At 70.9% G+C, this 57,083-nt stretch carries 52 protein-coding genes and 2 pseudogenes (1 of these 54 cut by a window edge); 39 read left to right on the top strand and 15 right to left on the bottom strand.

Features of this window, described 5'->3' with window-relative positions:
• Window positions 1-49: 49 nt before the first annotated feature.
• Window positions 50-376: a hypothetical protein gene (locus IE269_RS43475; RefSeq protein WP_229898523.1), complete on the bottom strand. Its 327-nt coding sequence runs from the start codon at window positions 374-376 to the stop codon at window positions 50-52.
• A 199-nt stretch (window positions 377-575) separates the two neighbouring features.
• On the opposite strand from IE269_RS43475, the gene IE269_RS43470 reads away from it, so the two are divergent.
• From IE269_RS43470 to holA, 5 genes are all read left to right on the top strand, one after another.
• On the top strand, window positions 576-1,244 hold the full coding sequence (locus IE269_RS43470; RefSeq protein ID WP_308437006.1) for a ComEA family DNA-binding protein: 669 nt from the start codon (window positions 576-578) through the stop codon (window positions 1,242-1,244).
• A complete protein-coding gene (locus IE269_RS36965) occupies window positions 1,241-3,922 on the top strand; it encodes a ComEC/Rec2 family competence protein (RefSeq protein ID WP_189827678.1) in 2,682 nt (893 codons plus the stop codon). The genes IE269_RS43470 and IE269_RS36965 overlap by 4 nt, the downstream gene beginning before the upstream one ends.
• 316 nt (window positions 3,923-4,238) lie before the next feature.
• Window positions 4,239-5,138, top strand: a complete 900-nt coding sequence (locus IE269_RS36960) for a YceI family protein (protein WP_189827677.1) — start codon at window positions 4,239-4,241, stop codon at window positions 5,136-5,138.
• Window positions 5,139-5,224: 86 nt separating this feature from the next.
• Window positions 5,225-5,470 (top strand): hypothetical protein, encoded by a 246-nt coding sequence (locus tag IE269_RS36955; RefSeq protein WP_189827676.1) that lies wholly within the window; start codon window positions 5,225-5,227, stop codon window positions 5,468-5,470.
• A gap of 48 nt (window positions 5,471-5,518) precedes the next feature.
• Window positions 5,519-6,514: a DNA polymerase III subunit delta gene (gene holA, locus IE269_RS36950; RefSeq protein WP_189827675.1), complete on the top strand. Its 996-nt coding sequence runs from the start codon at window positions 5,519-5,521 to the stop codon at window positions 6,512-6,514.
• Window positions 6,515-6,766: 252 nt separating this feature from the next.
• On the opposite strand, the gene rpsT is transcribed toward holA, so the two are convergent.
• On the bottom strand, window positions 6,767-7,033 hold the full coding sequence (gene rpsT / locus IE269_RS36945; RefSeq protein WP_189827674.1) for a 30S ribosomal protein S20: 267 nt from the start codon (window positions 7,031-7,033) through the stop codon (window positions 6,767-6,769).
• Window positions 7,034-7,282: 249 nt separating this feature from the next.
• Between rpsT and lepA the strand changes: the two genes are divergently transcribed.
• The 4 genes from lepA (at window position 7,283) to IE269_RS36925 (ending at window position 12,577) form a co-directional block, all read left to right on the top strand.
• A complete protein-coding gene (lepA, locus tag IE269_RS36940; RefSeq protein WP_189827673.1) occupies window positions 7,283-9,151 on the top strand; it encodes a translation elongation factor 4 in 1,869 nt (622 codons plus the stop codon).
• A 283-nt stretch (window positions 9,152-9,434) separates the two neighbouring features.
• Window positions 9,435-9,755, top strand: a complete 321-nt coding sequence (locus tag IE269_RS36935; protein ID WP_189827672.1) for a hypothetical protein — start codon at window positions 9,435-9,437, stop codon at window positions 9,753-9,755.
• Window positions 9,756-9,990: 235 nt separating this feature from the next.
• Entirely contained in the window at window positions 9,991-10,383 is a 393-nt protein-coding gene (locus IE269_RS36930) for a hypothetical protein (RefSeq protein WP_189827671.1), read from the top strand.
• 304 nt (window positions 10,384-10,687) lie between these two features.
• Complete coding sequence (locus IE269_RS36925) at window positions 10,688-12,577, top strand: AMP-dependent synthetase/ligase (protein ID WP_189827670.1); 1,890 nt, start codon at window positions 10,688-10,690, stop codon at window positions 12,575-12,577.
• A 77-nt stretch (window positions 12,578-12,654) separates the two neighbouring features.
• Here IE269_RS36925 and IE269_RS36920 read toward each other — a convergent pair whose 3' ends face one another.
• The 3 genes and pseudogenes from IE269_RS36920 to IE269_RS43875 form a co-directional block, all read right to left on the bottom strand.
• Window positions 12,655-13,239, bottom strand: a complete 585-nt coding sequence (locus tag IE269_RS36920; RefSeq protein ID WP_189827669.1) for a response regulator — start codon at window positions 13,237-13,239, stop codon at window positions 12,655-12,657.
• Between the two features lie 11 nt (window positions 13,240-13,250).
• On the bottom strand, window positions 13,251-16,046 hold the full coding sequence (locus IE269_RS36915; RefSeq protein WP_474200931.1) for an ATP-binding protein: 2,796 nt from the start codon (window positions 16,044-16,046) through the stop codon (window positions 13,251-13,253).
• Window positions 16,047-16,266: 220 nt separating this feature from the next.
• Window positions 16,267-17,433 (bottom strand): annotated as a pseudogene (locus IE269_RS43875) (HAMP domain-containing protein); the annotation flags it as partial.
• A gap of 300 nt (window positions 17,434-17,733) precedes the next feature.
• Between IE269_RS43875 and IE269_RS36910 the strand changes: the two are divergent.
• Together IE269_RS36910 and hemW are read left to right on the top strand one after the other, a co-directional pair.
• Window positions 17,734-19,671, top strand: a complete 1,938-nt coding sequence (locus IE269_RS36910) for an ATP-binding SpoIIE family protein phosphatase (protein ID WP_438817666.1) — start codon at window positions 17,734-17,736, stop codon at window positions 19,669-19,671.
• 54 nt (window positions 19,672-19,725) lie between these two features.
• Complete coding sequence (gene hemW, locus IE269_RS36905; protein ID WP_189827668.1) at window positions 19,726-20,958, top strand: radical SAM family heme chaperone HemW; 1,233 nt, start codon at window positions 19,726-19,728, stop codon at window positions 20,956-20,958.
• Here hemW and IE269_RS36900 read toward each other — a convergent pair.
• Complete coding sequence (locus tag IE269_RS36900; protein ID WP_189827667.1) at window positions 20,903-21,886, bottom strand: PTS sugar transporter subunit IIA; 984 nt, start codon at window positions 21,884-21,886, stop codon at window positions 20,903-20,905. The two genes, hemW and IE269_RS36900, sit on opposite strands and share 56 nt — an antisense overlap.
• A 24-nt stretch (window positions 21,887-21,910) precedes the next feature.
• Window positions 21,911-22,246: a PRD domain-containing protein gene (locus IE269_RS36895; protein ID WP_189827666.1), complete on the bottom strand. Its 336-nt coding sequence runs from the start codon at window positions 22,244-22,246 to the stop codon at window positions 21,911-21,913.
• 18 nt (window positions 22,247-22,264) lie between these two features.
• Between IE269_RS36895 and IE269_RS36890 the strand changes: the two genes are divergently transcribed.
• From IE269_RS36890 to IE269_RS36880, 3 genes are read left to right on the top strand one after another with little or no spacing between them, the layout of a single operon-like run.
• The gene (locus tag IE269_RS36890) at window positions 22,265-22,420 is read left to right on the top strand and encodes a hypothetical protein (protein WP_189827665.1); all 156 of its coding nucleotides are present in this window, start codon (window positions 22,265-22,267) and stop codon (window positions 22,418-22,420) included.
• On the top strand, window positions 22,413-22,673 hold the full coding sequence (locus IE269_RS36885; RefSeq protein WP_189827664.1) for an HPr family phosphocarrier protein: 261 nt from the start codon (window positions 22,413-22,415) through the stop codon (window positions 22,671-22,673). The genes IE269_RS36890 and IE269_RS36885 overlap by 8 nt, the downstream gene beginning before the upstream one ends.
• Window positions 22,674-22,715: 42 nt before the next feature.
• A complete protein-coding gene (locus IE269_RS36880) occupies window positions 22,716-23,543 on the top strand; it encodes a DUF3097 domain-containing protein (protein WP_189827663.1) in 828 nt (275 codons plus the stop codon).
• Window positions 23,544-23,579: 36 nt separating this feature from the next.
• Here IE269_RS36880 and IE269_RS36875 read toward each other — a convergent pair whose 3' ends face one another.
• Window positions 23,580-24,311, bottom strand: a complete 732-nt coding sequence (locus tag IE269_RS36875) for an MBL fold metallo-hydrolase (RefSeq protein ID WP_189827662.1) — start codon at window positions 24,309-24,311, stop codon at window positions 23,580-23,582.
• 172 nt (window positions 24,312-24,483) lie between these two features.
• Here IE269_RS36875 and hrcA point away from each other — a divergent pair, with 172 nt between their 5' ends.
• From hrcA to IE269_RS36805, 14 genes are all read left to right on the top strand, one after another.
• Entirely contained in the window at window positions 24,484-25,500 is a 1,017-nt protein-coding gene (hrcA, locus tag IE269_RS36870) for a heat-inducible transcriptional repressor HrcA (RefSeq protein WP_189827661.1), read from the top strand.
• On the top strand, window positions 25,501-26,637 hold the full coding sequence (gene dnaJ / locus IE269_RS36865) for a molecular chaperone DnaJ (RefSeq protein ID WP_189827660.1): 1,137 nt from the start codon (window positions 25,501-25,503) through the stop codon (window positions 26,635-26,637). It abuts the gene before it with no gap.
• Window positions 26,638-26,729: 92 nt separating this feature from the next.
• The gene (locus tag IE269_RS36860; RefSeq protein ID WP_438817667.1) at window positions 26,730-27,827 is read left to right on the top strand and encodes a nitronate monooxygenase; all 1,098 of its coding nucleotides are present in this window, start codon (window positions 26,730-26,732) and stop codon (window positions 27,825-27,827) included.
• Window positions 27,824-28,567: a 16S rRNA (uracil(1498)-N(3))-methyltransferase gene (locus IE269_RS36855; protein ID WP_189827659.1), complete on the top strand. Its 744-nt coding sequence runs from the start codon at window positions 27,824-27,826 to the stop codon at window positions 28,565-28,567. Before IE269_RS36860 ends, IE269_RS36855 begins: the two co-directional genes overlap by 4 nt.
• A 150-nt stretch (window positions 28,568-28,717) precedes the next feature.
• Window positions 28,718-29,110 (top strand): VOC family protein, encoded by a 393-nt coding sequence (locus IE269_RS36850; protein ID WP_189827658.1) that lies wholly within the window; start codon window positions 28,718-28,720, stop codon window positions 29,108-29,110.
• Between the two features lie 44 nt (window positions 29,111-29,154).
• Window positions 29,155-29,832 (top strand): hypothetical protein, encoded by a 678-nt coding sequence (locus IE269_RS36845; protein WP_189827657.1) that lies wholly within the window; start codon window positions 29,155-29,157, stop codon window positions 29,830-29,832.
• Between the two features lie 137 nt (window positions 29,833-29,969).
• Window positions 29,970-32,297, top strand: a complete 2,328-nt coding sequence (locus IE269_RS36840; protein ID WP_189827656.1) for an ATP-binding protein — start codon at window positions 29,970-29,972, stop codon at window positions 32,295-32,297.
• 116 nt (window positions 32,298-32,413) lie between these two features.
• The gene (locus IE269_RS36835) at window positions 32,414-33,370 is read left to right on the top strand and encodes an ATP-binding protein (RefSeq protein WP_189827655.1); all 957 of its coding nucleotides are present in this window, start codon (window positions 32,414-32,416) and stop codon (window positions 33,368-33,370) included.
• 64 nt (window positions 33,371-33,434) lie between these two features.
• Window positions 33,435-34,748, top strand: coding sequence for an ATP-binding protein (locus tag IE269_RS36830; RefSeq protein ID WP_189827654.1), 1,314 nt, complete (start codon window positions 33,435-33,437; stop codon window positions 34,746-34,748).
• Window positions 34,745-35,818 carry a tetratricopeptide repeat protein gene (locus IE269_RS36825; protein WP_189827653.1) on the top strand — a complete coding sequence of 358 codons (1,074 nt, stop codon included), beginning with the start codon at window positions 34,745-34,747 and terminating at the stop codon, window positions 35,816-35,818. The genes IE269_RS36830 and IE269_RS36825 overlap by 4 nt, the downstream gene beginning before the upstream one ends.
• Window positions 35,819-35,843: 25 nt before the next feature.
• The gene (locus tag IE269_RS36820) at window positions 35,844-36,884 is read left to right on the top strand and encodes a tetratricopeptide repeat protein (RefSeq protein WP_189827652.1); all 1,041 of its coding nucleotides are present in this window, start codon (window positions 35,844-35,846) and stop codon (window positions 36,882-36,884) included.
• An 89-nt stretch (window positions 36,885-36,973) separates the two neighbouring features.
• Window positions 36,974-37,333, top strand: a complete 360-nt coding sequence (locus IE269_RS36815) for a histidine triad nucleotide-binding protein (protein ID WP_189827651.1) — start codon at window positions 36,974-36,976, stop codon at window positions 37,331-37,333.
• A 5-nt stretch (window positions 37,334-37,338) separates the two neighbouring features.
• On the top strand, window positions 37,339-38,244 hold the full coding sequence (locus tag IE269_RS36810) for a ribonuclease Z (RefSeq protein ID WP_189827650.1): 906 nt from the start codon (window positions 37,339-37,341) through the stop codon (window positions 38,242-38,244).
• Between the two features lie 67 nt (window positions 38,245-38,311).
• Entirely contained in the window at window positions 38,312-39,721 is a 1,410-nt protein-coding gene (locus IE269_RS36805; protein WP_189827649.1) for a M1 family metallopeptidase, read from the top strand.
• 61 nt (window positions 39,722-39,782) lie between these two features.
• Here IE269_RS36805 and IE269_RS36800 read toward each other — a convergent pair whose 3' ends face one another.
• Complete coding sequence (locus IE269_RS36800) at window positions 39,783-41,189, bottom strand: MFS transporter (protein ID WP_189827648.1); 1,407 nt, start codon at window positions 41,187-41,189, stop codon at window positions 39,783-39,785.
• 330 nt (window positions 41,190-41,519) lie between these two features.
• On the opposite strand from IE269_RS36800, the gene IE269_RS36795 reads away from it, so the two are divergent.
• The 5 genes from IE269_RS36795 (at window position 41,520) to IE269_RS36775 (ending at window position 46,164) form a co-directional block, all read left to right on the top strand.
• Window positions 41,520-42,623, top strand: a complete 1,104-nt coding sequence (locus IE269_RS36795; protein WP_189827698.1) for a carbohydrate kinase family protein — start codon at window positions 41,520-41,522, stop codon at window positions 42,621-42,623.
• A 148-nt stretch (window positions 42,624-42,771) separates the two neighbouring features.
• Complete coding sequence (locus tag IE269_RS36790) at window positions 42,772-43,836, top strand: PhoH family protein (RefSeq protein ID WP_189827647.1); 1,065 nt, start codon at window positions 42,772-42,774, stop codon at window positions 43,834-43,836.
• Window positions 43,837-43,848: 12 nt separating this feature from the next.
• On the top strand, window positions 43,849-44,346 hold the full coding sequence (gene ybeY / locus IE269_RS36785) for an rRNA maturation RNase YbeY (protein ID WP_189827646.1): 498 nt from the start codon (window positions 43,849-43,851) through the stop codon (window positions 44,344-44,346).
• Entirely contained in the window at window positions 44,343-45,632 is a 1,290-nt protein-coding gene (locus IE269_RS36780; protein WP_189827645.1) for a hemolysin family protein, read from the top strand. The genes ybeY and IE269_RS36780 overlap by 4 nt, the downstream gene beginning before the upstream one ends.
• Before the next feature lie 175 nt (window positions 45,633-45,807).
• Window positions 45,808-46,164: an MmcQ/YjbR family DNA-binding protein gene (locus tag IE269_RS36775; RefSeq protein ID WP_189827644.1), complete on the top strand. Its 357-nt coding sequence runs from the start codon at window positions 45,808-45,810 to the stop codon at window positions 46,162-46,164.
• Here the strand turns inward: IE269_RS36775 and IE269_RS36770 are convergent.
• On the bottom strand, window positions 46,145-47,095 hold the full coding sequence (locus tag IE269_RS36770; RefSeq protein WP_189827643.1) for an AraC family transcriptional regulator: 951 nt from the start codon (window positions 47,093-47,095) through the stop codon (window positions 46,145-46,147). The two genes, IE269_RS36775 and IE269_RS36770, sit on opposite strands and share 20 nt — an antisense overlap.
• A gap of 96 nt (window positions 47,096-47,191) precedes the next feature.
• Between IE269_RS36770 and IE269_RS36765 the strand changes: the two genes are divergently transcribed.
• Window positions 47,192-48,043, top strand: coding sequence for an NAD(P)H-binding protein (locus tag IE269_RS36765; protein ID WP_189827642.1), 852 nt, complete (start codon window positions 47,192-47,194; stop codon window positions 48,041-48,043).
• A gap of 144 nt (window positions 48,044-48,187) precedes the next feature.
• On the opposite strand, the gene IE269_RS36760 is transcribed toward IE269_RS36765, so the two are convergent.
• Window positions 48,188-49,597 carry an MFS transporter gene (locus tag IE269_RS36760; RefSeq protein WP_189827641.1) on the bottom strand — a complete coding sequence of 470 codons (1,410 nt, stop codon included), beginning with the start codon at window positions 49,595-49,597 and terminating at the stop codon, window positions 48,188-48,190.
• Window positions 49,598-49,693: 96 nt separating this feature from the next.
• Here IE269_RS36760 and IE269_RS36755 point away from each other — a divergent pair, with 96 nt between their 5' ends.
• From IE269_RS36755 to era, 5 genes and pseudogenes are all read left to right on the top strand, one after another.
• Window positions 49,694-50,590 carry a helix-turn-helix transcriptional regulator gene (locus tag IE269_RS36755; RefSeq protein ID WP_229898508.1) on the top strand — a complete coding sequence of 299 codons (897 nt, stop codon included), beginning with the start codon at window positions 49,694-49,696 and terminating at the stop codon, window positions 50,588-50,590.
• A gap of 96 nt (window positions 50,591-50,686) precedes the next feature.
• Complete coding sequence (locus IE269_RS36750) at window positions 50,687-51,427, top strand: hypothetical protein (protein ID WP_189827640.1); 741 nt, start codon at window positions 50,687-50,689, stop codon at window positions 51,425-51,427.
• A gap of 92 nt (window positions 51,428-51,519) precedes the next feature.
• Entirely contained in the window at window positions 51,520-51,891 is a 372-nt protein-coding gene (locus tag IE269_RS36745; protein ID WP_438817668.1) for a cytidine/deoxycytidylate deaminase family protein, read from the top strand.
• 362 nt (window positions 51,892-52,253) lie between these two features.
• Window positions 52,254-52,556 (top strand): annotated as a pseudogene (locus tag IE269_RS36740) (transglycosylase family protein); the annotation flags it as partial.
• 102 nt (window positions 52,557-52,658) lie between these two features.
• A complete protein-coding gene (gene era, locus IE269_RS36735) occupies window positions 52,659-53,612 on the top strand; it encodes a GTPase Era (RefSeq protein ID WP_189827638.1) in 954 nt (317 codons plus the stop codon).
• A 48-nt stretch (window positions 53,613-53,660) separates the two neighbouring features.
• Here era and IE269_RS36730 read toward each other — a convergent pair whose 3' ends face one another.
• The 4 genes from IE269_RS36730 to IE269_RS36715 all read right to left on the bottom strand — a co-directional run.
• A complete protein-coding gene (locus tag IE269_RS36730; protein ID WP_189827637.1) occupies window positions 53,661-54,914 on the bottom strand; it encodes an MFS transporter in 1,254 nt (417 codons plus the stop codon).
• Window positions 54,911-56,275, bottom strand: coding sequence for a GH1 family beta-glucosidase (locus tag IE269_RS36725; RefSeq protein ID WP_189827636.1), 1,365 nt, complete (start codon window positions 56,273-56,275; stop codon window positions 54,911-54,913). The genes IE269_RS36730 and IE269_RS36725 overlap by 4 nt, the downstream gene beginning before the upstream one ends.
• Window positions 56,276-56,333: 58 nt before the next feature.
• A complete protein-coding gene (locus tag IE269_RS36720; protein WP_189827635.1) occupies window positions 56,334-56,606 on the bottom strand; it encodes a protealysin inhibitor emfourin in 273 nt (90 codons plus the stop codon).
• An 85-nt stretch (window positions 56,607-56,691) separates the two neighbouring features.
• Window positions 56,692-57,083, bottom strand: the final stretch of a protein-coding gene (locus IE269_RS36715) for a M4 family metallopeptidase (RefSeq protein ID WP_189827634.1). 688 nt of this gene lie beyond the right edge of the window; the window shows 392 of its 1,080 coding nt (coding positions 689-1,080); its start codon lies off the right edge, out of view; it ends in the stop codon at window positions 56,692-56,694.

Here is a 57,083-nt window from a genome sequence, read left to right as displayed (position 1 = left end):
GATCACGCAACGAAACGACAGGACCGGGCCGTGCTCCCGGTCGCCGCACTCACTTCTCCTCCCGTACGAGGCTGCGCGCCCCGTCGGCCGGACGACCCGGCAGGCGCGGGGCCGCAGCGGCCGCCGCAGCGCTGTCCCGGCAGAGGGCGGACGCCCTTCTGGCGCGACCCGTGGCGGTGGTCCGGGCGCTGGGGGCCAAGGTCTCCGCCACCGGAGCCGCAGGCCCCCCGACGGCCCCGGCCGCCCCGCCCGCGGCAGTGCGTCCCTCCGGCGGGCGGCCGACGGGGCCCGCAGCGGCCTCACCCCCTTCCTCCTCGCCGTCGGCCGTGGCCCGCTCGGCGGTCTCCTCGCTCGCCGCCGCCCTGGCGGTGACCACGGCTGCACGGCCCCGAGTGCCCACCCCGCCCGCCCCGGCTCCGCTCCCGTCTGTCCGGCCTACCGCCCTGTCCGGTGCAGCGGTTCCGCCCGGAGCGACGGTTCCGCCGGGAGTGCGCCGGCGCGGTGCGGGCGGGCTGAAGCGGGTCTGGGCCGCGGCCCGGGAGCGGGTGCCCGTGTGGGTGCAGGTCCGGTGCGGCATGGAACCCCGAACACTGGGCGCGCTGGCGGCCGTTCTGGTGGTCTCAGCCGGGTTCGCCTTCCACCACTTCCTCTCCGGTCGCCCCGAGCCCGTACACGTACCGGAGAAGACCGGAACGCCCGGGACGGCCGCCGCGTCCCGGTCCCGGGCGCCGCTGTCCCAGCCCTCGTCCGGCCCCGCGCCTGTTCCCGCGCCTGTCCCCGGCCCGGGGCAGGTGCCGCAGGCCCCGGGCGGTGCCGTCGTGGTCGTCGACGTGAGCGGCAAGGTGCGGAAGCCGGGCGTGCTCCGGCTGCCGGCCGGATCGCGGGTCGCCGACGCGCTCCGGGCGGCGGGCGGGGTCAAGGCAGGCACCGGCACCGAGGGGCTCAACCGGGCCCGGGTGCTGACCGACGGCGAACACGTGGTGGTGGGCGGACCCGCCCCGCCACCCATGGTCGGCGGCGTCGCGGCCGGTCCCGGTGGCCGACCGCCCGTCGTACCGGTCAGCCTCAACAGCGCGACGGTGGAACAGCTCGACACGCTCCCGGGCGTCGGCCCCGTTCTCGCCCAGCACATCGTCGACTACCGCATCGAGCACGGCGGCTTCCGCTCGGTGGAGGAACTACGGGAGGTCAACGGGATCGGCGACCGCAGATTCACCGACCTCCAGAAGCTCGTACGGCCATGAACCGTTCCGGCTCCCACAGCCCGCCACAGGACCAGGAGCCTTCCTCCGCCGCCCCGTCCCGCCAGGCCGTGCACGCAGCCTCCACGCACCGGCTGGGAGCGTCGGACCCGCACCAGGAGGGGCCGACCGACCTGCGGCTGGTGCCGCCGGCGCTGGCGGCCTGGGCAGCCGCCGCGCTGACGGTGGGAGCACCGGCGGCCCGAGCCGTCGCCCTCCTCGCGGTGGTCCTGGCAGGAGCCGTCGTGGCAGCCCTGTTCACGGCACGCGGACCGGCGACCCGGGCAGAGGACAGGGCCGACGGAGCCGACGGAGCCGACGGAGCCGACGGAGCCGACGGAGCCGACGGAGCCGACGGAGCCGACGGAGCCGACGGAGCCGACGACCGGGGGCCCACAGCTTCGGCGGCTGCCGGAAGCGGGCGGACCCAGCGCGTCACCGCCGTCGTCACCGCCCTCCTGTGCGCCGCGGCGGCAGCCGCCTCCGCCGCACTGCACTCCGCCGACCTCCACCGCGGCCCGGTGCCCGAACTGGCCCGCAGGCACGCGGTGGTGGAGGCCGAGGCGACCGTCACCGGTGATCCCCGGCGGACCCGGCCCCGGGTGCAGGGCGACCGGGCGACACCCGGCACCGTCGTCCTGGACGCCGAGATCACCCGGGTCACCACCACGGACGGCACAACCATCGCCGTACGCACCCCGGTGCTCCTCCTCGCACCCGTACGAGGGCCCACCGGACAGTGGCTGCGGCTGCTGCCCTCCACCCGGCTGAAGGTGACCGGCGCCCGACTGGCACCGCCGATGCGCGAGGACGACCGGATCGCCGCCGTACTGCGGGTGCCGGGCGGCGGCGGACCACGGATCCTCGCCCCGCCGACCACCGTGCAGAGCACGGCCGGGGGGCTCAGAGCCGGTCTGCGCGAGGCCACCGAAGGACTGCCGCAGGACGCCAGGGCGCTGTTGCCGGGGCTGGTGGTCGGCGACACCTCCCGGATGGAACCGGACCTGCACGACGCCTTCCGGGCCACCGACCTGGTGCACCTGACGGCGGTCTCCGGCAGCAACCTGACGATCATCCTGGTACTGCTCATCGGCCCGCCCTCGCTCGCCCTGCGCGCCGAGCGGCGCGGGCTCGCACCCCGGCTCGGACTCTCGCTGCGGACCACCGCACTGTGCGGAGGGGCGCTCACCCTCGCGTTCGTGATCGTGTGCCGTCCGGAGCCCAGCGTCCTGCGGGCCGCCGCCTGCGGTCTGATCACCCTGCTGGCCATCGGCACCGGACGCCGCCGTTCGCTGATTCCCGCGCTGGCCGCCGCCGTACTTCTGTTGCTCCTGTACGACCCCTGGCTCGGCCGCAGTTACGGGTTCCTGCTCTCCGTGCTGGCCACCGGTGCGCTGCTCACCCTCGGCCCCCGCTGGAGTGCGGGGATGCAACGGCGCGGAGTGCCGCCGCGACTGGCCGAGGTGCTCGCGGCGGCCTGTGCGGCGCAGGCGGTGTGCGCCCCGGTGGTCGCGGTGATGGCCGCCCGGGTCAGCCTGGTGGCGATCCCGTGCAACCTCCTTGCGGAACTGGCGGTGGCGCCCGCCACCGTGCTCGGGTTCGCCGCCCTGGCCCTGGCACCGGTGGCGATGCCCGCCGCCGAGCTGCTGGCGAGTGTCGCCGGCTGGCCTGCGGGGTGGATCGCCGCAGTCGCCAGGGCCGGGGCCGCGCTGCCGGGGGCGGAGATCGACTGGCCGGGCGGCTGGCAGGGCGGGGCGCTGCTGGCGTTGGTGACTGTCGTCGTGGTGCTCGTGCTGCGCCGGGCGCAGCGGCATCCGTGGCTGAGCCTGGCGTGCGTACTGCTCCTGCTGCTCGCGGTGCTGCGTCCGGCGCCGCTCACCGGGTTCCTGCACCGGTGGCCGCCGGAGGGATGGCGGTTCGTGCTGTGCGACGTGGGGCAGGGAGATGCCACCGTGCTGGCGGCGGGGGAGGGAACCGCCGTGGTGGTCGACACGGGACCCGACCCGGTGCGGGTGGACCGGTGCCTGCGCGATCTTGGCATCACCCGCATCCCCCTGGTGCTGCTCAGCCACTTCCACGCCGACCATGTGAGCGGGCTGCCCGGGGTGCTGCGCGGCCGGGACGTCGGCGCGATCCGGACCACCGTGCTGGCGGCGCCGGCGGAGCGGGCGCAGTTCGTCCGCCGGACGGCCGCACGCGCCGGGGTGCCGGTCGCCGCCGTCCGGGCGGGGGAGCGGTACCGCTTCGGCGCACTCGACGCGTGGGTGCTCTGGCCGCCACCGCCCCCGGCCCCCGTACCGGGCGAACCCAACGACGCGAGCGTCACCCTGTTCGTACGGTACGAAGGGCCCGGAGGAGCGCTGACCCTCCTGCTGCCGGGAGATCTCGAACCGGCCGCCCAGCAGGCCCTGTCGAGGGCCCATCCGGCGCTGCCCCCGGTGGACGTCCTGAAGGTGGCGCATCACGGTTCCGCGCGCCAGGACCCCGGGCTGCTGCGCAGGGCGGCGCCCCGGCTGGCTCTGGTCCCGGTGGGGCGCGACAACCCGTACGGGCATCCCGCGCCCGCCGCCCTGGCGGCCCTCCGGGCGCTGGGCGCGGTGGTGCTGCGTACGGACAGGGACGGGGCGGTCGCCGTCACCGGCAGCGGTGGAGAGCTGGAGGCGGTGCCGTCGGAGGACTGATTCCAGCCGTTGCGGACGAGCGCCCGGCAGCAGGCCGCGTACCGGGGCCGGGCCGTCTCCACGAGGTCTCCGCAACTTGCGCCCGGACTTCGGGATTACTCCGGGTAATGGGTTGATGACCAGCGTGTATGCCTAAGCGGAATGCTCAATTCAGACGTCAGGGACACCAGGACCCATCTCCGTACCGAGCCTCTCGTTTGCCTCGAACGCCTCAGTGGTGATCGAATGCTTTTTCGTCAAAGGGTCGCCATCCCGACGGTTCGTCGTGCTTCGTCGCGCCCCTGCAGCAACGAATCGCACGGGGGTGCGCAAACCCATGATCTCCCGCTGGCTCGGCCGACGTTCGACCTCCGCAAGCCACGCCAATCCGCTCTCCGGACTCTCCGTCCCCTCCTCCGCCGGAGTGCTCACCTGCCGGGTTCTCGACCCCGTCAGCGAGCCGGTGCGGCAGGCCGAGTTCGTGGTCACCGACAGTGCCGGGCGCCGCATCGTGGGCGGCGAGACCGACCCGTACGGCACTCTCGTGGCAGCCGTCCCCGCCGGCGAATACCGGATCGCCGTCACCGCCGAGGGCTTCACCCCCTACCGCGGCAGCGCCACCGTCACCGAGAGCGGGCACTCCGGACTCGGTGACATCTCGCTCCAGGTCGCGGCCCCGCCGCAGCTCCCCGACCCGGGCGAGTGGGAGATCGACCTGATGCACTCCCAGATCAGCTTCTCCGCCCGGCACATCGGCCTGGCGCGCATCCGGGGCCGGTTCAACAGTTTCGCGGGCGCGGTGCGCATCGGCGAGCGCATGGAGCACTCCGCCATGCACGTCATCATCGACGCCGCCTCCATCGACACCAACGTCAAGATGCGCGACGACCACCTGCGCTCCAAGGACTTCTTCGACGTCGCGAACTATCCGACGATGGAGTTCTACAGCGACCGTTTCGTGCACCGCGGTGGCAGCCGCTGGGCCATCACCGGCGCGCTCACCCTGCACGGCGTCAGCCGCACCGTCACCCTCGACAGCCAGTACCTCGGCATGGGCAACGGAATCCAGGGCGAGACCCGCGCCGCCGTCCACTCCACCGCCGAACTGCACCGCGAGGACTTCACCCTCACCTGGCAGACGATGCTCGGCCACGGCATCGCCGCCGTCGGCTCCTCCATCGCCGTCGAGCTGGACATCCAGATCATCCCCAAGGGATCGGGCGCCCCGGCCTCCTGAGCAGGCCATTCAGTAGCCCCGGGCATCCAAATCTGTGGCGTCCCCGCCGGTGCCGCCGGCCGGACCGCGTACCGGACAATGTGCACGTGAGCGATGTACGACATGTGTTGGTGCTGCCGGACCGGGACGCCGCCGAGGAGGTGGCCCAGGAACTCCCCGACCGTTTCGGCACGGCGGAGGAGCCCCAGCTCGTCCGGGACGCGCTGGCGGGCGAGGACGACGCCGAGGACGCGCAGTGGCTGGTGGTGGTCGAGGACCCCGAGGAACGCCTCGACCCCACCGCGCTGGACGCGCTGGCCGCCGAGTACGAGGGGTGGCTGGAAGCACCGTAGAAGGCACCCTGCGGGCACTGTCAGTGCCCCGTGGGATGCTTGACCGCGATGGCCACCAGGAAGAATTCGACCGACGACCCGCTCGCCCCCGTCACCCTCGCCGTGGGGCAGGAGGACCTGCTGCTCGACCGCGCCGTGCAGCAGGTCGTGGCGGCGGCCCGCGCCGCCGACGCGGACACCGACGTGCGCGACCTCACGCCCGACAAGCTGGAGCCCGGCACCCTCGCCGAGCTGACCAGCCCCTCGCTCTTCTCCGAGCGCAAGGTCGTCGTCGTGCGCAACGCACAGGACCTCTCCGCCGACACGATCAAGGACGTCAAGGCGTACTTCGGCGCCCCCGCCGAGGAGATCACCCTCGTCCTGCTGCACGCCGGCGGCGCCAAGGGCAAGGGACTCCTCGACGCGGCCCGCAAGGCGGGCGCCCGCGAGGTGGCCTGCCCCAAGACGACCAAGCCCGCCGAGCGCCTGTCGTTCGTACGCTCGGAATTCAAGGCGCTGGGCCGCTCCGCCACCCCTGAGGCGTGCCAGGCCCTCGTCGACTCCATCGGCAGCGACCTGCGCGAGCTCGCCAGCGCGGTCTCCCAGCTGGTCGCGGACGTCGAGGGGACCATCGACGAGGCGATCGTCGGCCGGTACTACACGGGCCGCGCCGAGGCCTCCAGCTTCACCGTCGCCGACCGCGCGGTCGAGGGCCGGGCCGCCGAGGCCCTGGAGGCCCTGCGCTGGTCCCTGTCGACGGGCGTCGCCCCGGTGCTGATCACCAGCGCCCTCGCCCAGGCCGTACGGGCCATCGGCAAGCTCGCCTCCGCACCGCGCGGAGCCCGCCCCGGCGACCTGGCACGGGAACTCGGCATGCCGCCCTGGAAGATCGACCGGGTGCGCCAGCAGATGCGCGGCTGGTCCGCCGACGGGGTCGCGGTGGCCCTGCGCGCGGTCGCCGAGGCGGACGCGGGCGTGAAGGGCGGCGGGGACGACCCCGAGTACGCGCTGGAGAAGGCCGTGGTGGCCGTCGCCCGGGCAGCGAGGTCGCGGGGCGCCCGCTAGGCGTGCGAGGCGCTCTGCGGGCCCGTGAACGGGCCCGCAGGGGAACGTACGGAACGTACGAAAAAGCCGGCAGCCCCGGTCTCCGTCCTGGGGAAGGAAGGAGACCGGGGCTGCCGGTTCACACTGTTTCCACCGCGCCCGCGTGGCGAACGCGTTTCGGTGCGCGGCGGGGGTGCCGGGTCAGGAGCGGTAGAGAGGGTCCGCTGGGTCCTGACGTCGACGGTGTACTACAGGTACCTCAGAGGTGATTGCTCAGCCCTGCAGGGAGTTCACCTGGGACGCCAGCGCCGACTTCTTGTTGGCGGCGGCGTTCTTGTGGATGACACCCTTGCTGACGGCCTTGTCGAGCGCACGGGAGGCATCGCGAACGGCCAGCGTGGCCTTCTCGGTGTCACCGGCGACGACGGCCTCGCGGGCCTTGCGCACGGCGGTCTTGACCGAAGACTTGACGGCCTTGTTGCGCAGGCGCGCCTTCTCGTTGGTCTTGTTCCGCTTGATCTGGGACTTGATGTTCGCCACGAAAGAGCCTTTACAGGTTCGGTTGGATCTCAATGTGTGCGCCCCGTCACCCGCAAGAGTCACGAGACACAGCTGCCCAGGCTACCAGCCGTCCCACGACCGGCCCAAACCGGCCGCAGCCCCCCGCACGTGGGACCATGGGAAGACTTCACAACTTCCGGACCGAGACGAGAACGACGCACGCGCGCGCACGACGCACACCGCCGTGACGCATTCAGAGTGCCGTCTTCTCAAGAATCAGGACCCTGCGTGCCCGCGACTCCTCTCCACGTGCCCGAGCCGAGCCGTACCGACCCGGCACTGCTCCGAAACTTCTGCATCATCGCGCACATCGACCACGGCAAGTCGACGCTCGCCGACCGGATGCTCCAGCTGACCGGTGTGGTCGACCAGCGGCAGATGCGTGCCCAGTACCTCGACCGCATGGACATCGAGCGCGAGCGCGGCATCACCATCAAGTCCCAGGCGGTACGGCTGCCGTGGGCGCCCACCGAGGGCGAGGACAAGGGCAGGACCCACATCCTCAACATGATCGACACCCCGGGTCACGTCGACTTCACCTACGAGGTCTCCCGCTCGCTGGCCGCCTGCGAGGGCACGATCCTGCTGGTGGACGCGGCACAGGGCATCGAGGCGCAGACTCTCGCCAACCTCTACCTGGCGATGGAGAACGACCTCACGATCGTTCCCGTACTGAACAAGATCGACCTCCCGGCCGCTCAGCCGGAGAAGTTCTCCGAAGAGCTCGCCAACCTCATCGGCTGTCAGCCGGAGGACGTGCTGAAGGTCTCCGCGAAGACCGGCGTCGGCGTGGACGCGCTGCTCGACCGCGTGGTGCGCGACGTGCCGGCCCCGGTGGGCGTCAAGGACGCCCCCGCCCGCGCGATGATCTTCGACTCGGTCTACGACTCGTACCGCGGCGTCGTCACCTACGTCCGTGTCGTCGACGGCCAGCTCAACAAGCGCGAGCGCATCAAGATGATGTCCACCGGCGCCACCCACGAGCTCCTGGAGATCGGTGTCTCCTCGCCCGAGATGACGCCGTCCGACGGTCTGGGCGTCGGCGAGGTCGGCTACCTCATCACCGGTGTGAAGGACGTCCGGCAGTCCAAGGTCGGTGACACCATCACCTCCCTGAGCAAGGGCGCCACGGAGGCGCTCGGCGGCTACAAGGACCCGAAGCCGATGGTCTTCTCCGGCCTGTACCCGCTTGACGGCTCCGAGTACCCCGACCTGCGCGAGGCCCTCGACAAGCTCCAGCTCAACGACGCCGCCCTGGTGTACGAGCCGGAGACCTCCGCGGCGCTCGGTTTCGGCTTCCGCGTCGGCTTCCTCGGCCTGCTGCACCTCGACGTGATCCGTGAGCGCCTGGAGCGCGAGTTCGGCCTCGACCTCATCGCGACCGCGCCGAACGTGGTCTACCGCGTGGTCATGGAGGACGGCAGCGAGCACACGGTCACCAACCCGAGCGAGTTCCCCGAGGGCAAGATCTCGGACGTCTTCGAGCCGGTCGTACGGGCCACGATCCTGGCGCCGAGCGAGTTCATCGGCGCGATCATGGAGCTCTGCCAGACCCGCCGCGGCACGCTCATCGGCATGGACTACCTCTCCGAGGACCGCGTCGAGATCCGCTACACCCTGCCCCTGGCGGAAATCGTCTTCGACTTCTTCGACCAGCTGAAGTCCAAGACCCGCGGTTACGCGTCCCTGGACTACGAGCCCACCGGCGAGCAGTCCGCCGCCCTCGTCAAGGTCGACATCCTGCTGCACGGCGACAAGGTCGACGCCTTCTCCGCCGTCACGCACAAGGACGCCGCCTACGCCTACGGTGTGCGCCTCGTCGCCAAGTTGCGCGAACTCATCCCGCGCCAGGCCTTCGAGGTGCCCATCCAGGCGGCCATCGGCTCCCGGGTCATCGCCCGAGAGACCATTCGCGCCATCCGCAAGGACGTCCTCGCCAAGTGCTACGGCGGCGACATTTCCCGTAAGCGGAAGCTTCTGGAGAAGCAGAAGGAGGGCAAGAAGCGCATGAAGATGGTCGGCAGTGTCGAGGTGCCGCAGGAGGCCTTCATCGCGGTGCTCTCCAGCGACGATTCCGGCGGCAAGGCCAAGAAGTAACAGTTCCGCCGTACTGCAGAAGTCGTGCTGCGGAAGCAGTCGCAGAAGCAGTCGCAGAAAGCGCCCGTCCCTTCCCCGGACGGGCGCTTTCTGCGTTGATCTGAGGATGGAAAAATCTCCTGCGGTCAAATGAGTGATCGCCAAAAAAGGCGGAGAAAGAGTTTCCCGACCGTGCCTGCCCCCGTTACGAATACCGGCAGCGGGGTTCCGAGCGGCCAGCAAGACGCTCGGGCGGCACGACAGTCGTGACCGTGAGGACGCCGCTACGGAAAGGGACTTTAAAGTGAAGTACTCGAAGGCTGCTGCGGTCGTTGCGGGTTCTGTGATGGTCCTGGGTGCGGCGTCGCCCGCCTTCGCGGACGACGTGGACAACCGTCCGGCCGGTTCCGCCAAGGACTCGGCCAAGGTGGTGGACACCAAGGTGGTCGCCCTGAACAAGATCTACAAGCCGAACACCGACGTCGACGCGGTCACCAACCTGGCGGGCGGCGTCACCGAAAAGGCGACGGCCACCCACAAGGCCACTTCGAACGCCGTGGTCGGCGGCGCGGACCAGACCGCGCGTTCCGTCCCGATGATGGGCGGCATGCCGCTCGGCGGCTGAACCTCGCGGCGCGACGCTCCGCAGCACGACTGATTTTTCGGCGGATCCGATGCATTCTCTGTATCGGATCCGCTTTTGTCTTTCTAATGCTCTTCACGGGTGCCTCTTCCGCGTGGATGGGCAACTGCCGTTTCCTCCTCGGCAATTGTGGAGCGCAGTTCCCCCCCCCCGTCCCAAGGAGGCATTACGTGAATTCCCTTACGCTGCGCTGCGCCGGTACTGTCCTGGCCGCTCTGTGATCACCGGCGCCGGTGCGAGCGCCGCCGTCGCCGACGACGGCCCGATGGCCAAGAGCGAGGCCGCCGCCGGTGTGTTCGTCGGCGGGCTGCTCGGCATCGGTGCGGTGAGCGACATCAACGGCACCCACGCCTGGAACGGCGTCCACGTCCACGGCCCGGCCGCCACGGTCGGCGTCGTCTCCGACGCCGCAGTGGACCTCGGGGTCGTCGTGGACGCGGCGGCCGACCTCGCCGCCAGTGTGAACGCGAACGCGGACGTCGCCGCCGACGCCGCTGCGGAGACCACGGCGAACGCCGCGGCCAAGGCCGAGGCCGCCGCCAAGGAGGAGCCCCCGGCCGCCCCGGCTGTCCCGGCGGCTCCGGCTGTTCCGGCGCCTGCCGCGGGCTGAGTGCTGTCGTACGAACCGCAATTCAGGCAGGGCCCGTCGCGCCACGGTGCGGCGGGCCCTGCCTGCCGTTCGGGCCGCCGCAGGTGTCGTGCCGCGCGGTCCGTTGCGCGGTCCGCAGCGGGGGCCGTTGCGGTTCCCGCACCGTCGGCGGCCCGTCTCCCATGTGAAGGCCCGTTATGAAAAGGAGGGCCCGGAGGCCCTTACGCACCAGGCCCATGCGCTCTAGTCTGATCACTGATCGTTTGTTACTCGCCAGTTAAATACCAGCCAGTCGCGCAGCAATGCCGTGGGCCCGGAGGACGTCGTGAGCGACACACAGACCATGATCGAGAACCGGCCGCCGTCCGTCGCGGCCCTCTTCATCGAGCGCGTGGCCGCCACGCCGGACGGGGAGGCCTACCGGTATCCGGTGCCGCCGTCCGGTGGGCAGGGCCCCGACGAATGGCGCTCGCTGAGCTGGGCGCAGGCCGCCCAGCGGGTGTATGCGATCGGTGCGGGACTCGTCGAGCTGGGAGTCAGGCCCGAGGAGCGTGTCGCGCTCGCCTCCAACACGCGCGTCGAGTGGATCCTCACCGACCTGGGTGTGATGTGCGCCGGAGCGGCCACCACCACCATCTATCCCTCGACCAACGCCGAGGAGTCGGCGTACATCCTCTCCGACTCCGAGAGCCGCGTCCTGATCGCCGAGGACGCCGCCCAGCTCGCCAAGGCCCGCGAGAAGCGCCCGGAACTGCCCCACCTGGCGCACGTCGTCGTCGTGAACGCCGAGGACGCGAAGGCCGCCGACGGCGACCCCGAGGGCTGGGTGCTCTCGCTCGCCGACCTGGAGGCCCGGGGAGCCGCGTACCTGGAGAAGAACCCGGAGGCGGTCAAGGAGCGCGTCGCCGCGATCACCGCCGAGCAGCTCGCCACTCTGATCTACACCTCCGGCACCACCGGCCGCCCCAAGGGCGTGCGACTGCCGCACGACTGCTGGTCGTACATGGCGAAGGCGACGGTGGCGACCGGGCTGATCACCAAGGACGACGTCCAGTACCTGTGGCTGCCGCTGGCGCACGTCTTCGGCAAGGTGCTCACCTCCGGCCAGATCGAGGTGGGCCACGTCACCGCAGTCGACGGCCGCATCGACAAGATCATCGAGAACCTGCCGGTCGTGCAGCCGACGTACATGGCGGCCGTGCCGCGCATCTTCGAGAAGGTCTACAACGGCGTCGCCTCCAAGGCGCGGGCCGGCGGCGGGGCGAAGTACAAGATCTTCCAGTGGGCGGCGGGCGTCGCCCGCGAGTACGCGAAGGTCACGCAGGACAACTTCCGGCGCACCGGGCAGGCCACCGCCCCGTTCGGCCTGAACGCCAAGCACAAGGTCGCCGACACCCTCGTCTACGCGAAGATCCGCGAGGCGTTCGGCGGCAGGCTGCGCGCCTGTGTGTCGGGTTCCGCCGCGCTCGCCCCCGACATCGGTTACTTCTTCTCCGGCGCCGGCATCCACATCCTGGAGGGCTACGGGCTCACCGAGTCCAGCGCCGCCAGTTTCGTGAACCCCGGCGAGGCGTACCGCACCGGCACCGTCGGCAAGCCGCTCCCCGGCACCGAGGTCCGCATCGCCGAGGACGGGGAGATCCTGCTGCGCGGCCCCGGCATCATGCAGGGCTACCACGGGCTGCCGGAGAAGACGGCCGAAGTCCTGGAGTCCGACGGCTGGTTCCACACCGGTGACATTGGAGAACTGTCCGCGGACGGCTATCTGCGGATCACCGACCGCAAGAAGGACCTCATCAAGACGTCCGGCGGCAAGTACATCTCGCCCGCCGAGGTCGAGGGACAGTTCAAGGCGGTCTGCCCGTACGTCTCCAACATCCTGGTGCACGGCGCCGACCGGAACTTCTGCACGGCGCTCATCTCCCTCGACGAGCCGACGATCCTCGGCTGGGCGCAGGAGCAGGGCCTCAAGGCGACGTCGTACGCCGACGTGGTCGCAGCCCCCGAGACGCAGGCTCTCATCGAGGGGTACGTCAAGGAGCTCAACGAGGGCCTCCAGCGCTGGCAGACCATCAAGAAGTTCCGGCTGCTGCCGCGCGACCTGGACGTCGAGAACGGTGAGCTGACGCCCAGCCTGAAGCTGAAGCGGCCGGTCGTCGAGCGCGAGTACAAGCACCTGATCGAGGAGATGTACGCGGGATCCAGGGAAGCCTGACCAACGCGGGGAAGCCTGACGAACGCGGGGAACGGCGAACCCCAGGTTTCCTTTCGATGCGGAGTCGCGCCGCGGCCCTAACCACTGTGGCCGCGGCGCATCTCCGTGAGCGTCTCCTGCATACGGGCCACCTGTTCCCGCAGCGGGGAGGAGGCGTCCGGGCACTCCTCCTCGACCTGTTCCCCGATCTGCGCCAACTGTTCCGCCAGCATCCCGAATTGGCGGCGCTCCTGTGCCAGCATGCGTTCCAGTTGCCGGTTCTTGCGGTGCAGTTCCAGGAAGACGTTGACCTTGGCGCGCAGCACCCACGGGTCGAACGGCTTGGTCAGGAAGTCGGCGGCACCGGTGGCGTATCCGCGGAAGGCGTAGCCGGAATCGCCTTCCGTGCCCGTGAGAAAGATGATCGGCACGTCCTTCGTCTGGTCCAGCCGCTTGATGTTGGACGCCGTCTCGAAGCCGTCCATGCCGGGCATCCGTACGTCGAGCAGCACCACCGCGAACTTCTGCCGCAGCAGCGCCTTCATCGCCTCCTCGCCGGAGCGGGCCCGTACCAACGGTTCGTTGAGTGCGCCGAGAACCGCCTCCAGCGCGATGAGGTTGTCTTCCATGTCGTCCACGAGCAGGATGCTGGCGCGATCGGTCTGCGGTGCCTCAGTGGTCATCGTCTACTGCCTCACAGCGTCGGTGATGGGCCGGCTGGCTCCCCTTGAGCGTCGGCCTGCCCCGGGATTCCGGGGGCTGTCGGTGCTCCCGGGGTCATGGGGACTGTGAATCCTGCGGACGCGCACTCCTCCTGCTCCGGTTCCGTCAGCTCCCCCTCGGGGTCGAGGAGGGAACAGACGACGGAGAGCAGACGGTCCACGTCGACCGGCTTCGGTACGTATTCGTTGGCGCCCTGGGCGATGGACTTCTCCCGGTCCCCGGGCATCGCCTTCGCGGTGAGGGCGACGATCGGCAGTTCGGTCCACCGTGGCGTGTTGCGGATGGCTTCGATGGTCTCGTACCCATCCATCTCGGGCATCATGATGTCCATCAGGACGAGTTCGACATCGGGGTTGCGTTCCAGCATCTCGATGCCCTCCCGTCCGTTCTCCGCGTACAGCACCGGCATGCCCACCCGGCCCAGCACATGGGTCAGCGCGAAGACGTTGCGGATGTCGTCGTCGACGATCAGGACGCGGCGACCGGGCAGGACGACGCCGGCCCGGCCGGACCGCCACTCCTCCAGCTTGGTGGTGGTGGGCCAGCCGTCGTCCTGCTCGGGCAGGGTGACGTGGTTGGCGGACAGCCCCTCGGGCGAGGTCATGGCCAGTACCCGGGCGGGCAGTTGGGGGTCGAGCGGTTCGTGGTCGACGTGTCCGGGGTAGCGCACCGGGACGTACAGCGTGAAGGTGGAGCCGAAGCCCGGCTCGCTCTCCGCGATGATGCGGCCGCCGAGCAGGCCCGCGATCTCCCGGCTGATGGACAGGCCGAGACCGGTGCCGCCGTATTTGCGGTTGGTGGTGCCGTCCGCCTGCTGGAACGCCTCGAAGATGACGGGAAGTTTCTCGGCCGCGATGCCGATGCCGGTGTCGGAGACGGCGAAGCCGATGACGTCGTGCGCGCCCTTGAGGAGTTTGTTGTCGGGGTCCGTGACGCGGCTGACGCGCAGCTCGACGCGGCCGGACGACGTGAACTTGATGGCGTTGGACAGAAGGTTGCGCAGAATCTGCTGAAGCCTCTGTTCGTCGGAGAACATTTCGCGCGGTACGTCCTCGCCGACCGCGACCTCGAAGGCGAGACCCCGGTCGAGAGTGACGGGGCGGAAGGTGGCGTGCACGTAGTCGAGAAGCTTGATCAGCGGGAGCTTCTTGGGGCGGACGTCCATCCTGCCCGCCTCGATCTTCGACAGGTCGAGGATGTCGTTGATCAGCTGAAGCAGGTCGGATCCGGAACGGTGGATGGTCGTCGCGAACTGCACCTCCTGGTCGGAGAGATGGCCGTCCGGGTTGTCGGAGAGCAGACGGGCCAGGATCAGCAGTGAGTTGAGCGGGGTGCGCAACTCGTGCGACATGTTCGCCAGGAACTCCGATTTGTACTGGGAGGAGGTGGCGAGGAGGGCCGCTTTTTCTTCCAGTTCGGCGTTGGAGCGCTGGAGTTCGGCCTGCTGACGCTGGAGTTCGTTGGAGCGGTCCTGGAGCTGGATGGCAAGCCGCTGGGACTCGCTGAGCAGTGACTCCGTACGGGAGTTGGCGATGATGGTGTTGATGGCGACACCGATGGTGTTCACGAACTGGTCGAAGAACGCCAGGTGCACGTCGGAGAACCGGGAGAACGACGCCAGCTCGATGACGCCGAGGAGTTTGTCCTCGAAGAGGATCGGGATGATGACGACGCTGGCGGGAGCGGCCTCACCGAGACCGGAGTTGATTTTGATGTAGTCCGGCGGGGCCTCCTCGACCAGGATGCGCTTCTTCTCCAGAGCCGCTTGGCGCACGAGACCGTGGCCGGGCATGCCGTGCGTGTCGACGGTGGCGCCCTGCGCGGAGCCGTAACCGGCGATGAAGGCGAGTCCGCGCTGCGGCATCGTCGCGTTCGTGGTGTGCGAGGGCGTGCCGTCCGTCTCGGGGTCGGCGAGGAAGAAGGCACCGAACTGTGCGTTCACCAGCGGGGTGAGTTCGCGCAGGATCAGGTCGGCGACCTCCATCAGGTCGCGGTGACCCTGCATCAGTCCGGCGAGACGGGCGAGGTTGGACTCCAGCCAGTCCTTCGCGCGGGTGGTCTCACGGAGGTTGGACACCATCAGGTTGATGTTGTCCTTGAGTTCGGAGACCTCGCCGCGGGTTTCCACGGTGATCGAGCGGGACATGTCGCCCTGGGCGACGGCGGACGCCACTTCGGCGATGGCGCGCACCTGGGTGGTCAGGTTGAGGGCGAGTTCGTTGACGTTGGTGGTGAGGCGCTTCCAGGTGCCGTACACGCCCTCCACACGGGCCTGGCCGCCGAGCTGGCCCTCGGAGCCGACCTCGCGGGCGACGCGGGTGACTTCGGAGGAGAACGAGGACAGGGTGTCCACCATGGTGTTGATGGTGGTCTTCAGCTCCAGGATCTCGCCGCGAGCGTCGACGTCGATCTTCTTGGACAGGTCGCCCTGGGCGACGGCGGTGGCCACCTGGGCGATGTTGCGGACCTGTGAGGTCAGGTTGTCCGCCATGTAGTTCACGTTGTCGGTGAGGTCTTTCCAGACGCCGGAGACGCCCAGCACCTGCGCGCGGCCGCCGAGACGGCCGTCGGTGCCGACTTCGCGGGCGACACGGGTGACTTCGTCGGCGAACGCACGCAACTGTTCCACCATCGTGTTGACGGTGTCCTTCAGCTCCAGGATCTCGCCGCGGGCATCGACAGTGATCTTCTTGGAGAGGTCGCCGTTGGCGACGGCGGTGGTGACTTGTGCGATGTTGCGGACCTGTGAGGTCAGGTTGGACGCCATGAAGTTGACGTTGTCGGTGAGGTCTTTCCAGACGCCGGAGACGCCGCGCACCTGTGCCTGACCGCCGAGGTTTCCTTCGGTGCCGACTTCGCGGGCGNCCGCCGAGGTTTCCTTCGGTGCCGACTTCGCGGGCGACGCGGGTGACTTCGTCGGCGAAGGCGGAGAGCTGGTCGACCATCGTGTTGATCGTCGACTTCAGTTCCAGGATCTCGCCCTTCGCCTCGACGGTGATCTTCTTGCCGAGATCGCCCTGGGCGACTGCCGTCGACACCAGGGCGATATTGCGGACCTGGGACGTCAGGTTGTCCGCCATGAAGTTGACGTTCTCGGTGAGGTCTTTCCAGACACCGCTGACGCCGCGCACCTGTGCGCGGCCGCCGAGGTTTCCTTCGGTGCCGACTTCTCGGGCGACGCGGGTGACTTCGTCGGCGAAGGCGGAGAGCTGGTCGACCATCGTGTTGATCGTCGACTTCAGTTCCAGGATCTCGCCCTGTGCGTCGACGGTGATCTTCTGCGACAGGTCGCCGTTGGCGACGGCGGTGGTGACTTGTGCGATGTTGCGGACCTGTGAGGTCAGGTTGGACGCCATGAAGTTGACGTTGTCGGTGAGGTCTTTCCAGACCCCGGAGACGCCGCGCACCTGTGCGCGGCCGCCCAGTTGACCGACCGTGCCGACTTCTCGGGCGACGCGGGTGACTTCGTCGGCGAAGGCGGAGAGCTGGTCGACCATCGTGTTCACGGTCAGCTTCAGTTCGAGCAGCTCACCGGTCGCCTCGACGGTGACGGTGCGTGTCAGATCCCCTCGCGCCACGGCTGTCGTCACCGCCGCGATGTCGCGCACCTGGGCCGTCAGCCGGGACGCCATCGTGTTCACGGCCTCGGTGACGTCCCGCCAACTGCCGGACAGGCCCTGCACCTTGGCGCGGCCGCCGAGCCGTCCCTCGGTGCCGACCTCGCGGGCCACCCGGGTCACCTCGCCGGTGAACAGGGAGAGCTGGTCGACCATCTTGTTGACCGCACGGCCCAGCCGCCGCAGGTCGCCGTGCAACTGCCGGTTCCCGTCGTGCAGATCGACGCGCTGGGTGAGATCACCGCCGGCCACCGCGTCCAGCACACGCGTGGCGTTCACCGCGGGCACCACCAGGGCGTCCAGAAGTGCGTTCGTACTGTTGATGTTGGAGGCCCAGCCACCCTGGCCGGGGCTCACCGCGAGCCGCTCGTCGAGTCTGCCGTGCCGTACGACTTCTCTGCGGACCCGGGAGAGTTCCGCCCCGTAGTGCTCCTTGCGGGTGGCGATCTGGTTGAAGACGGCGGCCAGTTCCGCCGGGGTGCCCTCCTGTGTCTCGGGCAGCCGCACCCGGAAGTCGCCGTCCCGCAGCGCGGTCATCGCGGCGAGGAGGGGGCGGAGCTCGGATGCGTGCAACCAACCTTCACCGGGGTGGTCCGAGCCGCGGAGGCCGTCGGCGGGACCTGCTCCGGCGCTGGTGGCAGTGCGTGTTCCCGGGCGGTCGCCGGAGCGGACACCAGGGCGTGAAACGGCACGATCTTCGTTCATCGAGGCCCACTTCGGTGACTCGGTGCTTATGGGCAGGCTCAGTCTGTCACCCTGTGGTTGTCGTGAGCGGCGCATTGCGACAACCGATCAGTCGTAGGCGGCGCGCTGCGACGATCGATCAGGAGCCGCACTGTGACATCCATTCCGACGCAGCGGGACGCCGAATCCCGCGCGACAGCCCCGCGGGCCGGGAGGTACGAGATCCAGTCCTACGCCCGCACGAGCCTGCCCGGTAATCCACTCGCCCCTTCTGCCGCCCGGAAGTTCTTGCGGGCCGCGATCGTGGACTGGTCCGGTACGTCCTTGCTGCCCTCCGACGAGAACTTCGCCGGACGACTTGCCGACGACGCCTGCCTCGTCGTCAACGAACTCGTCACCAACGCGGTGGTGCACGCCGGCACCACCGTCGAACTGCTCTGCCGCATCGAGCCCGCGGGCGCCACCAGCGAGGCGGCCTCGCTCGTCATCGAGGTCTCCGACCACCACCCCTCCCGCGTCGTGCGCAACGAACCGCAGCGCCGCGACCGCAACGGCGCACCGGAGTACGGCAGGGGCCTGCACCTCGTCGCCGGTCTCGCCGAGAGCTGGGGCGTCACCTACCGCACCGGCCTCAAGACCGTCTGGGCCGCCCTCCCGCTGGAGGGCTGGCAGCCCTCGCCGGTGAACGAACCCACCCTCACGCCCGCCGCCCTCGCCTCCCACCGGGCCCTCCAGCGGGGGCTGCGGGCGGCGGAGATCCTCGCCCCGCTGCCCCGGCGGGCGGTCCGCGACGAGGACCCCGACTGGATCAACCGAGGCGCCCTGTCGTTCCTCGCGGAGGCCTCCGACCTGCTCGCCGGACAGTTCGACCAGGACATGGTGGTGGCGCTCGCCGCCCAGCTGCTGGTGCCCCGGCTCGCCGACTGGTGCGCGGTGTGGCTGGACCCGGAGGGCGGCGGCCCGTCGGCGGAACCCCGGCTCGCCCGGGTCTGGCACGCGCGCGAGGCGTGCATGGAGGAACTGCGCACCCTGCTGGAGAAGGAACCGCCCCGGCTGCCGGACTCGGCGCGAGGCGGCCCGGTGCCGCTTCCGTGGCCCGGCACCGGTGAGAGTTTCGGGGGAGCCGGGGCGGTGCTCGCCTGCCGCATGGTGGTCGGCGGCCGCAGGGTCGGCATCCTGATGCTCGGCAGGGCCGGCATAGTGCGCATCCCCGACGAGGTCACCGGGCTCATCGAGGACTTCGTGCGCAGAGTGGCGCTCGCGGTGGGGGCAGCCCGCCGCTACACCCAGCAGGCCACCATCTCGCACGTCCTCCAGCGGGCCCTGCTGCCCAGCCAGGTTGCCGAGATCCCCGGCCTCACCAGCGCGCTGGTCTACGAGCCGCGCGGCGAGGGCGTCGCGGGGGGCGACTTCTACGACATCTTCCACGCGGCCGACGGCCGCTGGTGCTTCGCGCTCGGCGACGTCCAGGGAAACGGTCCGGAGGCGGCGGTGGTCACCGGACTGGTGCGGCCGTGGCTGCGGCTGCTCGCCCGCGAGGGGTACCAGGTGGCAGAGGTACTGGACCGGCTCAACAGACTGCTGCTCGACGACGCCACGGAGTCCGCGGACGCCGCCGCCCGGCTGGTCGCCGCCGCCGGGGGACAGGAACTCCCCGAGGGGCCCCAGGCGCGCTTCCTGTCGATGCTGTACGGCGAACTGGAGCCACTGCCGGAGGCCGACGGCGGCGGGGTGCGGTGCACGGTCTCCAGCGCCGGGCACCCACTGCCCCTGGTGCTGCGGCCTGACGGGGAGGTGCGGGCGGCTGGACGGCCGGGGGTGCTGCTCGGCGTCCTCGACGACGCGACGTACGAGAGCGAGACGTTCGTCCTGGCGCCGGGGGAGACGCTGCTGAGCGTCACCGACGGAGTCACCGAGCGCCGCTGCGGCAGGGTCATGTTCGACGACGGGGAAGGCGTCGCCGCGCAGCTCGCACAGTGTGTGGGGCTCTCCGCACAGGGGGTGGCGGAAAGGATCACCAGGGCGGTGCACTCCTTCGCCGCCGAGCCTCCCGACGACGACCTGGCACTGCTGGTGCTGCGCGCGGAATAGGCCCCCGGGCGGCCGGCGGGACGGGAAGGCACGCGGAGGGCGGACAATGGGGGCATGCCTTCCGTACTGCCTGATGGTGAGCCCATGCCCGAGGACGGGGCGCTGCCTCTCGATGCGCTGCGGAATGCGGGGGAGCGGCCCCTCGGCTTCTATCTGCACGTGCCCTACTGCGCCACCCGCTGCGGCTACTGCGACTTCAACACCTACACGGCGACCGAACTGCGCGGTTCGGGCGGTGCGCTCGCCTCGCGCGACAACTACGCGGCGACGCTGATCGAGGAAGTGCGCCTCGCGCGCAAGGTCCTCGGGGACGACCCGCGCCCGGTGCGCACGGTGTTCGTCGGCGGTGGCACGCCCACCCTGCTGCCTGCCGGCGATCTCGTACGGATGCTGGGGGCGATCCGCGAGGAGTTCGGCCTCGCCGACGACTGCGAGGTCACCACCGAGGCGAACCCGGAGTCGGTGAACCCGGCCTACCTGGCGGAGCTGCGCGAGGGCGGCTTCAACCGGGTCTCCTTCGGCATGCAGAGCGCCAAGCAGCACGTCCTGAAGATCCTGGACCGCACGCACACCCCCGGACGGCCCGAGGCGTGCGTGGCGGAGGCGCGGGCGGCCGGGTTCGACCATGTGAACCTGGACCTGATCTACGGCACCCCGGGGGAGTCCGACGCCGACTGGCAGGCCTCCCTGGACGCGGCGATCGGCGCGGGGCCCGACCACGTGAGCGCGTACGCCCTGATCGTCGAGGAGGGCACCCAGCTCGCCCGGCGCATCCGCCGCGGCGAGGTCCCCATGACCGACGACGACGTGCACGCCGACCGCTACCTGATGACCGAGCAGGCGCTGTCGGCGGCCGGGTTCTCCTGGTACGAGGTGTCCAACTGGGCCACGTCCGAGGCCGGCCGCTGCCTGCACAACGAGCTGTACTGGCGGGGCGCCGACTGGTGGGGTGCAGGCCCCGGCGCGCACAGCCACGTCGGCGGGGTCCGCTGGTGGAACGTCAAGCACCCCGGCGCCTACGCGCAGGCACTGGGCGACGGCAAGTCCCCCGGTGCTGGACGCGAGGTGCTCTCCGAGGAGGACCGCAGGGTCGAGCGCATCCTTCTGGAACTGCGTCTGGTGGAGGGTTGCGAACTGTCCCTGCTGAAGCCCGCCGGGCTCGCCGCCGCACAGAAGGCGGTAAGGGACGGCCTCCTGGAGGACGGTCCTTACATCGAAGGCCGTGCGGTCCTCACGCTGCGCGGCAGGCTGCTGGCCGACGCCGTGGTGCGGGACCTGGTGGACTGAGCGGCCGGACGGCCCTTTCGCCGTAAGGGATCCTCCGCGTTTGCCGTACGGGATGCTCCGTGCGGCGGCGCGTTTCCCGGCCGCGGGCCCTCAGTGGCCCCGGCAGTGCGCGGATCTCCCGGACGAAGGCCGGATAGTCCGTCGCCTGTCGCACCAGGCGCTGGATCGCCGACCGCTCGCCGAGCACCTCGGTGAACTCCTCGAACGCGGCCCAGAAGGTCTTGCGGTCGTTGGGGCTGAAGGCGATCAGCGCGATGACGTTGACGTGCTTGTCGCCCCAGGCCATCGGCTCGCTGTTGACCACCAGGGCGATCGCGGAACGGTTGGCGGCCATGGTCATCGCGTGCGGCACGGCGATGCCGTCGCTGAACGCGGTCGAGGACAGCCGTTCGCGCTCCAGGACGCTCTCCACCTGTGCGGCGTCCATCACCCCGGCGTCGATCAGATGCCCGCCCAGGATGCGGATCATGGCCGTCTCGTCCTCGGCCGTCACGTCCCGGAAGAAGAGCGTCGGTTCGAGGAAGTCCAGCAGGGACCGGTGGTCGGACTGCTGGGCCCGACGGCGAGTGACACGTGTGATCTCGTCCCGTATCCGGTCGAAGTCCCGACGGCCGGGGAGCGGGCGGATCACCGGCGCACCGTCCGGCAGCCCCTCCAGGTCGAGAGTGGAGATCACCAGATCGGGTCCGGTTCCGGCGGCAGCGACGGCTTCGGGCACGTCCTCCAGCCGTGTCACCAGGCGGTCCACGACCAGGTACTGCCCGAATTCCGCGGTCAGCCGCTCCCGCAGCGTCGTCGCCAGCTCGTAGTGCTCCGGGCACACCAACGTGCACGACAGCCGGTCCCGGCGGGCCGCCTGCGCCTCCAGGTGTGCTCCCAGGTGCATGGCCAGACAGGCGATCTCGTGCTCGTTGACCCGGACGCGCACCCGGTCCGGCCAGCGGTTCTGGATCTACCGCGAGACGAAGACGGGCAGCTCGTAGATCAGCGGGTAGGACGTCTTGATGGACTCCGCGAGCGGATTGCGGTTGTACAGGCCCCGGCCCGCCCGATCCAGCAGGTTGCTGACGTGCACGCTCAGGCGCAGCACGAACGCCGGGTCGCTGAAGTCCACCTGGTACTCCCGGTCCAGGGCGTCCACCAGGTGCCCGACCGCCAGCAGAAGACTTTCGTCGTCCTCGCCCGCGGCCCTCTCGTCCGTCGCCCCGGTGAGCGCCAGGGCGCGCGCCGCGTCCGGGGCCAGGGCGCGGGTGTTCAACTGGGCGGCCAGGTAGTCCAGGTCGTACACAGGGGAGTCGACGCCGAAGTGCTGCCGGGGGAGGCGGCCGAACAGCGGGGCGACGTCGGCGGGTGCTTCGGCGGGCGTTTCGGTGCACCGGCCCGGAGTGCTGTCCGCAAGAAGAACAGCTTCGACTGGTACCGGAAGGTCATCGCGGCCAACGGCGAGGGACTCGATGGCTGAGCGGGAGGTACGGGTGGGCGCCCGCAGCGGATTCCACGCCCGGCCCGCGGCGGTGTTCGTACGGGCGGCCGCCGACTCCGGTCACCGGGGCACCCTCGCGGGGGCGGAGCGCACGGCCGACGGCCGCAGTGTCCTGGCCGTGCTGGGCCTGGCGGCCGGGCCCGGCGAGCGGCTGCGGCTCACCGTCACCGGTGACGACGAGGAGCGGACGCTGGAACGACTGGCCAGGCTGATCGAGGCCGACAGCGACTGACCTCCTGGCAGTCGCCGCACCCGGTGTCGTAGCGTCAGGCGCATGCGCAGCTACAGCCCGGACTTCACACCGCCGTGGAAGAAGTCGAAGCCCGTCCCCGAACTCGCCGCCGAGTACGACCTGGTGGTGGAGGAGGTGTCGACGGGCTTCTGCGGTGCGGTGATCCGTACCGAGAAGACGGCGGAGGGGCCGACGGTCACCCTGGAGGACCGCTTCGGCAAGCACCGGGTGTTCCCGATGACTCCCGCTGGGTTCCTGTACGAGGGCGCACCGGTGACGCTGGTGCGCCCCTCCTCGGGTGCCGGGCCGGCGCGCCCCACACGTACCGCTTCCGGATCGGTCGCTGTCGCCCACGCACGCGCGCGCGTGGCGCGAGCGGGGCGCATCTATGTGGAGGGCCAGCACGACGCCGAGCTGGTGGAGCGGGTCTGGGGCGACGACCTGCGCATCGAGGGCGTCGTCGTGGAGTACCTGGAGGGCATCGACGACCTGCCGTCGATCGTCGCCGAGTTCGCACCGGGCCCGGACGCCCGGTTGGGTGTCCTCGTCGACCACCTGGTGCCGGGCTCGAAGGAGTCCCGGATCGCAGCCCAGGTGACCGACGCGAACGTCCTGGTCGTCGGGCACCCGTACATCGACGTGTGGGAGGCCGTGAAGCCGTCCTCCGTCGGCATCCCCGCCTGGCCGCAGGTCCCGCGCGGCCAGGACTGGAAGACGGGCGTGTGCCGGGCCCTGGGCTGGCCGGAGAACACCGGCGCCGCCTGGCAGCACATCCTGGGCCGGGTACGCACGTACAAAGACCTCCAGCCCGAGCTGCTGGGGCGTGTGGAGGAACTGATCGACTTCGTGACGGCCCCGGAGGACCTGTGACCCGGCAAAGGCTCTGACTCAGGAGAGCCTCTGCCGCTAGACCGCCCCGAAGCGGACTGCCAGCGCGTTCCGTTGGGCGCGCACGAACGCCGCGTCCACCGCCGCCCCGTGCCCGGGGACGTACACGGCGTCCTCGCCGCCCAGCGCGAGCAGCCGGTCCAGGGCCTCGGGCCACCGCTTGCCGACCGCGTCGGGGCCCGCCTGCGGCTCCCCGGACTCCTCCACCAGGTCCCCGCAGAAAACGACGTCCGGGCCGCCCTCCGTGCCCGGTACGAGGGCCACCAGGTCGTGGCCGCTGTGCGCGGGACCCAGGTTGGCGAAGAGCACGCTGCGCCCGCCGCCGAGGTCCAGGGTGCGCTCGTCGGACACCAGGTGCTGCGGGGCGCGCAGCAGCTCCGACGCCTCGGTGGCCGCGTCCGCGTCCACGCCCTGGCGCACCGCGTCGGTGGCCAGGGACTCGCGCTGCTCGGTCAGCAGGGTGTCCATGCCCGCCGCCGCGAAGACCTCCACGCCCGCGAACACCCCCGTGCCCAGGACGTGGTCGAAGTGCGGGTGGCTGAGAGCGATGTGTGTCACTCTGCGGCCCAGGAGCGCCTCGGCCTCCCTGCGCACTTCGGCACCCTCGCGCAGGGTCGAGCCCGTGTCGTACAGAAGTGCTCCCTGCCCGCCCGTCACCAGGCCGACGGTGGCGTCCCAGCCCGGCAGCCGCCGTCTGACGACGCCCGGAGCGAGTCGTTCCCACTCTGCTTCTTGTACTCGCATGTCCATACCGTGACGCTAGCGTGAGCAGCCGCCCTTGCTCGGGACGGGCCACGCCGCCGTACACTGGCCCGGGGAATCGCTGGCACTCGCACACGGGGAGTGCCAAGCAGGACACCGGGGCACAAGCTCCACATGTCCGATCTGCACCAGGGAACATCACGGCTTGGAGGTGTGCGCGATGCTCAGTGAACGCAGACTTGAGGTGCTGCGCGCCATCGTCCAGGACTATGTCGGCACGGAGGAGCCCGTCGGCTCCAAGGCCCTCACCGAGCGTCACCAGCTCGGTGTCTCCCCGGCCACCGTGCGCAACGACATGGCGGCCCTGGAGGACGAGGGATTCATCGCCCAGCCGCACACCAGCGCCGGGCGCATTCCCACCGACAAGGGATACCGGTTGTTCGTCGACCGGCTGGCAGGGGTGAAGCCCCTGTCGACGCCGGAGCGGCGCGCCATCCAGAACTTCCTGGACGCCTCCGTGGACCTCGACGACGTCGTCGCCCGCACCGTGCGGCTGCTCGCGCAGCTCACGCGACAGGTGGCCGTCGTGCAGTACCCGTCGCTGACGCGTTCCACGGTGCGCCATGTGGAACTTCTCTCACTGGCGCCCGCCCGGCTGATGCTGGTGCTGATCACCGACACCGGCCGCGTCGAGCAGAGGATGATCGACTGTCCGGCGCCGTTCGGCGAGACCTCGCTCGCGGACCTGCGGGCGCGGCTCAACAGCCGTGTCGTGGGCCGCAGGTTCGCGGACGTACCGCAGTTGGTGCAGGACCTTCCCGAGTCGTTCGAGCCGGAGGACAGGGGAACCGTTTCGACGGTGCTCGCGACCCTCCTGGAGACGCTCGTGGAGGAGACCGAGGAACGGCTGATGATCGGCGGCACCGCCAATCTCACCCGCTTCGGCCACGACTTCCCGCTCACCATCCGCCCCGTACTGGAGGCGCTGGAGGAGCAGGTCGTGCTGCTGAAGCTGCTCGGCGAGGCCACCGAATCCGGCATGACGGTGCGCATCGGGCACGAGAACGCCCACGAAGGACTCAGTTCAACGTCCGTGGTCGCAGTCGGCTACGGTTCGGGCGACGAGGCAGTCGCCAAACTAGGCGTGGTCGGACCGACCCGCATGGACTACCCCGGAACGATGGGAGCGGTACGCGCAGTGGCACGTTACGTCGGACAGATCCTGGCGGAGTCGTAAGTGGCCACGGACTACTACGCCGTACTCGGCGTGCGCCGCGACGCTTCCCAGGACGAAATCAAGAAGGCGTTTCGGCGTCTTGCTCGTGAGCTTCACCCGGACGTCAATCCGGACCCGAAGACCCAGGAGCGCTTCAAGGAGATCAACGCCGCCTACGAGGTGTTGTCGGACCCGCAGAAGAAGCAGGTCTACGACCTCGGCGGCGACCCGCTGTCGGCCTCCGGCGGCGGCGGTGCGGGCGGCTTCGGCCAGGGTGGTTTCGGAAACTTCTCCGACATCATGGACGCCTTCTTCGGTACGGCGTCCCAGCGCGGCCCCAGGTCGCGCACCCGCCGCGGCCAGGACGCCATGATCCGCCTGGAGATCGACCTCAACGAGGCGACCTTCGGCACCACCAAGGAGATCCAGGTCGACACCGCAGTCGTCTGCACCACGTGCAGCGGTGAAGGTGCGGCCCCCGGTACCTCCGCGCAGACCTGTGACATGTGCCGCGGGCGCGGTGAGGTCTCGCAGGTCACCCGGTCCTTCCTCGGCCAGGTCATGACCTCGCGCCCCTGCCCGCAGTGCCAGGGCTTCGGCACGGTCGTGCCGACGCCGTGCCCGGAGTGCGCCGGCGACGGCCGGGTCCGCTCCCGTCGCACCCTGACGGTGAAGATCCCGGCCGGTGTCGACAACGGCACCCGCATCCAGCTCGCGGGCGAGGGCGAGGTCGGCCCCGGCGGCGGCCCCGCCGGCGACCTGTACGTGGAGATCCACGAGCAGCCGCACCCCACCTTCCAGCGGCGCGGCGACGACCTGCACTGCACGGTGACCATCCCGATGACGGCGGGCGCGCTCGGCACCAAGGTGCCGCTGGAGACGCTCGACGGGGTCGAGGAGATCGACATCCGGCCCGGTACGCAGTCGGGCCAGTCGGTGCCGCTGCACGGGCGCGGTGTGACGCACCTGCGCGGCGGCGGGCGGGGCGACCTCATCGTGCACGTCGAGGTGACCACCCCGCAGAAGCTGGACCCGCAGCAGGAGGACCTGCTGCGCCAGCTCGCGAAGCTGCGCGGCGAGGAGCGGCCGCAGGGCCAGTTCCAGCCCGGGCAGCAGGGATTGTTCTCGCGCCTGAAGGACGCCTTCAACGGACGCTGAGTCTGTTCGCATCACAGCGGGACCGGACCACCAGGTCCGGTCCCGTTTTGGTTCGATTCGGCGGGTCGGCCGTGTCGTGAAACGATGCGGGCATGTCTGTTGAGACCCGGGTGGTGCCCGCGCTGGGAGAGCTGTGCCGGCGCGGAATCGTGGCCGCGCCCATGGCCGGCGGTGTGTCCCGCCCCGAGCTGGCCGCCGCCGTGTCCGACGCGGGCGGGCTCGGCTTCCTCGCCGCCGGGTACAAGACCGCCGACGGGATGTACGAGGAGATCAAGCAGCTGCGCGCGCTGACCTCCAAGCCGTTCGGCGTCAACCTGTTCATGCCGCAGCCCGCCGCCGACCCGGCCGCCCTGGACCTGTACCGGCAGCAGCTCGCCAGCGAGAGCGCCTGGTACGAGACGCCGATCCAGGAGCGTGACGACCACGGCACCGACGACGGGTACGAGGCCAAGCTGGCGCTCCTCGTCGACGATCCGGTGCCGGTGGTGTCTTTTGCCTTTGGCTGCCCCTCCCGGGACGAACTCGACGCACTGGCGCACGTGGGGACGTACACGGTCGTCACTGTCACCACCCCGGAGGAGGCGCAGGCCGCCGAGTGGGCGGGCGCCGACGCGGTGTGCGTGCAGGGCATCGAGGCGGGCGGCCACCAGAGCACCCACCGGGACGACCCGCAGACCGACGGCAGCGGCGGCCTCGGGCTGCTGTCGCTGGTGACGCAGGTGCGCGAGACCGTGCAGGTGCCGGTGATCGCCGCCGGAGGGCTGATGCGCGGGGCGCAGATCGCCGCCGTACGGGCTGCCGGGGCGGACGCGGCGCAGCTCGGCACGGCGTTCCTGGCGTGCCCGGAGTCCGGTGCGCACGCCATGCACAAGAACGCCCTGAAGAACCCTTTGTTCGTACGCACCGAACTCACCCGGGCGTTCTCCGGGCGCCCCGCGCGCGGCCTGGTGAACCGTTTCATGCGCGAGCACGGCCCGTACGCGCCGTCCGCGTACCCGGAGGTGCACTACATGACCGCCGGGCTGCGGCAGGCTGCCGCACGGGTGGGGGACGCCCAGGGCATGGCGCTGTGGGCGGGGCAGGGGCACCGGCTGGCCCGGGACATCCCGGCGGGACGGCTGGTGCAGGTGTTGTCGGCCGAGGCGGACTCGGCGTGGACGGAGATGGCTTTGAGGAGGTCGACGTCATGACGGCGCCGGTGTTCGTGGTGGAGAGCGTCCCCGAGGGCGGCAGGTACGTCCTGGAGGGCGTGGAGGGCCGTCATGCGGTGTCCGTGCGGCGGCTGAAGGCCGGGGAGGACGTCGTCCTCGCCGACGGGCGCGGCCGAGGCGCCGAGGCCGTCGTGGTGGCGGCGGAGGGTAAGGACCGGCTCGTCGTGGACGTCACCGGGGTCGTCGTCGAGGAGGAGCCGAGGCCGCGCATCACGGTCGTGCAGGCGCTCCCCAAGGGCGACCGGGGCGAGCTGGCCGTGGAGACGATGACCGAGACCGGCGTCGACGCCGTCGTGCCGTGGCAGGCGGCGCGCTGCATCACCCAGTGGAAGGGCGAGCGGGGCGCCAAGTCGCTCGCCAAGTGGCGGGCCACCGCGCGGGAGGCGGGCAAGCAGTCGCGCAGGCTGCGCTTCCCCGAGGTCGCGGACGCCATGAGCACCAAGCAGGTGGGCGCACTTCTGGCCACCGCCGACTTCGCCGCCGTGCTCCACGAGGACCGTGACGCCGACAGCGGTGCGCTGGCGCTCGCCGAGCTGCCGCAGGAGGGCACCATCGTGCTGGTGGTCGGGCCCGAGGGCGGGGTGTCCCCGGAGGAGCTGGCACTGTTCGCGCAGGCGGGCGCGAAGCCGTACCGGCTGGGCCGCAGTGTGCTGCGGACGAGCACGGCGGGCACGGCGGCCACCGCACTGCTGCTGGGGCGCACCGGACGGTGGTCCTGACACCGGCACCGGTGATCCCGGCGCCGGTACCGGTGCTCGTGAATCCAACGCCGGTACCGGTGCTCGTGCATCCGGCGTCGGTGTTCCGGTTCGGTGGCCTCTGAAAGGCGCAGAAGACCAGGGATGTCACTCGCACACAGGGAGAGCGTCATGGAACTCGCACAAGTGAGGCTGCTGGTATCCGACTTCGGTGCCTGTTACCGCTTCTACGGAGAGGTGCTGGGGCTCAAGCCCCAGTCCGGGTTCGCGGACGGCCCGTACGAGAAGTTCTCCCCGTCGACCGGATCGGCGGGCATCGCGCTCCAGGACCGGGCGATGATGGCCCAGTTGCTGGGCGAGGTGGCCGAGGCGCCCGCCGGGCACCGGTCGTTCGTGGTGCTGCGGGTGGACGACCTCGACCGGTACTGCGAAGAGATCACCGGGCGTGGTGCGGTACTGGTGCACGGGCCCGCGCCGATGACGGAACGCATGCGGGTGGCCCATCTGAAGGACCCCGAGGGGAACCTGGTGGAACTCCAGGAGTGGCTGCTGTTCGGCGGCTGAAAGGCGCCTGTCCCTCGCACCGGGGTGGTGGGAGGCTGCCTGCCATGGGGGCATGGAGGCGCGTACGGCACAGGCGCACCCTCGCGGCGGCAGTCCTGGCCGGTGCGACGGCGGTGGGTGTCGCCGCCTGCGAACCGGGCGGCGGCGGGGGACTGAGCACCTTCGCGGTGGCGCTGACCACCGACCAGACCGGCACCCGGGCGCTGGAGCGCGCCGGCATCGACGTCGCCTGGCTGACGTGCACGTCCACCGTCGGCGACAGCGGACGGGTGAGCGCGAACCCGTCGCAGCGGCCGTCGCTGGTGACAGCGGCGCCGGCGGCACGCAACGTCGCCACCGTCGCCTGCCAGGGCCAGACCAAGGACGGCAAGGAGATCCGCGTCGACGGGAAGGTCACCGAGGAACGCGACGGCCGGTGCGTACGGGGAGACCTGACCGCCACGGTCGGCGAGCGCACCGTGTTCCGGGCGAACGTGCTCGGTGACTGCGACGCGCGGCCCACCACCCGCCCGCCCACCTGGAGCCCGCCCCCGAAGCCCACCGTGCGGCCCACATGGCGGCCCACCAGGACCGTCACCGCCACCGCGCCCCGCCCCACCACATCGCCCGAGCCGCCGTCCCCGCGGCCCACCGTCACGGTGACCGTCACCGTCGGCCCCGACCCGGCGCCGGACCCCGCCCCCGACCCGAGGCCCACGTGCAGCTGCCCTCCGGGCAAGTGAGCACAGGGCCGACGCACGGACGGGTGAGCGGGACGAAGTACCCCCACTGTGTGTGACTGCCCTCATACTATGGGGAGTTGTCCGGAGGCGACCGGGACAGCCGGTGCACGGGGTGCGTGATGCGGGGTGATGCGGGCATGGCGGACACGGTCTGGCACTGGCAACGGGGCGATCTCCCCGAGGAGATGACCAGCTTCGTCGGCCGGGAGCGCGAGATCGACGCCGTGCGCACCCTGTTCCGGACGGCCCGCATGGTGACCCTGCTGGGGCCCGGGGGCGTAGGCAAGACCCGTATCGCGGTACGGGCCGCCGCCTCCCTGGCGGGGCACTTCCGCGGCGGCGTGCGCATGGTGGAGCTGGCGGGCGTCAAGGACGGCGAGCTCGTCCCGTACACCGTGGGAGCGGCCTTCGGGCTGCCGGAGGGCACCGGCCGCAACCCGCTCGACATGGTGGTGGAGTACCTGCGCGGCGAGGAGACGCTGCTGGTCCTCGACACCTGTGAACATCTCGTCGACGCCTGTGCGATGTTCGCCGAGATCCTGCTGCGCAACTGTCCCGGGCTGCGGCTGCTGCTGACCAGCAGGCAGGCGCTGGACGTGCCCGCGGAGCACGCTGTCACCGTGGCGCCGCTGGAGTTTCCCGGCGAGCGCAGTGCAAGGGACGCCGAAACCTGTGACGCGGTACGGCTGTTCCTCGACCGGGCGGTCGCCGCGCGCCCCGGGTTCCAGCTCACGGACGACAACCGCGACCAGGTCGTCGCGCTGTGCCGTCGCCTGGACGGCATTCCGCTCGCCATGGAGCTGGCTGCCGTACGGCTGCGGGCGCTTCCTCTGGAGCAGGTGCTGCGGCGGCTGGAGGACCGTTTCCGCGCGCTCGGCGCAAGCCGCAGCGGCCACCCCCGGCACCAGACGCTCCGCACCGCCATCGACTGGAGCCACGACCTGTGCACGCCCGAGGAACGCACCCTGTGGGCGCGGCTGTCGGTGTTCGCAGGAGGGTTCGACCTCGCCGCCGCCGAGCGGGTGTGCGCGGACGCCGACCTGGACCCGTACGACCTGGTGGACCATCTGATCGGTCTGGTCGACAAGTCGGTGGTGGTGCGCGAGGAGGGCGAGGACGGCGACCGGTACCGGATGCTCGACACGGTCCGCGAATACGGTGCGGAGCGGCTCGCGGAGACCGGCGGTGGTGCGCGCAGGCTGGTGGTGCGTCACCGGGACCACTACCTGCGGCTGGCGCGGGAGGCGGACGCCGAGTGGTTCGGTCCCGACCAGGTGGCCTGGACGCGCCGCCTGGACCGGGAGGTCGACAACTTCCGTACGGCGCTGGAGTTCTGTTTCGAGGAACCGGGGGAGGCTGCTGCGGGGGTCGCCATCGCAGGGGCGCTGGGCGGTCTGTGGATCGGCCGGACCCGGCTGGCCGAAGGGTACCGGTGGTGTGTGCGGGCGCTGGCCACGGGCGCAGGCACGGAGCAGGACCAGGCCCGGACACAGTGGCTGGGTGCCTTCTGCGTCGGCATCACGGGCCGAATGGACCTCGGGGAACCGTTGATGGCGTTGGCGGTGGAGACGGCTCGCAGAGCGGGCGACCCGCGTACCGAGGGGGTGGCCCTGGCCTGTTTGGGCGCGGGCCTGGAACACCTGCAACGGCTGGACGAGGCCGAGGTGGCATCCAGGAGTGCCCTCGTCCTCGCGGAGGCCGCGGAGGGCACTCTGGTCGAGTGCTGGGTCCGGCGCAATCTCGGCTCCCTTTACGGGCGCAGGGGTGAAGTCGGGCACGCCCTGAGTGAGTTGGAGCACGCACTTGCCTTGGCTCCGCCCGGAGAGTGCTGGGTGACGTCCTACACCCTGTCCATCATGGCGCAGACCAACTTCGACGCGGGGGACTGCCGTACGGCAGGGGAATTCGCCCGCAAGGCGGTGCGCACGAGCATGAGGCTGGGCGATCTCTACGGTGCGAGCGCAGCCCTGTTGCAGCTCAGTTGGTGCGCGCATCGTGAGGGTGATCGCATGCTCGGGGTGCTGGTGGACGCAGGCACTCACGGCGCGGTGGGGGAGATCTGTTCCATCTTGATGGGTAATGCCCACCTGGAAGGAATCAGGGACCGGCTCACGCAGGAGGCCAAAGAGGCACTGGGGGAGGTCGAGTTCGACAGGCTGCGCGCCGAAGGGGCGACCCTGGGGCTGCGCCAGGTCGTGGCGCTCGCCCTCGACGAGCCGCCGCACGACTCCCGGTTGCCCGCCCCGCCCACCCTCGACGCCCTCACCCGACGCGAGCGCGAGGTGGCCGCGCTGGTCCACCAGGGGCTGTCCAACCGGGAGATCGCCGAGCGGCTCGTCATCTCCAAACGCACCGCCGACGCCCACGTGGAGCACATTCTCGCGAAGCTCGGCTTCGGTTCCCGGGGAGAGATCGCGGCACTGGTGGGCGCGGAGAACTCCCGCGAACGGACCCGGAGTTCGTAAGGGGCGCGCGAGGCCGTGTCCCGCATACCTACGTAAGCCCGACCTGCGGAATTAGGTGTACGGATCTCCGGCCTCCGGGGGCGCGCGGGCCCAGCGGGCCCGGCCACAGTGGGCCCATGCCCCCCGCATACGGCCTTCCCGTGCCCCGCCTCCCCCACGAGCCGACCCTCGGCGACCTTCTCGACGTGCTCGCCGACATCCGGCTGGTGACCCTCACCGGTCCCGCCGGGGTCGGCAAGACGCACCTCGCCGCCCGCCTCGCCGAAGCCGTCACCGATCTCCCCGTGCACCATGCCGATCTCTCCGACTGCGCGGACAACGCCCTCGTCCCGCAGACCGTCGCCGCGGCCCTCCACGCGGGCACCGCGCCCGGCAGCGGCACCGACCCCATGGAGGCGGTGCTGCGGCTGCTGGCGGGGCGGCGCGGACTGCTCGTGCTGGACACCTGCGAGCACGTCCGGGCGGGCTGCGCCTACCTGGTGGGCAGATTGCACGACACGTGTCCCGGACTCCAGATCCTGGTGACCAGCCGCAGCCCGATCGGCGTGCCCGGGGAGCACCGGGTGCCGCTGCGGCCGTTGTCGCGGGAGCACACGGTGGAACTCCTGCGGGAGAAGGCGGCGGTGCAGGGGGTGGATCTGCCCGTCTTCTGGACGAGGCTGCTGGCCGAGCGTCTGGACGGGGACCCGTTGAGTGTGCTGCTGGCCGCCCGCACACTGGGGCACAACACCACACCGCAGCAGTTGTACGGCAGCCTGTGCGAGCCGGGGGCACGGTTCGGGGTGCTGATACACGGACCCAAGCAGCCGGCCCGGCACCGCACTCTGCTGAGGGCGATCGCCTGGAGCCACGACCTGTGCGGGCGGGCGGAACGTCTGTTGTGGGCACGGCTGTCGGCGTTCACCGGCAACTTCACCGCACAGCAGGTCGAGACGGTGTTCGCGGACGGCGGTGAACTGACCGCACTGATCGAGGCGTCGGTGGTGCTGCCGGAGGAGGACGGCACGTACCGGCTGCCGTTGGCGCACCGGGAGTACGGACAACTGCTGCTGGCGGGACTGGGCAAACCGTAGCGCCGGCGCCGGTGTTGTGGACCCGCCCGGGCGGGAGGGTGCGCCTTCTTCATAGGGTGGCCGCATGTCCGACGAGTCACCTCTGATATCCAGCCTGCGCGCGGCCGTTGCGGCCGCCCCCGGCGACGTACCCCTGCGGCTGCACCTGGCGCAACTGCTGCTGGAGGCGGGGCACAGCGACGCCGCCGTCACGGAGGCCGCCGTCGCCCTGACGCACGCGCCCGGCGACCAGCAGGCACGGGACCTGATGATGCGGGCCATGGGGGGTTCTGCTGCGCCTGTCGCGCCTGTAGCACCTGTCACGCCTGAGACCCCTGTGGCGCAGCCGCCCGTGCAACCGCCGCCGGCGCGCGACGGGTACGACTGGAAGGCCGCCGAGCGGGAGGTCGGCGACGTGGTGCCGCCCCGGTTCGTGGCGTCCGGCCAGGGCGACCAGGCGAGAGGGTTCGAGCGGCCGCTCACCTCCGACGGCAGCGGCGACGCCGGTGACGCGGACGCCTTCGAGATCGAGGCACCGGGCGGGCTGCGGCTCGCCGACGTCGGGGGCATGCAGGAGGTCAAGGACCGTCTGGAAGCGGCGTTCCTGGCACCCATGCGCAACCCGGAACTGCGCAAACTGTTCGGCAAGAGCCTGCGCGGCGGACTGCTGCTGTACGGGCCGCCCGGCTGCGGCAAGACCTTCATCGCCCGCGCCATCGCCGGCGAACTCGGGGCGTCCTTCATGTCGGTGTCGCTCAGCGACGTACTGGACATGTACATCGGGCAGTCGGAGAAGAACGTCCACGAGGTGTTCCGCTCGGCCCGCCGCAAGGCCCCCTGCGTGGTGTTCCTGGACGAGCTGGACGCCCTGGGCGCCAAGCGCAGCCGTTCGCACCACAGCGGGCTGCGCAACGCCGTCAACCAGCTCCTGGTCGAGCTGGACGGCGTCGAGGGCGACAACGAAGGCGTCTTCGTCCTGGCCGCCACCAACGTCCCCTGGGACGTGGACATCGCGCTGCGCCGCCCCGGACGCCTGGACCGCACCCTGCTGGTGCTGCCGCCGGACGAGCCCGCCCGCGAGGCGATCCTGCGCTACCACCTCAAGGACCGGCCCATCGAGTCCATCGACCTCGGCAAGCTCGTCAAGGTCACCGACGGGTTCTCCGGCGCCGACCTCGCGCACCTCTGCGACAGTGCCTCCGAGAGCGCCCTGATGGACTCCGCGCGCACCGGCACCGTACGCATGATCAACACCAAGGACCTGCTGGCGGCGGCGAAGCAGCTGCGGCCGTCCACGGAGGCCTGGTTCTCCTCCGCGCGCAACGTCGCCCTGTTCGCCAACGACGGCGGCATGTACGACGACCTGCTCGCGCACCTCAAGAAGAAGCGCAAGCTGTGACCGGCACGGCTGGCGGCCTGGAGAACGCCGTCGACAAGGCCGACCTCCTCCTGGAGGCGGGCAGGACCGAGCAGGCCCGCGAACTGCTCGCCCGCAGGCTCGCGGAGGATCCGTCCGACGCGAAGGCCTGGACGCGGATGCACCGCTGCCACCTGCGGGCCGAGGAGTACGAGGAGGCGGAGCGGGCGCTCGACCAGGCGCTGGCGCACGCCCCCGACTACGCGTACGCGCACATCCTGCGCTCGTACTTCTTCCACGGCGCCCCCAACTGGCACAAGGCGCTGGCTGCGGGAAAGGAGGCCGTCCGCTGCGCACCGGACGCCTGGGAGGCGCACGTCGCCCTCGCCAAGGCGATGATGCACCCCTTCGACCAGTGGCCCGCGGCACTGGAGGTGGCGTTCGAGGCGGTACGGCTGGCACCGGAGGAACCGGACGCGCACCACGCGGTGTACTTCTACGCCGAACTCCTCAAGCGGCAGGACCTGGTGGAGAGTTCCGCCCGCGCCGCCCTGGCGCTCGACCCGGAGTGCCCCTGGGCGCACAAGGTGCTCGCCGAGGCGACGGCCAAGGACCCCGCCGCGAAACTGCCGCAGGTCGCCGACTCCTATGCGACGGCACTGGGCGTGCTGCCGCAGGACCGGGAGATGCACAAGGCGCTCCAGGGCGCCGTCTACCGCATGCTGCGCGGCACCCGCTGGCTGGCACTGCTGTGCGTGGCGATCGCCGGGGTGACGGGCCGGCTCTTCCCGGGGGACGGCCCCGACGAACTGCCGGTGCCGGTGGGCACCCGGCTGTACGCGCTCGCCGTGATGGGCGCGGTGTGGGGGTTCGGGGCGTGGCGGCGCTACCGCAGGATGCGCACCGGAGTGCGGCTGAGTTTCGGGGAGTTCCTGCGGACGAACTTCTGGGGGAGGCTCGCCGTCGGGCAGGCCGCCTGGTGCACGCTGTGCGCCGTCGTGGTGGTCGCCGTGCCGTGGACGGAGCGGCTGGTGCCGCAGATCCTGTTCTGGCTGGCGCTCGTGCCCACCCTGCTGACGATCTGGTTCGAGCGGGCGGCGATGCGCACGTGACCTACGCAGGCGCAGAGAGGCGTTCATGAGCCTGGAGCGGGCCGAGGGGCTGTACGACCTCGGACGGTACGAACAGGCCGCGGCCGCGCTGGGCACCCACCTGGCGTCCCACCCGGACGACGCCGACGCGTGGACACTTCTCGCCCGCAGCCTGCGCGGGGCGAAGAACACGCAAGGGTGTCTGCACGCGGCCGACCAGGCGCTGCGCCTGGACCCCGGCAACGTCACCGCGCTCGTCGTGCGGGCCGAGCAGCTGGCCGGGATCGGCCACTACCCGGCCGCCGAGTGGTCGGCCCGTGAGGCGGTGCGGCTGGCCCCGCACCGGTGGGGCACGCACGCCACCGTCGCGGAGGTCCTCGCGAACGGCGACGCGTGGCAGGTCACGGAGGCGTACGAGGTGGCCAGGTACACGGTGTCGCTGGCCCCCGAAGAGCCGTACGCGCACTTCCTGGTGGGGCTCACCGCGCAGCGCCTCAAGAGGACGGACGTCGCCGTGGAGGCGTACCGGACGGTCCTGCGGCTGGACCCCGAGCACACGGCCGCCCGGCACAACCTGGCGCTCCTGGACCTGCACCACCGCCGTCGCGGTGGCTGGACGCGGGCCGCCGAGGGGTTCGCGGACGTGTCCGCCCTCGATCCGGAGGACCAGGACGGGCGCTACAACCTGGAGGTGATGGCGTGGAACACCGTGGCCCTCGCCCGGTGGGTGGCGATTCTGGCGTTCGGTGTCGCCGTGATCACCAAGGCCGTCGCCGAGGACAGCGGGCCGGTGGCGCTTGCCGTGGGACTGCCGCTGTTCGCCGCCGTGTGGCTGCTGTGGGGGTGGTGGGTGCGCCGCCTGGTGCCGCAGCGGCTGCGCGGGCCGCTGCTGCGGCTGGCGGTGCGATGCCCTCCGGTGAGGTGGATGGCGGGCGCGGTGGGGTTGCTGGCCGCGGTGGGGACCGCCGTGGTGGTGCTGCCGGGGCTGCCCGCCGCGTTCCTCGGGGCGACGGTGCTGCCGTCGGTCTGGGCGGTGTTCCTCACGTACTGGATCAGCCGCGCCGCGCTCAAGCGGCGCAGGCCGTAGCGGTCGGGGCCCGCCGAAACGCACAGGAGCGCGCGGAGGCGGGCCGATAGCATGCGCCGTGTCCGATCACCCTCTTCGAGGAGGCCTCCATGGCCGGTGAACCGCAGGCGGACTGCCTGTTCTGCAAGATCATTGCGAAGGAGATCCCCGCCACCGTCGTGCGCGAGAGCGAGACCACCCTCGCTTTCCGCGACATCAACCCGCAGGCGCCCACGCACGTCCTGGTGATCCCCAAGGTGCACCACCCGGACGCCGCGTCGCTGGCCGCAGCCGAGCCGCAGATCGCCGCCGACGTGCTGCGCGAGGCCGGAGAGATCGCCTTCGAGGAGGGCGTCGCCGAGAGCGGCTACCGGATCGTCTTCAACACCGGCTCCGGCGCCGGCCAGACCGTCTTCCACGCGCACGCGCACGTCCTGGGCGGGCGCGGCCTCAACTGGCCTCCCGGGTAGGCGTCGTGTCCGCCCGTGAACTGGTCGTCCTCGGCACCGCCAGCCAGGTCCCCACCCGCCGCCGCAACCACAACGGCTACCTCCTGCGCTGGGACGCCGAGGGCCTCCTCTTCGACCCCGGGGAGGGCACCCAGCGGCAGATGCTGCGTGCCGGGGTCGCCGCCCACGACATCGACCGCATCTGCGTCACGCACTTCCACGGCGACCACTCCCTGGGGCTCGCCGGGGTGATCCAGCGCATCAACCTCGACCAGGTGCCGCACCCGGTCACCGCGCACTACCCGGCGAGCGGACAGCACTTCTTCGAGCGGCTGCGGTACTCCACCGCCTACCGCGAGAGCGTCGACATCGCACAGGCGCCGGTGTCGGCGGACGGAATTCTGGCCACCACACCCGGATACACGCTGTCCGCCCACAAGCTGTCGCACCCGGTGGAGAGTTACGGCTACCGCCTGGTGGAACCCGACAGCCGTCGCATGCTGCCCGAGAAGCTCGCCGCGCACGGCATCAAGGGACCGGACGTGGGCCGCCTCCAGCGGGAGGGCTCGCTGAACGGTGTCACCCTGGCCGAGGTGAGCGAGGAACGCCGGGGCCAGCGCTTCGCGTTCGTCATGGACACCCGCCTCTGCGAGGGCGTGCACGTGCTTGCCGAGGGCTGCGACATGCTGGTCATCGAGTCGACGTTCCTCGACGAGGACGTACGGCTCGCCACCGACCACGGCCACCTCACCGCCGGGCAGGCCGCGAAGGCGGCGCAGGAGGCAGGCGTACGACACCTGGTCCTGACGCACTTCTCGCAGCGCTACAGCGACCCGGAGGAATTCGAGCGCCAGGCCCGGGCGGCAGGTTTCGAAGGGGAACTGACCGTGGCCGACGACCTGATGCGGGTGCCGGTGCCCAAGCGGGTGTGAGCACGGCGGACGGCAGCGCGCCGGAACTTCCTCGTCCGGGGGTGCCGCCGTCCTACCGTGCCTTGTCATGACCTCGATCAGACTCTGGCGCCCTGTCGTGTGCGCGCTCGCGGCCGCCGCGTTACTCGTCCCGCAGGCGGCCGCAGCGCAGGACCCCACCCCGGTCGCACCGGCACCAGCACCGGCACTGGCTCCGGGACCGGCCGCAGCGACACCCGACCGTCCCTCCTACGACGTACGCCTGCGCAGTGACGCGGACGGCTCGCACTGGAAGGGCCGGCAGACGGTGTCCTTCCGCAACTCCGCCCGCACTCCACTGCGGTTCGTCGACGTACGGCTGTGGGGCAACGGCCACGCCGACGACGGCTGCGGTTCCCCGGGGAAGCCGTCACCGGTGACGGTGAGCGCGGTGAGGGGCGGCACTCCGCACCCGCTCACCGTCCGCTGTACCGCCCTGCGCATCGACCTGCCCAAGCCGCTGCCGTACAAGGCCCGTACGACGGTCTCCTTCGACGTCTCGATCGCCGTGCCGGACCGCGTGCACCGCTTCGGCCGGGACGGCGCGCACAACTTCCTCGGCAACGCCCTGCCCCTGCTGTCCGTCCAGGACGCGAAGGGGCGCCACCTGGACCCCGACGTCGGCTTCGGCGAGAGCTACTACACCCTGGCCGGGGACTTCCGGGTGGCCCTCGACCACCCGAGCGCCCTCCAGGTCCCCGCGACGGGCACCACCGTCCGGCGTGCGGGCGCCCCCGGCCGCACGGTCAGCACCAGCGCCGCACACGGCGTGCGGGACTTCGCCTGGGCGGCAGGGCCCTTCCGGACCAAGACGGTCACCTCGCCGGGCGGGGTCAGGCTGAACGCGTACTGGACCGCCACCACTCCGGCCGAGGGTGTCGCCTACACCTTGAAGGAAGGGGCTTCGGCCGTCGACGAGTTCGGTGAGCGCTTCGGGCGCTACCCCTACGGCGAGATCGACCTCGTCATGAGTGACGCGCTGCACGGCGGCATGGAGTTCCCCGGCCTCGTCCACCTGGAGACCGGAAAGATCTCCGCGGTCGAGCACGAAATCGCCCACCAGTGGTGGTACGGGATCGTCGGCAACGACCAGTTTGCGGAGCCCTGGCTGGACGAGGGCTTCGCGACGTACGCGACGTGGCTCCGCTGGGGCGGGGACGACGGCTACTGCGAAGGAGGACCCTCGTGGCCGGACGACACGTCCGCGCTCACCCGCTCGATGGGCTACTACGCGGACGGCAGGTCCTCTCAGTTCCAGCGGGTCGTCTACCAGGAGGGGGCCTGCGCCCTGTCCGCCCTCGAAAGCATCCTCGGCAGCCAGGAGATGGCCGCCATGCTGAAGAAGTACGTCCGCGACCACTGGCTGGGCGTCTCCACCACCGCCGGCTTCAAGCGCGCGGCGCAGGCGTCGACCACCAAGGACCTGACGCCCTTCTGGGAGAAGTACCGCATCCACTGACGGAGCCGGGAACCCCGACGCAGTTGTGCGGGGCCGCAATCCCGGCCCCGCACAACAACCCCTACTGCCGTACTCCCGCCCTGCGTCGCTCCCGCACCCGCGGCGTCCGCACCACAGCGGTGCGCGCGAACGGCGAGCGCACCCGCCGCGTGAGCGGACGCAGGGAGATCTCCGCGACCTCCTGCTCCGGTGCACCCACCTGCGGCACCTGCCCGGCGGGCGCACCCGTGGTGCCCGCCAGGACGGCCGCAGGGGCCCCGCCCCTGCGCCGTACCGCACCGGCGACCAGCGGACGTCCGCCGGTGTGCAGCGCCACCAGCGTCATCGGCACCGCCGTCAGCAGCAGTACGCAGCCCAGCCCCAGGCCCATCGCCGGGAAGCCCGCCTGCGCGGACAGGACGCTGCCCACCACCGGGCCGCACGCCACACCCAGCGACGACGCCGAACCGGCGAACACCGCCCACCGGCCGCGCGGGTCCATCGAGGCGGCCAGACCGATCAGGTACGACAGCACCACCGGGTAGACCGCGTTCCACAGGATCTCGCCGGTCGCGAAGGAACCGGCGCCGGTCGCGGACGCACTGAGCGCCACACAGAGTGCGATGAACGCCGTGCCGACACCCACCGGCACCGCACGCCCCAGCCGCGCCCCGAGCGCACCGGCGGCGGTGACACCGAGCAGTCCGGCGCCCAGTGCCGCAGCGAACACCGCGCCGGCGCCCACCTCGGTGAGACCCGCCTGCACGGTGGCGATGCGGTTGCTGACGCCCCACAGGGCGTTCTGGCACATCGACCAGCACAGCATCGCCGCCGCCAGCACCAGGCCCGCCCTGCGGTGCGGCAGCCGGGTCGCCGCCGCTGCCGCCTCAAGAGGTGACGTCGTGGCGGAAACCGCAGCGTCCTCCTGAGCGTCCAGGCGTCCGGTCGCGGGCCACACCAGTACGGCGATCAGTGCGAGTGCCGCGAACGGCGGCCGGTGCCCGCCGTCCAGGTGCGGCACCGTCAGGTACAGCACACCGGCCGTCGCCGACACGCTCAACAGACCGAGCACGGAGGCCCGGTGCGGGTCGCGGCGGGCGGCGATGCCCGCGGCGGCCACCGCGGTCGCCGTACCCGAACCGAAGCCGCCGAGTGCCGCACCCGCCACCACCGGCACCAGGGAGGACGCCAGGGTCGCGCACCCGTACCCCAGCAGCATCAGCAGCAGTCCCGCACGGGCCGCCCTGCGTGCGCCGATCCGCTCCACCCGGGAGGCGAGCGAGAAACCCGCGGACGCCGAGCACAGCAGCAGTGTGCTGCCCACGAGACCGGCACCGGCAGGGGTGAGCCCGAGCCCGGAGCCCAGCCGCCCCACCACCGTCGGCAGCAGGTACGCGGCGAGGTAGCCGGCGGTGAACACGGCGACCAGTGGCCACAAAGAGGTGCGAGGGCGCGACGAAACAGCGCGAGTGCGCGAGAACACGGGCATTCCTGAAGGGACGTGCGTGATGACGGGACGTCATGACAGCCGAGGGGCAAAGGGGGTTGGGCGACCGTCGAGGGACAGGAACGCGGCCCAATTCTTATCAAGCGCGCAGACCGCAAGAAAAGGGAAACCGGGTAGTGACCTGCGACACATTGTGTTTGCGGTGGGAGTGGTCGGGTAGAAGGTGCGATCCCTCTGCCGCTCGACGGCATTGCGACGTGCACGTGACGCCCCGCGCGCAGAGCCCCGCGCGGCCCTGCCGGTCGTGCACACTGGCCGCAAAACCGCAGTCCACGCACGTACGACGACGGGGAGCGCACAGTGAGCACGCACATCCACCAAGGCGACCAGGACCCCGCCCGGCGGGTCGACCCGCTCGACGGCCTGCGGGGCCCCGACGGCCCCGAGTGCGACGTGTTCCTCACCGGCACGGTGTTCCTGGACATCATCTTCACCGGCCTCGACAGCGCCCCCGTGCGCGGCACCGAGTCCTGGGCGCGCGGCATGGGCTCCAGCCCCGGCGGAGTCGCCAACATGGCCACCGCACTCGCCCGCCTCGGCCTGCGCACCTCCCTGGCGGCGGCTTTCGGCGACGACCACTACGGCGAGTACTGCTGGGACGCGCTCGCCGACGGCGAGGGCATCGACCTCGGCATGTCGCGCACCGTCCCCGGCTGGCACTCCCCGGTCACCGTCTCCATGGCGTACGAGGGCGAACGCACGATGGTGTCGCACGGGCACGAGGCACCCCCGCCCGGCGGCTCCGCGCCCTTCCCGTCCTGCCCGCCCCGCGCGCGTGCCGCCATCGCCTCCCTGACACCGGGCCGGCGCGAGGAATGGACCGCTTCCGCCGCCAGGCGTGGTGCGAAGATCTTCGCCGACGTCGGCTGGGACGACACCGGCCGCTGGGACCTGTCCGCCCTCGCCGACCTGGAGCACTGCGAGGTCTTCCTCCCCAACGCCGAGGAGGCCATGCGCTACACCCGCACCGACTGCCCGCGCCGGGCCGCCCACAAGCTGGCCGAGAAGGTGCCCCTGGCGGTCGTCACGCTGGGTCCCGAAGGTGCGTACGCGGTGGACGGCTCGACCGGCGAGAGCGCGGAGGTGCCCGCCATCGCCGTCGAGGCACTGGACCCCACAGGGGCCGGCGACGTGTTCGTCGCCGGGTTCGTCACCGGCACCCTCGCGGACTGGCCGCTCGCCGACCGGCTCGCCTTCGCCGGGCTGACCGCCGCACTCTCCGTGCAGGAGTTCGGCGGGTCGCTGTCCGCGCCCGGCTGGTCGGAGATCGGCGCGTGGTGGCGGCAGGTGTGCGGGTACGAGGCACAGGACCAGGAAGCGCTGCGCCGGTACGCCTTCCTGGAGCACCTCCTGCCGGAGCGGGCCAGGCCCTGGCCGCTGCGCAGGGCGGTGCCGACGATCGGGTTCCGGGCCTGAGCGGGATCCTTTCCCGCACACTCGTACGACCCTGTTGGCAAAACTCCCTGGGTGTTGTCAGCGGTGAGTCGTACGCTTGGGAATCCAGAGGTTGTCGAGCAGCGAGAACCCTGCAACGGGAGGTATGTGCAGGCCACAGTGCCGGCCCATGACTCAGACACCCACACGCAAGCCGCAGGCCCGTGCCGAGTTCAAGATCCCCGCCACGCACCCCATGGTGATGGTGCTCGGATCAGGCGACTCCTTGCTGCGCGTGATCGAAGAGGCCTTCCCGGCGGCCGACATCCACGTCCGGGGCAATGAGATCAGCGCTACGGGGGAGACGGCGGAAGTCGCCCTGATCCAGCGACTGTTCGACCAGATGATGCTGGTGCTGCGCACCGGAGCGCCGATGACGGAGGACGCAGTGGAACGCTCGATCGCCATGCTCAGGGCGAACGGCAACGGAAACGGGACCGGCGGGGGCGGCGCCGACGGCGAGGCGGTCACCGAGACGCCCGCCGAGGTGCTCACCCAGAACATCCTCTCCAGCCGCGGCCGCACCATCCGCCCCAAGACGCTCAACCAGAAGCGGTACGTCGACGCCATCGACAAGAACACCGTCGTCTTCGGCATCGGCCCCGCCGGTACGGGCAAGACCTACCTCGCCATGGCGAAGGCGGTCCAGGCGCTCCAGTCCAAGCAGGTCGACCGGATCATCCTGACCCGCCCCGCCGTCGAGGCCGGAGAGCGCCTGGGCTTCCTGCCCGGCACCCTCTTCGACAAGATCGACCCGTATCTGCGCCCGCTCTACGACGCGCTGCACGACATGATGGACCCCGAGACGATCCCGCGCCTGATGGCCGCCGGGACCATCGAGGTCGCCCCGCTGGCGTACATGCGCGGCCGGACGCTGAACAGCGCCTTCGTCGTCCTCGACGAGGCGCAGAACACCAGCACCGAGCAGATGAAGATGTTCCTCACCCGCCTCGGCTTCGATTCGAAGATCGTCATCACCGGTGACGTCACCCAGGTCGACCTGCCGAACGGCACGAAGAGCGGTCTGCGCCAGGTCCAGGACATCCTCGGGGACGTTCCGGACATCCACTTCTCGCGGCTCACGTCCGAGGATGTCGTACGGCACAAGCTCGTCGGCCGTATCGTCGACGCGTACGAGAAGTACGACAGCGCCGCCGAGGCCGACAAGGGACGCGGCGGCCAGACCGGGAAGTAGCAGCCAAGCACCATGTCGATCGACGTCAACAACGAGTCCGGAACCGAGGTCGACGAGCAGGCGATCCTCGACATCGCCCGCTACGCCCTCACACGGATGCGCATCCACCCGCTCTCCGAGCTCTCGGTGATCGTCGTGGACGCCGACGCCATGGAGCAGCTGCACATCCAGTGGATGGACCTGCCGGGGCCGACCGATGTCATGTCCTTCCCGATGGACGAACTGCGTCCGCCGACGAAGGACGACGAGGAGCCCCCGCAGGGGCTCCTCGGTGACATCGTGCTGTGCCCGGAGGTCGCCGAGCAGCAGGGCAAGGACGCGGAGACCGAGCACTCCATGGACGAGGAGCTCCAGCTGCTCACCGTGCACGGCGTGCTGCACCTGCTGGGGTACGACCACGAAGAGCCGGACGAGAAGGCCGAGATGTTCGGCCTCCAGGCGGCCATCGTCGACGGCTGGCGGGCGGAGAAGGGCCTCACCGGTCCCTCCCCGGCGCCGACCGTCTCATGAGCCCGCAGCTGATCGTCGGCGCCGTCGCCCTGGTCGTCGTGGCCTGGCTGGCGGCCTGCGCCGAGGCCGGACTTGCACGGGTGACGAGTTTCCGTGCGGACGAGGCGGTACGGGCGGGAAAGCGCGGCAGCGCGAAACTGGCGCAGGTGGCGGCCGATCCGACGCGCTATCTGAATGTGGCGCTGTTGGTGCGCGTCGCCTGTGAGATGGCGGCGGGCGTTCTTGTCACTTATGGCTTTCTCGAAGTTTTCGAGAAGACCTGGCAGGCGTTGTTGGTCGCGATTGCCGTGATGGTTCTTGTTTCGTACGTCGCGGTGGGGGTTTCGCCGCGCACCATCGGACGGCAGCACCCGTTGAACACGGCGACTGCTTCGGCGTATGTGCTGCTGCCGTTGGCGCGCATCATGGGGCCGATTCCACAGTTGCTCATTTTGATCGGCAACGCGCTGACGCCGGGCAAGGGTTTCCGCAAGGGGCCCTTCGCCAGTGAGGCGGAACTGCGGGCGATGGTCGACCTCGCCGAGCAGGAATCACTCATCGAGGACGACGAGCGGCGCATGGTCCACTCGGTCTTCGAACTGGGCGACACCCTGGTGCGCGAAGTGATGGTGCCGCGGACGGACCTGGTGTCGATCGAACGGTTCAAGACGGTGCGGCAGGCATTGACGCTGGCGCTGCGGTCCGGGTTCTCGCGCATCCCTGTGACAGGGGAGAACGAGGACGATGTCGTGGGCGTTGTGTACCTGAAGGACCTGGTGCGCAAGACGCACATCAATCGCGATGCCGAGTCCGATCTCGTGTCGACGACGATGCGGCCCGCTGTTTTCGTGCCGGACACGAAGAACGCCGGTGATCTGTTGCGGGAGATGCAGCAGGAGCGCAATCACGTGGCCGTGGTGATCGACGAGTACGGCGGTACGGCCGGGATCGTCACCATCGAGGACATCCTGGAGGAGATCGTCGGGGAGATCACCGACGAGTACGACCGCGAGGTCGCGCAGGTCGAGGAGCTCGGGGACGGGCGATTCCGGGTGACGGCGCGGCTCGACATCGACGATCTCGGGGAGCTTTATGGGCTCGACGAGTTCGACGACGAGGATGTCGAGACGGTGGGCGGACTGTTGGCGAAGGCGCTGGGGCGGGTTCCCATTGCCGGGGCTTCGGCGACGGTGGATCTGCCGGACGGGCGGCGGGTGAGGCTCACGGCGGAGTCGCCGGCGGGGCGGCGGAACAAGATTGTGACGGTGTTGGCCGAGCCGGTGCCGTCTGAGGACGGCGAGGGGTGAGGGTTTTCGTGCGGGGTGGTGGGTGGTTGCTGCTCCTACCGGGGGCGCTGCCCCCGGGCCCCCGGTTTTCGCCCCGGTCCCGCCCCTTTCCCTAAAGCGCTCGCCGCGCGGCTTGTTGTTTGGTTGCTCGCGCAGTTCCCCGCGCCCCTGGAAGGGGCGCGGCATACTGGGGGGTATGACGCCGGCTCAGCTTCGTACGATTTGCCTTGGGTTCAATGAGGCCGTGGAGGAGTTTCCGTTTACGCCTGAGACGTCGGTCTTCAAGGTGTTGGGGAAGGTTTTTGCGCTGAGCGCCCTGGATGCGGTGCCGTTGAGCGTGAATCTGAAGTGTGAGCCCGAGAACGCGATCCGGTTGCGGGCCGCGTACCCGGCGGTCGTTCCCGGGTGGCACATGAACAAGCGGCACTGGAACACCGTCACCCTGGACGGCTCCGTCCCCGATCGGCTTGTGCGCGAGATGGTCGAGGATTCGTACGACCTTGTGGTGGCCGGAATGCCCCGGGCGACCCGGCTCAGGCTGGACCGGGCGTAGTCGCGGTGCGGCTCGGGCTGATGCCCAGGGTGCGTTTGTAGGCCGTGCTGAAGGCGAAGGCGTTGGTGTAGCCCACCTGGCGGGCCACTGACGCGACTGTCGCGCCCGGTTCCCGGAGCAGGTCCGTGGCGAGCGTCATCCGCCAGTGGGTGAGGTACGAGAGCGGGGGCTCGCCCACCAGCGCCGTGAAGCGGCGTGCCAGGCCCGCCCGGGACACGCCTGCCCGCGCCGCCAGCGACGCCACCGTCCACGGGTGCGCCGGGTCGCCGTGCATGGCCTTCAGCGCCGCGCCCGCGACGGGGTCGCCCAGAGCGGCGTACCAGGCCGGTGGCCGGGCCTGGGGCCGGGCGAACCAGGCGCGCAGGGTGCGCACCAGCAGGAGGTCGAGCAGGCGGTCCAGGACCGTCTGCTGGCCGGGGAGTTCCCGGTCCAGTTCCTCGGTGAGCAGGGTCAGGAGGGTGGCCGATGAGTCGCCCGCGGGCACCGTCAGCAGGGGCGGGAGCGCGTCCAGGAGGCGCCGGCCGACACTGCCCGCCACCCGGTGCGCGCCCGTGACCAGGGCGACCGGGGCGTCGGGGTCGGGACCGTAGGTGCGGGGGCCGAGGCGTGGAGTGGCCGATTCGGGGAGTTCGCTGCCGTCGTGGGTGAGGGTGCAGTGCAGGGCGTCGTGGACGCGGACCCGGGGCGGGGTGTCGGGGGCGTCGGCGATGTGGTGGGGGCCCGGTCCCCGTACGACAGCGGTGTCGCCCGGTGCCAGCAGGACGGGTTCCTCGCCGGGGACGACCACCCAGGCGCGGCCCCGGAGCACCGCGTAGAGGGTGAGCGGTGCGGCACTGTCGTGGGCCACCGACCACGGCGGTGCGGTGACGCTCCGCCGGAGGATCGCGCCGTCGGTGTGGACGGTGCGGAGCAGGTCGGTAAGGGCGTCCATGGGGTCAACGTAGACGTCGTGGGATGAGACGGTCACGAAGGTTGTTGAGGGTTTGGGCCATGGATCGTCCAGGGGGTGGGGCGTTGACTGGCGTCCATGAGTGATGCGTGGGGTTCTTCGGTTCTGGTGACCGGTGCTACGGGGAAGACGGGCTCCCTTGTCGCCGCCGGTCTGCGTGCGCGAGGGGTGTCGGTGCGGACGGCCTCACGGGTGGGCAGCGCGGTGCGTTTCGACTGGGAGGATCCCGGGAGTTGGGATGCGGCTGTGGTCGGGGTACGGGCGGCGTATCTGGTCACGCCGATGGATCCCCGGTTTCCGGCGGCGGCGGTCGCCGGGTTCGTGGAGCGGGCGGTGGCGGCCGGTGTGCGGCAGTTGGTGCTGCTGTCGGGGCTCAGTGCCGGGTACGGGAGTGTGCCGATGCTGTCGCGGGAGGAGCCGGTGCGGGCGTCCGGGGTCGCGTGGACGGTGTTGCGGCCGGGGGCTTTCCAGCAGAACTTCGGTGGTCCGCCGTACGTGGAGGCTTTCCGGGGCGGGGAGTTGAGGCTGCCGGTGGGGGCGGGGCCCGGTCCGTATTCGGCGTATGTGGATGTGGTGGATGTGGCGGGCGTTGCTGTGGAGGTGCTTGCGGCGGGTGGGGGGCATGCGGGGCGGGTTTATGAGCTGTCCGGGCCGCGGGCGTGGTCGTTCGCGGAGGTGGTGGAGCTGGTCGGGGAGAAGCTGGGGCGGCCGGTGCGGTTCGTGGCGGAGCCGGTGGAGGAGTGGCGGGAGCGGGTGCGGGGCGGTGGGGCTGCGGAGGAGGCGGTGGCGTGGTCGCTGGAGACTTTTGAGGCGTTGGGGAGGGGGGAGTATGCGGGGGTGCACCGGGGGGTGCGGGAGGTTCTGGGGCGGGAGCCTTGGGGGTTGGAGCGGTATGTGGGGGAGGGGGTGCGGGCGGGAGTGTGGGGGTGAGTGTCCGCTCGGGTTGGTGGGGGGTTGCGGTTCAGGCCGGGGGCGCTGCCCCCGGACCCCCGTTTTCGCCCCGGTCCCGCCCCTTCCCCTAGAGCGCTTGCCGCGCGGCTTGGTTTTTGTTTGCTCGCGCAGTTCCTCGCGCCCCTATGGGCGCTTGCGGAGGCCGGTGGCTACCAGGAGGGCGGTGGCGATGACCAGGGCGGCGGAGAGGGCCAGGACCAGGCGGATGCCGGTGAAGAGGGTGGACTGGGTGGTGGCGAGGACGCCCAGGAGGGGGATGCCGATCGTCATCGAGACCTGTTGGGTCGTGGTGACCAGGCCCGTGGCCAGGCCCTGTTCGGAGTCGGGGACGCCGGAGGTCACGGTCAGTCCGTACGACACGATCGCGCCCAGGTGGGCCATGCTCGCGAGCGAGATGAAGACCGTGACGAGCAGGGCGCCGGAGGTCGTGCCGATGGTGAGGAGGCCGGCCATCAGGAGGCCCTGGGCGAGCAGCGAGAGGACCAGGGTGCGGCGGGCGCCGAAGCGGCCCACGACCCTCGGGGTGAGGGTGCCCGCGACGACCGAGAGGATGCCCTGGACGCCGAAGATCAGGCCGGTCTGGGAAGCGGAGAGGTGCAGGATTTCCTGGAGGTAGAGGGTCAGGACGAAGACGGCGGTGGTCATCGTCGCGAAGGTGATGAGGCCGCCGATGTTGCCCCAGGCGACCGACGGGCGGCGCAGCATGGGGAGGGAGACCAGGGGTTCACGGGTGCGCGATTCGATCACGACGAACGCGGTGAGGAGGGCCAGGCCCGCGATCAGGGTGACGATCACGTCGGTGTCGCCGAAGCCGCGCTGGGCGGCCGTGGAGAGCGCGTAGATCAGCGCGAGCAGACCACCGGTGACGGTGATCGCGCCGGGTACGTCCAGGCGCGGGCGCTCCGGGTTGCGGGACTCGGTGAGGATGCCGGGGGCGAGGGGGAGCACGATCAGGGTGAAGAGGGCCAGCAGGCCCATCGTGGAGCGCCAGCCGAGGGTGTCGGTGAGGACGCCGCCCAGCACCATGCCGACGGTGAAGCCGAGCGAGAGCAGGGTGCCGCTGATGCCGAGGGCACGGTCGCGCTGCGGGCCCTCGGGGAAGGTGGTGGTGAGCAGCGACATGCCGGTGGGGACGATGGCGGCGGCGCCGACGCCCTGGAGTGCGCGCCCGGCCAGGAAGGACGCCGGGTCCCAGGCGAAGGTGGCCAGCAGGGACGCCGTACCGAAGAGCGCCAGGCCGGTGAGGAAGAGCTTGCGGCGGCCGTACAGGTCGCCGGTGCGGCCGAAGAGCAGCAGGAAGCCGCCGGAGGGGAGCGCGAAGGCCGTCACCGCCCACTGGAGGGCGGACTGGCTCATGCCGAGGTCGGCGCCGAGCGCGGGCAGCGCCACGTTCAGTACGGAGAAGTCCAGCGCCACCATGAACTGCGCGGCGCACAGCACGAACAGGACGAGTGCGGCCCGGCCCGTCGGCCGGGCGGGGGCGGCGGGCTGCGCCTGGGGAGGTGAGGGAGCGGTGGAGGTGTCGAGTGCCATGCGCCACAGCCTCCGGCTCCCGGAATGTCCGTGGGGAGCGGGAACTTATCCTGTTGGCGCCACCACCAGGCAGCCGGAATCGGGGGAACGCACAGGATGACGACGGCAGCACAGGGCAATGCGGGCATGAGCATGAAGGAGCACCGGCTCAACGAACTCCGGGAGTTCCTGCGCAACCGCCGGGCCCGGATCACCCCCGCACAGGCGGGACTTCCCGACGGTGGTGCGCGTCGCCGCACACCGGGGCTGCGCCGGGAAGAGGTCGCGGTGCTCGCCGGCGTCGGTGTCAGTTGGTACCAGTGGCTGGAGCAGGGACGTGACATCACCGTTTCTCCACAGGTGCTGGATTCGGTGGGACGGGTGCTGCGGCTGAGCAGCTCCGAGCGCCGTCATCTGTACGTCCTCGCAGGGCTCAACCCGCCCGCGCCGGAGGTCGATCCGGGCGCCGAGGACATGTGCGGCGGGTTGCGCCGGCTCATCGACGCGTGGATGCCGTACCCGGCCCACATCATGGACGTGTACTGGAACGCCGTGCAGTACAACGATGCTGCCGCCGCAGTGCTCGGCATGCGTCCCGATGTCGTGCAGAACTGTCTGCTCTCGTTCTTCTCCGATCCGGTGTACCGGTCCCGGGCCAAGGACTGGGAGGGCACCGCGAGCCGGGTGGTCGCGCAGTTCCGCTCGGCGTGCTCGGAGTGCCCGGACGACGAGGGGTTCCGGGCGGTCGTTGCGGAAGCGAAGGAAATCAGCCCCGAGTTCGCGGAGTTGTGGGCGCGCAGGGACATCGCGCCGGGTGGGCTGACGTTCAAGGACCTGCTGCATCCGCTGGTGGGTGAGCTGAATCTGGAGAGCACGCAGTTGCGGGTGCCCGCCCGTCCGGATCTGACGATCGTGCTGCACACGCCCCGGCCGAACACGGGCACGGCTGAGAAGCTGGAGTGGCTGGCGTCGCCGGAGGGGCGGCGTGGGGCGATGGGGTCGGTGGCGGGCTGAGCCTCTCGGGGCGGAGGCGTCCAGGGGTGGATTTGGTTTTCCCTTTACTCGCCGTTTAAGTTTGCGGGAGTAATCGAACACCCTTCTGGAGTCCCCGTGCGCATCCGTCCGCTCCGTCTCGCCGCCGCCGGCCTGGCCGCCTCGTCCCTGCTGCTGCTCACCGCGTGCAACGACGACGGCGGGGCCGAGGGCAAGAAGGGAAGCGCCGCCACCCCGGAGCCGCCCCGGCCCATGTCGGCGCAGCAGGCCAAGAGCGTCCTGGTGGGCGAGCAGGACCTCTCCGACGGCTGGAAGCTCCAGAAGGACGTCGTGGTGGACGTGAACGACCCGTCGCAGAACGTCCTCGACAAGGCCGAGCCCGCGAAGTGCCAGATCCTGGCCGACGTCCTGAACACCGGCCGGCTGCTCACCGACTTCAAGATCACCAAGCAGGTGGTCTTCTCCGACCGCTCCGACGGCAGCAGCATCGCCCAGGACGTCAGCGGCTACCAGCGTCCCGCCGAGGCCGAGCGAGGCATGAAGTCGCTCGCCGCCGCGGTCAAGGGCTGCGCCTCCTTCAGCGCGACGTACGAGGAGCGGAAGGTCAAGGTCACCGTCGCCGGCTTCGACGTGCCCGCGCTCGGCGAGGAGAAGGTCTCCTACCGGCTGAAGATCGACGACGCCACCAAGGACCAGGTCCTCGACTACGACGTCGTCTCCGTCCGCTCCGGTGCGAACATCTCCACCCTCTACAACAACTGGGGCGAGGACGGCGAGCGCGGCGAGAAGGCGTTCGACCGCGCCGTCCACAAGGCCGCCGCCACGCTCGACAAGGTCGCCGCCGAAGCGAAGAAGTAGAGCCGAGCGGCAAGAGGGACGCGCCCCTGCCGTACGGCCCCGGGACACGCGCCCCGGTCGCCCCTCGCACAGGAGCGGCCGGGGCGTTTCCTATGCTCGGGGCCATGACCACCCCCGCGCAGGACGCGCCCCTCGACCCCGAGGACCAGAAGCTCATCACCCTCGCCCGCTCCACCCGCGCCCGCAACGGCGTCCCCGAGGGTGCGGCCGTGCGCGACGAGACCGGGCGCACCTATGTCGCCGGCACCGTCGCCCTGGACTCCCTGAACCTCAGCGCCCTGCGCACCGCCGTCGCCATGGCCGTCGCCAGCGGTGCGTCGTCGCTGGAGGCCGCCGCCGTGGTGACGGCCGCCGACACCGCCGCCGACGCGGACCTCTCCGCAGTGCGCGATCTCGGCGGAAACGGCACACCGGTGCTGGTGGCAGGACCGGACGCAGTGGTGAAGGCGCGCCTCAGCGCCTAGCCGCCCAGGCGCCTGTGACACAGGACACGGAGAGGGCGGGCGGTGGGTCGGGCGACCCCCGGCCGCCTTCTCGGGTACGGGGCCCACGCACCCGTATGGCGCGCGCGCCGGGACCTTCGGCCCGGGTCGTACGGCCCGGCGCGGGGGTGCGGACGCGGGGGGCCGGACGGCCCCCGTACCCCTCCCGAAGGACCGTGGAAACGGGCCACCGGCGCTGGGAGTGTGGAGGCACGCCGCAAGGGGCCACGCAAGGGCTCCGGTGGGAGGTTCCGCAAGTACCTCTCCGACGCGGCGGTCCACGTCCCCCAGTGATAGGTCACTACGTGTTCTCCTCCCTGATCCGCACCACCGTCGCCCGCCGCATCACCGGTTCCGTCGTCGCCGCCGGAGCGGCCGCGACGATGATCCTCACCGGCTCGGGCAGCGCGTCCGCCGCCTCCGGTGCGAACTGGGCGGCCGTCGCGGCGTGCGAGTCGGGCGGCAACTGGGCCACCAACACCGGCAACGGTTACTTTGGCGGCCTCCAGTTCACCCAGCAGACCTGGGCGGCCTACGGCGGCACCGCGTACGCGTCGAGCGCCCACCAGGCGACCCAGGCGCAGCAGATCGCCGTCGCCGAGAAGGTCCTCGCGGGCCAGGGTGCGGGCGCCTGGGGTTCCTGCGGTGCCAAGGGCGGGCTGGCGTAAGCGCCGACCGCCGCACGAGGTGTTTCCCGAAGGGCCGACCACTGGTCGGCCCTTCGGCGTGCATCGGGGAGAATGGGGCCCATGAGCGCTCGTACCCCTGAAACCCCCGCAGCCGACCCCGCCCCCCACCGGGCCGGCTTCGCCTGCTTCGTGGGCCGCCCCAACGCGGGCAAGTCCACCCTCACGAACGCTCTGGTCGGCAAGAAGGTGGCCATCACCTCCAGCCGCCCGCAGACCACCCGGCACACCGTGCGCGGCATCGTGCACCGGCCGGACGCGCAGCTGATCCTGGTGGACACCCCCGGGCTGCACAAGCCGCGCACGCTGCTCGGCGAGCGGCTCAATGATGTGGTGCGTACGACCTGGGCCGAGGTCGACGTCATCGGTTTCTGTGTTCCCGCCGACCAGAAGCTCGGGCCCGGTGACAAGTTCATCGCCAAGGAGCTCGCCGGGATCAAGAAGACTCCGAAGATCGCGATCGTGACGAAGACCGACCTGGTCGACTCCAAGCAGCTCGCCGAGCAGCTCATCGCCATCGACCAGCTGGGGCAGGAGCTCGGGATCACCTGGGCGCAGATCGTGCCCGTGTCGGCGGTCGGGGAGTCGCAGGTGTCGCTGCTGGCGGACCTGATCGCGCCGATGCTCCCCGAGAGCCCGCCGCTGTATCCCGAGGGGGATCTGACGGACGAGCCGGAGATGGTGATGGTCGCGGAGCTGATCCGTGAGGCGGCGCTAGAGGGGGTGCGGGACGAGCTGCCGCACTCCATCGCGGTCGTGGTCGAGGAGATGATTCCGCGGGAGGACCGGCCGAAGGACCGGCCGCTGCTGGACATCCACGCGAACGTCTACATCGAGCGGCCGAGCCAGAAGGGGATCATCATCGGGCCCAAGGGGCAGCGGCTGAAGGATGTCGGGATGAAGTCCCGGAAGCAGATCGAGGCTCTGCTGGGGACGCCGGTGTATCTCGACCTGCACGTGAAGGTCGCCAAGGACTGGCAGAGGGATCCCAAGCAGCTGCGGAAGCTGGGGTTCTAGGCGGGGTACGGGGGTGCGGGCAGGGGGCGGCCCCGCCCCCCGAGGGGGCTACGGGACGCCCCGGATGCGGTGGACCAGGACGGCGCCCAGGAGGCCTATCGCCGCTGCCACCCCGTACAGGACCCGGTAGCCGCCCAGGTGGACCACGATGGGGGCGGACAGGGCCGGGGCGGCGACCTGGGGCAGGGAATTGGCGATGTTGATGAGGCCGAGGTCCTTGCCGCGGGCGGCGGCCGAGGGGAGGACGTCCGTCATCAGGGCGAAGTCCACCGAGGTGAAGACTCCGAAGCCGATGCCCAGGAGCGCCGCCGCGACCAGGGCTCCCGGCCAGGTCTGCCAGACGGCGAGCAGGCCCGACGCCCCCGCCATCAGCACCCCCGCCCACAGCACGAAGGGCTTCCTGCGGCCCACCCGGTCCGACCACACCCCGCTCACCACGACCGTGGCCAGGAGGGTGACACCGTTGACGGCGGTCAGGATCAGGACGCCGGTCTCGGGGTCGTCGTACTGCACCCGGTCCCGGAGGTAGTACAGGAGGTAGAGCAGGACGATCGAGTTCCCCAGGTTGATGAGGAAACGGGTCAGCCACGCCCAGCCCAGGTCCGGGTACCGGCGGGGGCTCAGCCAGAAGCCCGCCACGAATCCCTGCCAGTGGAAGGGTTCGCGTTCCGCCGGCGAGAGGGCTGGGTCCTTGTGGCGTACGACAAAGGGCAGCACCCCGACCGCGCAGAACACCGCGCACGCCACGTACCCCGCCAGCAGCCCGCCCAGCGACGCCAGGCCCGTCCCCGCGACCACGCCCAGCATCTGTGCCGCGCCCAGCCACCCGCCGACCCGCCCGCGCTGGCGGTGCGGCACCTGGTCCGGCACGGACGCCGTCACCGCGGCGAACGCGGCGTTCAGCGTGAGCTGCACCAGGCACCACGCCAGCGTCATCGTCACCAGGCCCGGTGCGAGGGCGAGCAGCACCAGTGCCGCCGCACCGGTGACGGACCCGCCCACGATCCACGGGCTGCGACGCCCGAAGCGTGACGTCGTACGGTCCGACAGTGCCCCGAAAACGGGGTTGGAGAGCATGGAGACGACGGCACCGATGCCGGTCACCCACGCCAGCACGGACTCCTTCGGCATCCCGGCGCCGGGTGCCAGTTCTGCCGCCTGGAGTGCCAGGAGGACCTGGAGGGGGCCGAACCACCCCACCCAGATCGCCCCGTTGGCGAGCGACAGCGTCGCCGTCCAGCCGCGCGAGACGTCGACGGAAGGTTCCTTCAGCGCCGAAGGAGGAGACAGAGGGGTCGTCACCTCTGTGCCCGCAGCGCGTCCCGCAGCCACGCGTACGAGGCCTTCGGCGTCCGCTTCAGGGTGTCGAAGTCGACGTGCACGAGCCCGAACCGCTGCGCGTACCCCTCCGCCCACTCCCAGTTGTCCATCAGCGACCACACGAAGTACCCGCGCACGTCGACGCCCTCGTCCATGGCGTCGTGCAGGGCACGCAGGTGCCCGTCGAGGTAGCGGATGCGCGCCTGGTCGTCGATGCCCTCGTAACTGCACCCGTTCTCGGTGATGACGACGGGCGGCAGTTTCTCCCCGTACCGCTCCTTGAAGCCCACCAGCAGTTCGAGCAGGGCGCCCGGCACCACCGGCCAGTCGAAGGCCGTGCGCTCGAAGCCCTCCACCCGGTGCACGGAGAACGGCATCTCCGCGGGGATGCTGATGCCCGCGAAGTCGGCGGAGACGGACGGGTCGTGGGCGCCGACCCTGGTGGGCTGGTAGTAGTTGACGCCGTACCAGTCCAGCGGCTGCGAGATCAGCCGCAGGTCGTCCTCGACCGGGCCCGGGAGCATCTCCGCGATGCCGTCCGGGTACTTCCCCAGCAGCAGCGGGTCCGCGAAGAGGCGGTTGAGCAGCAGGTCGTAGAAGTCGGCGGCGCCCCGGTCCTCCTCGGAGTCCGACGCGGCCCAGGTCGGCCCGTGCGAGTTGGCGATGCCGATGGAGCCCGAGCCCCGCTCGCGCAGCACCTGCACCGCGAGACCGTGCGCCAGGAGCTGGTGGTGGGCGACGGGCACGGCGTCGAAGAGGAGCCGCTTGCCGGGCGCGTGCTCGCCCAGCGCGTGGCCGAGGAGGGTTATCTCGGCCGGCTCGTTCAGGGTGATCCAGCGGCCCACCCGGTCGCCGAGCCGGGTCGCCACCACGTCCACGTACTCCGCGAACCGGTGCGCCGTGTCCCGCTCCAGCCAGCCGCCCGCCTGCTCCAGCGCGAGCGGTGTGTCCCAGTGGAAGAGGGTCGGCACCGGGCGCACCCCCGCCTCGCACAGGGCGTCGACGAGCCGGTCGTAGAAGTCGAGCCCGGCCTTGTTGACCGCGCCCGCACCCTCCGGCAGCACCCGCGACCAGGAGACCGAGAAGCGGTACGCGCCCACCCCCAGGTCCTTCAGGAGCGCCACGTCCTCGGGGTAGCGGTGGTAGTGGTCGCAGGCCACGGACGCGTTCGAGCCGTCCTTGATGCGGCCGGGCTCGGCGGCGAAGGCGTCCCAGGACGAGAGGCCGCGCCCGTCCTCGCTCGCCGCGCCCTCGATCTGGTGCGCCGAAGTGGACACGCCCCACAGGAAGTTGGCGGGAAAGCGGGGCAGCGGGCTCGGAGAGCCGGATGGCAGCGTTGTCATGGGGGAGATCGTCCTTACCCACGGGTAACGCTGTCAACGGTCTGGACAGCACGTGTCGTTACGCGCCCTCCTTCAGCACCCGGGAGATCAATTCCCGCTGCGCGTCCGACAGTTGCGGCTCGGCGCAGTGGAAGGTCTGCCCGTCCACCGTGATCTCGTAGCTGAAGCCGTCCGGGATCGCCGCCCCCGGCATCCGCAGCCCCCGTCCGGCGGCCGCCGCCTCCCCGGCCAGGGCGTGCCACTCGTGGGCGTCGGGCCGGCCCGAGGTGTCGATCTCGGCGCGGCGCTCGATCCCGGCGAATCCTCCGGTGCGGACTACCTGAATAAGCATGGGGTCCGTTCTAGTACGGGTACGGCTCCACGGGTAGGGGGCGCCCCGGGCCTCCGGGACGCCCCCGTGCTCGTACGTGACGTGCTTACAGCTTTGCCTTCTTCTGCGTCGTCGGCACGCCGACCTGCTCCCACGCCTTCAGCAGGGCCTGGGTCTCCTCGCCGTCGTGGTACCTGGCGCGCGACGCCGCCACCGTGGCCTGCGCGAAGTCCGCGAAGGTCGGGGTGGTGGAGAGCGTGCCCGCGGTGAGGGTGTCGTACCAGATCTGTCCGGCCCGCTCCCACGCCTTGCCGCCGAGCGCGTCGGCCAGCAGGTAGAAGGCGTGGTTGGGGATGCCGGAGTTGATGTGCACGCCGCCGTTGTCGCGGCCGGTGGTGACGTAGTCGTCCATCGTCGCGGGCTGCGGGTCCTTGCCCAGGACGTCGTCGTCGTACGCCGTGCCGGGGGCCTTCATCGAGCGCAGGGCGACGCCTTGGA

The sequence above is a fragment of the Streptomyces spiroverticillatus genome, from assembly GCA_014650415.1.
Lineage (GTDB): Bacteria > Actinomycetota > Actinomycetes > Streptomycetales > Streptomycetaceae > Streptomyces > Streptomyces spiroverticillatus.
This window is presented reverse-complemented; position numbering and strand designations above follow the sequence as displayed.

Excerpts from the sequence above, each read along its gene's own strand:
- IE269_RS36855 (WP_189827659.1), top strand. The coding sequence starts at position 27,824 with ATGACGGCGCCGGTGTTCGTGGTGGAGAGCGTCCCCGAGGGCGGCAGG.
- IE269_RS36775 (WP_189827644.1), top strand. The coding sequence starts at position 45,808 with ATGACGCCGGCTCAGCTTCGTACGATTTGCCTTGGGTTCAATGAGGCC.
- IE269_RS36760 (WP_189827641.1), bottom strand. The coding sequence starts at position 49,597 with ATGGCACTCGACACCTCCACCGCTCCCTCACCTCCCCAGGCGCAGCCC.
- IE269_RS36800 (WP_189827648.1), bottom strand. The coding sequence starts at position 41,189 with ATGCCCGTGTTCTCGCGCACTCGCGCTGTTTCGTCGCGCCCTCGCACC.
- holA (WP_189827675.1), top strand. The coding sequence starts at position 5,519 with ATGGCCACCAGGAAGAATTCGACCGACGACCCGCTCGCCCCCGTCACC.
- IE269_RS36845 (WP_189827657.1), top strand. The coding sequence starts at position 29,155 with ATGGGGGCATGGAGGCGCGTACGGCACAGGCGCACCCTCGCGGCGGCA.
- IE269_RS36805 (WP_189827649.1), top strand. The coding sequence starts at position 38,312 with ATGACCTCGATCAGACTCTGGCGCCCTGTCGTGTGCGCGCTCGCGGCC.
- IE269_RS43470 (WP_308437006.1), top strand. The coding sequence starts at position 576 with ATGGAACCCCGAACACTGGGCGCGCTGGCGGCCGTTCTGGTGGTCTCA.
- era (WP_189827638.1), top strand. The coding sequence starts at position 52,659 with ATGAGCGCTCGTACCCCTGAAACCCCCGCAGCCGACCCCGCCCCCCAC.
- IE269_RS36830 (WP_189827654.1), top strand. The coding sequence starts at position 33,435 with ATGTCCGACGAGTCACCTCTGATATCCAGCCTGCGCGCGGCCGTTGCG.
- IE269_RS36755 (WP_229898508.1), top strand. The coding sequence starts at position 49,694 with ATGACGACGGCAGCACAGGGCAATGCGGGCATGAGCATGAAGGAGCAC.
- IE269_RS36780 (WP_189827645.1), top strand. The coding sequence starts at position 44,343 with ATGAGCCCGCAGCTGATCGTCGGCGCCGTCGCCCTGGTCGTCGTGGCC.
- IE269_RS36765 (WP_189827642.1), top strand. The coding sequence starts at position 47,192 with ATGAGTGATGCGTGGGGTTCTTCGGTTCTGGTGACCGGTGCTACGGGG.
- IE269_RS36920 (WP_189827669.1), bottom strand. The coding sequence starts at position 13,239 with ATGACCACTGAGGCACCGCAGACCGATCGCGCCAGCATCCTGCTCGTG.
- IE269_RS36790 (WP_189827647.1), top strand. The coding sequence starts at position 42,772 with ATGACTCAGACACCCACACGCAAGCCGCAGGCCCGTGCCGAGTTCAAG.
- IE269_RS36720 (WP_189827635.1), bottom strand. The coding sequence starts at position 56,606 with ATGCTTATTCAGGTAGTCCGCACCGGAGGATTCGCCGGGATCGAGCGC.
- IE269_RS36860 (WP_438817667.1), top strand. The coding sequence starts at position 26,730 with ATGTCTGTTGAGACCCGGGTGGTGCCCGCGCTGGGAGAGCTGTGCCGG.
- IE269_RS36820 (WP_189827652.1), top strand. The coding sequence starts at position 35,844 with ATGAGCCTGGAGCGGGCCGAGGGGCTGTACGACCTCGGACGGTACGAA.
- IE269_RS36885 (WP_189827664.1), top strand. The coding sequence starts at position 22,413 with ATGGCTGAGCGGGAGGTACGGGTGGGCGCCCGCAGCGGATTCCACGCC.
- IE269_RS36915 (WP_474200931.1), bottom strand. The coding sequence starts at position 16,046 with ATGGCGTCCAACCTGACCTCACAGGTCCGCAACATCGCACAAGTCACC.
- hrcA (WP_189827661.1), top strand. The coding sequence starts at position 24,484 with ATGCTCAGTGAACGCAGACTTGAGGTGCTGCGCGCCATCGTCCAGGAC.
- hemW (WP_189827668.1), top strand. The coding sequence starts at position 19,726 with ATGCCTTCCGTACTGCCTGATGGTGAGCCCATGCCCGAGGACGGGGCG.
- IE269_RS36880 (WP_189827663.1), top strand. The coding sequence starts at position 22,716 with ATGCGCAGCTACAGCCCGGACTTCACACCGCCGTGGAAGAAGTCGAAG.
- IE269_RS36965 (WP_189827678.1), top strand. The coding sequence starts at position 1,241 with ATGAACCGTTCCGGCTCCCACAGCCCGCCACAGGACCAGGAGCCTTCC.
- IE269_RS36835 (WP_189827655.1), top strand. The coding sequence starts at position 32,414 with ATGCCCCCCGCATACGGCCTTCCCGTGCCCCGCCTCCCCCACGAGCCG.
- IE269_RS36960 (WP_189827677.1), top strand. The coding sequence starts at position 4,239 with ATGATCTCCCGCTGGCTCGGCCGACGTTCGACCTCCGCAAGCCACGCC.
- IE269_RS36725 (WP_189827636.1), bottom strand. The coding sequence starts at position 56,275 with ATGACAACGCTGCCATCCGGCTCTCCGAGCCCGCTGCCCCGCTTTCCC.
- IE269_RS36840 (WP_189827656.1), top strand. The coding sequence starts at position 29,970 with ATGGCGGACACGGTCTGGCACTGGCAACGGGGCGATCTCCCCGAGGAG.
- IE269_RS36875 (WP_189827662.1), bottom strand. The coding sequence starts at position 24,311 with ATGGACATGCGAGTACAAGAAGCAGAGTGGGAACGACTCGCTCCGGGC.
- IE269_RS36745 (WP_438817668.1), top strand. The coding sequence starts at position 51,520 with ATGCTCGGGGCCATGACCACCCCCGCGCAGGACGCGCCCCTCGACCCC.
- IE269_RS36850 (WP_189827658.1), top strand. The coding sequence starts at position 28,718 with ATGGAACTCGCACAAGTGAGGCTGCTGGTATCCGACTTCGGTGCCTGT.
- IE269_RS36770 (WP_189827643.1), bottom strand. The coding sequence starts at position 47,095 with ATGGACGCCCTTACCGACCTGCTCCGCACCGTCCACACCGACGGCGCG.
- ybeY (WP_189827646.1), top strand. The coding sequence starts at position 43,849 with ATGTCGATCGACGTCAACAACGAGTCCGGAACCGAGGTCGACGAGCAG.
- IE269_RS36815 (WP_189827651.1), top strand. The coding sequence starts at position 36,974 with ATGGCCGGTGAACCGCAGGCGGACTGCCTGTTCTGCAAGATCATTGCG.